Genomic DNA, 55,648 nt, shown 5'->3' with positions numbered 1-55,648 from the left:
GCGCTGACAATGACGGCGGAAGCGGTCACGCCGACGTCGAAACTCTGCGCGAACTGCGGCAACACCGGCGCCACCAGGCCAAAGCCAAGGGCGATGACGAAGGCGGCCGCGATGAGGACCTGGATTTCCTGCGGGATTCGGATTCTGGAAGAGCGCACCATGATAAGGCGATTCTCTCAGATCCCAGGGGAGGGGATGAGCAGCATGTGAGAAGCTTGGGAGCGTGAATGAGACCCTTTCGATAGTGATCTATGTCCTTGTTGCGATCGCCGTTGTCGGCTTCTCCGCGACACTGCTGGTACGGACCCGGCGTACACCCAAGAGCATGTACCCCACCCGCCGGGACGCCAACGATCCGGTCACGGGAACCGGCGGCGGCACCGACACCCTGGAGGCACCGCCGGGGGAGACCGACGTCGTCGTCCCGGATGACCTGCGCGACCTGGAGGAAGCCCCTGCCCCGCAGGCGCCGACCATCGAAACGCCCGAACCGGTGCAGGGCCGCCTGGCCCGGCTGCGGGCACGGCTGGCGAAATCCAACAACGCGCTGGGCAAGGCGCTGCTGGCACTGCTGTCCCGGGACACGATCGACGAAGACGTCTGGGACGAGATCGAGGAAACCCTCCTCCTTGCCGACCTGGGCACCGAACCCACCATGGAACTCGTGGATGCGCTGCGTCAGCGGGTCAAGGTCTCCGGCAGCCAGGATCCGCAGGAAGTCCATGCGATGCTGCGCGAGGAACTGATCAAGCTGGTGGATCCGTCCATGGACCGTTCCCTGGCAGTGACCCGCCACGCCGAGACCCCCGCCGTCGTCATGGTCGTGGGCGTCAACGGCGTCGGCAAGACCACCACCGTGGGCAAGCTGGCCCGCGTACTCGTCGCCGAAGACAAGGACGTGCTGCTGGGCGCTGCCGACACCTTCCGTGCCGCCGCCGCCGAACAGCTGGCCACCTGGGGACAGCGCGTAGGCGTGCCCACCGTGCGCTCCGAGATCGACGGCGCTGACCCCGCCTCCGTGGCGTTCGAAGCGGTCAAGGCCGGCATCGAGGGCGAAGTCGACGTGGTCCTGATTGACACCGCCGGACGGCTGCAGAACAAGGTCGGCCTGATGGACGAGCTCGGCAAGGTCAAGCGCGTCATCGAAAAGCAGGCCGCCGTGGACGAGGTCCTGCTGGTCCTGGATGCCACCACCGGCCAGAACGGACTGACCCAGGCGAAGGTTTTCGCCGAGGTCGTCAACATCTCCGGCATCGTCCTGACCAAGCTGGACGGCACCGCCAAGGGCGGCATCGTCGTCGCCATCCAGCGGACCCTGGGCGTGCCCGTGAAGCTCGTGGGACTGGGCGAAGGTGCCGACGACCTGGCACCGTTCGAAGCGGAGAGCTTCGTGGACGCACTGCTGAGCTAGGCGGCCTCCCGAACCCAAAGCCCCGTTTCCCGCAAGGGAGGCGGGGCTTTTGCGTGTCCGGAAACGTTTCCGAAATGTCGTTGTCACGATCCTTTTACCTCAGCGCCCGGTTTGTAACCTCCCGGCAACACCTCCGGGTCCGGACGGAAATCTGGCCCCGGCAGAGTTCGTTGTGCGGGAGATGCCCGCCATATGTGAAGGGACGTGAAGATGGATCTGTCAGCAGGTCACGTCTGGGTAATGGTTTCGGCGGCGCTTGTGCTGCTTATGACGCCGGGTGTGGCATTTTTCTACGGCGGCATGACCCGCGCCAAGGCCGCGTTGAACATGATGATGATGAGCTTCGTCTCGATCGGACTCATCGGCGTGGTCTGGATCCTCTGGGGCTTCTCCATGACCGGCGGGGACGGTATCGCCGGACTGTTCGGCAACCCCTTCACCTCCTTCGGGCTGAAAGACATCCTCGGCTCCGAGGACCTCATCAGCGCCGGCTACGGGGCCACGTTCGCCATTATCACCGTTGCCCTGCTCAGCGGCGCGGTGGCCGACCGGACCAAGTTCGGCGCCTGGGCGGTGTTCGTACCGGTCTGGGTGACCCTGGTCTACTGCCCGCTGGCGTTCATGGTCTGGGGCGGCGGACTCCTCGGTGCCGAAGGGGCCGTGGGTTCGGTGGTCGGTGAAGCCATCGACTTCGCCGGCGGCACCGTGGTCCATATCAACGCAGGCGTGGCCGGACTGGTCCTGGCCCTGATCCTCGGCAAGCGGAAGGGCTTCGGGAAGGACCCCAACCAGCGTCCGCACAACATCCCGTTCGTGATGCTCGGCGCCACGCTGCTCTGGTTCGGGTGGTTCGGCTTCAACGGCGGCGCCGCGGGCACTGCCGAGGAAGCGGGACTGATCTGGATCAACACCCTCGCCGCTCCGGCGGCAGCGATGCTCGGCTGGCTGCTGACCGAACGGCTGCGCGACGGCCGCGCGACGTCGCTCGGAGCCGCCTCCGGCGTCGTGGCAGGACTCGTGGCCATCACCCCGGCCTGCGCCAACGTCAGCCCGCTCGCCGCGGTGGGGCTCGGCCTGGTCTCCGGTGCCCTGTCCGCCCTCGCCGTCGGACTCAAATACCGGTTCGGCTATGACGACTCACTCGACGTCGTCGGCGTGCACCTCGTCGCCGGCCTTGCGGGCACCCTGGCCCTGGGCTTCATCGCCCTGCCGGTCGACGGCGCGGGCGGGGGCCTGTTCTACGGCGGAGGTTTGGGCCAGCTCGGCGCCCAGGCAGCAGCCGCGGCAGTGGCCATTGTCTTCTCCGGCGTCCTGACGCTGATTATCGGGCTGGCGATCCACAAGACCATGGGCTTCCGGATCTCGGAGGAGGACGAAATCAACGGCGTGGACCTGAGCGAACATGCCGAAACCGCCTACGAATTCGGCGGACTCGGCACCGGCGGCTCCTTCAGCCCCTTCCAGGACACGGCACGTGCCACCACAACCAAGGAGACGGTCAACTCATGAAACTCGTAACCGCTATTGTCCGGCCGGAAAAGCTTGACGCCGTCCGGGGAAGCCTGGAGAGCTACGGGGTCCAGGGCCTGACCGTAAGCTCCGCCAACGGGTACGGCCGCCAGCGCGGCCACACCGAGGTCTACCGCGGCGCCGAATACACCGTGGATCTGCTGCCCAAGGTCCGGGTGGAGATCCTGGTGGCCAATGACTGGGTCAACGACATTGTGGATGTCCTGGTTTCCACGGCCAACACGGGCCAGGCCGGCGACGGCAAGGTCTGGGTGGTGAACGTGGAGGAAGCCCTGCGGGTCCGGACGGGGGAGCGGGGGGACTCGGCGCTCTAACGCCCCGGCGCGAAAGGAACCTACCGCCCGGCTGGTGCTCCAGCCGGGCGGTCCGGCGATCCGGCGAAGCCATCCGCCAGGGCAGGAGGGGCGAATAGCGGGAGCGGCTTGGTACCCTTAACAGCTGGGCCTGCCAAACATGGCGAAGAACTGACGAAAGAAGTGCGCGGCACGTGTTCAATTCACTGTCTGACCGGTTGACTTCAACCTTCAAGAATCTCCGCGGCAAGGGCCGGCTCACCGAGGCCGACGTCGATGCCACCGTTCGCGAGATCCGCCGCGCCCTGCTGGACGCCGACGTCGCCGTTCCGGTGGTGCGCGCCTTCACCGCTTCCGTCAAGGAACGTGCCCTCGGCCTGGAGGTTTCGCAGGCGCTGAACCCGGGCCAGCAGGTCGTCAAGATCGTCAACGAGGAGCTCAAGGGCATCCTCGGCGGCGAGACCCGCCGGCTGCGCCTGGCGAAGAACCCGCCCACGGTCATCATGCTCGCGGGCCTGCAGGGTGCCGGTAAGACCACCCTGGCCGGCAAGCTCTCCAAGCACCTGAAGTCCCAGGGCCACAGCCCGCTGCTGGTCGCAGCGGACCTGCAGCGCCCCAACGCCGTCCGCCAGCTGCAGGTCAACGGCGAACGCGCCGGCGTCCCCGTCTACGCACCGCACCCCGGCGTTTCCTCCGAGTTCGAGGCAGCCACCGGTGATCCGGTCGCCGTCGCGCGCCAGGGCATCGAGGAAGCACGCACCAAGCTTTACGACGTCGTCATTGTCGACACCGCCGGCCGCCTGGGCGTGGATGCCGAACTGATGCAGCAGGCCGCGGACATCCGCGCCGCGATCAACCCGGACGAAGTCCTGTTCGTCATTGACGCCATGATCGGCCAGGACGCCGTGAACACGGCGCAGGCCTTCAACGAGGGCGTCAACTTCACCGGCGTGGTCCTCACCAAGCTCGACGGCGATGCCCGCGGCGGTGCCGCACTGTCCGTGGCGTCGGTGACCGGCAAGCCCATCATGTTCGCCTCCACCGGCGAGGGCCTGACCGACTTCGAGGTCTTCCACCCGGACCGCATGGCCAGCCGCATCCTGGACCTCGGCGACGTCCTGACCCTGATCGAGCAGGCCGAGCAGAGCTGGGACAAGGACGAAGCCAACCGGATGGCGAAGAAGTTCGCCGACCAGGAAGACTTCACCCTCGACGACTTCCTCGCCCAGATGCAGCAGATCCGCAAGATGGGCTCCATGAAGAAGATGCTCATGATGATGCCCGGCGCCGCCGGCATGCGTGAGCAGCTGGAGAACTTCGACGAACGCGAAATCGACCGGGTGGAAGCGATTGTCCGCTCCATGACCCCGCACGAGCGGGTAGCACCCAAGATCATCAACGGATCCCGGCGCGCCCGCATCGCCCGCGGTTCCGGCGTCCACGTCTCAGAGGTCAACGGCCTGCTCGAGCGTTTCGTGCAGGCGCAGAAGATGATGAAGAAGATGGCTGCCGGCGGCGGCATTCCGGGTATGCCCGGCATGGCAGGACCCGGCGGGTTCGGCGGTGCGCGCAAGAAGCAGCAGGCAGCCAAGGGCAAGAAGAAGGCCAAGTCGGGCAACCCGGCCAAGGCCGCCCAGGAACGGGCAGAGGCGGAGGCCCGGCGTGCCGGAGCCCGGCAGGCCCTGCCCACCGGCAGTGCGTTCGGCGGCCAGGAGGCGGACTTCGACCCGTCCTCGCTGAACCTGCCCAAGGGCTTCGACAAGTTCCTCGGTAAGTAGGGTCTGCACCGCACCCCCGCACAACGCCGGACTCGGAGTCCGGCGTTGTGTGTTTAATGGCGGATGCGCGCCTTCACGGCGCAGCGCCGAAGTTCGGCAGCAGAGGAAGGGACCAGCATGGCGGCACAGGGGCTGAGCGGCTTTTACGGGTCGGTCTTCCGACGCAGCATCACCGTACGGGTCCTGATCCGCACCAGCGACGGCCGCGTGCTGATGCTGCGTAACGGCAACGCCTGGGAGCTGCCGGGAGGAGTGGTGAAGGGCGGGGAGGATCCACGCTCCGCCGCCCGCCGCATTGCCCGTGCAACCCTGGATCCCGAGTTCAATGTCGGCCGCGTGCTGGTGCTGGACTACGTGCAGGGCACCCAGGGACAGGCGGACTCGATCGATTTCCTGTTCGACGGCGGCACGTTGTCCACGTCCGTGACGTCCTTTACCGGAGCAGGCGGGGAGTGGGAGGCCGGCTTCATTCCCCTGGCGGATTGCGGTTCGGGACTGGACGAGGGGCATGGCGGGGAGTGGGGAGCCGCGCTGGAAGCTCTGGAACTGGGCACCATGGTGGAACTCGTGAACGGTGAACCTGTTTCCGCGGGGCCGGTCGCCGCGCCGGCGCTCCGCCGGATGATGCCGCCGCTGGAGGGCTTTTCCGGAATTCTTGGACATTAGGAGTGGGTTTGCCTCGGGAACGAGTGGTGTTTGTGCACGGCGCCGGCAGTTTCGGCGCGGCCGCCTGGCCCCGGCAGCACGGGCTCGCCCTCGACTATGACTGCCTGTTCCTTCGGCGCCACGGCTATGACGCCGTCGCCGATCCGCTGCCTCCGGACCTGGAAGCGGACATCGCCCTGATCCGGGAGGAACTGGCCGACGGAGGGCACCTGGTGGCGCATGCGGCCGGTGCGGTTCCGGCCATGCTGGCGGCACTCCGCGATCCGGCTCGGGTCTTTTCCCTGGTCCTGTGTGAGCCTGCGGTCTTCTCCCTGACCCGCGACCTGCCGGCCACGACCGCTCACCGCAACCTGCTGCAGCCCCTCTTTGACGACGCTCCGTTGGACATTGTCCCGGGTGTCCCCACGCTGGTCCTTACCGGCGGATGGGAACCGCTGTATGAAGAGGTGGCGGATTTCCTGGCCTCGACGGGAGCCGAGCACCAGCAGGTCGGCGGGAACCACCGTCCGCAGGACACGGATGCCGGGCGGCAGGCGATCCGGGAGTTCCTGGCCTCTGTCAGCCGGATGCCGGCCAGTTGATGGGTGGACCGTCCATCCGGAGCGCCGGCCCCGAAGATCTTCCCGTCCTCCCCGCGTTGGAGCAAGCATCCGACACGCTGCTGGACGGGATGCTGCCCGCAGGCTCCGGGAAGCTGCCGCCGCCGGCCACCGTTCCGGAGCTCGCAGCTTCCCTCCACATTCTGGTTGCGGGCAATCCGCCCGTGGGATTCGCCCGCCTGAAGGAGGTTGACGGACAGGCCCACCTGGAGCAGCTTTCGGTACACCCCGGTGCCGCCGGGGCGGGAGTGGGACGGGCGCTGGTGGAGGCTGCCCTCGGCTGGGCGCGGCAGCGGGGCTACACCTCGATGACGCTGTGCACCTTTGCCGAGGTGCCGTTCAACGCCCCGTTCTACGCCAGCTGCGGCTTCGAGATCGTGACCCATCCCGTCGGCGGGCTTGCCGCACTCCGGACCCACGAAAGGCAGCTCGGCCTGGATGCCCTGGGGGAGCGGGTCGCCATGCGCCGGGACCTGTTCAAGCGGCAGGGCCAGGCGTCCCGGCCGCCGTCGTCGTCCGGGACACCCTAGGCGAAGGATTCGGCCAGCCCCAGGGGCAGCTTTGCCCGCCAGTACTGCCGTGCCAGCAGCACCCCGAGGACCATGGGCACGGCGCCGATGGCCAGGAGGATCACCAGGGCAGCGGGATTGACGTAGGGCAGGAAGGCAAACGAGACGCCGATGAACGCTCCTCCGAATGCTCCGAGCCACAGGTCGAAGCGCCAGCGGAAGGTGAGCCAGCGCCAGATTCCCCGCTGGGGCTCATCCAGCCGGAGGTTATCGGCGGCGGACAGCGCCAGATAGTGCTGTTTCTTGAGGTGGGAGACGAAAAGGACGCCTGCGATTGCCGCCGCAAGGCCGCCGTAAAGCACCAGGTTGACCCAGATCTGGCCTCTCGCCGCGTCGCTGACGGTCTGCGGCCAGCCGCCCCCGAGGGAGAGCAGAACGGGAACGGGAATGAGGACGATCCAGAAGGCCAGCGCCACACCCAGCCAGGCCAGGTGGGCCCGCGGGGAGAGATAGGTGTTTGAGGAGACGACCGTGCCGCCTTCCAATCCTTTGGGGGTCGTTGTGCTCACGTGGCCGCGCAGGACCCGTCCGGTGAAGATAAAGCACATCGCAACCAGGAACAGACCCCCGGGGAGGGCGAAGAGCCCGCCCGGAACCGTGACGTCATCCTCCCACGAGGACAGGTCGTAGGCATGGGACAAGAAGAACAGGTTCACGGCCACCAGGGCCACGCCGAGCAGCGCCAGGACGACGCCGATGCCGGTGACGGTCCCGAGCGCCCGCTTCTTTTTCCTTCCGCCGGACGGTTTCCGCTTTCTTTGGGCCGTTGACTGGCTCATGCCCGCTCCAACTCAACGGGATGCCGGTCTTCCGTCAGCCCAATGGCGTAGTCGGCGAGTATCCGGTTGTGTCGCTTTGCACCGAGCATGCAGTTCCCCCACTCGTATTGTGGCCCGCAGGGTTGCCGGCCGAGCCGACCGTAACAGGACTTAGGCTGCCGGACAATGGCCTTATACGGTGCTTCCACCCCGTCCCTGGGCAGGAGACTTTGGGATTAGATGAAGCTTCAAGTAAACTCATTGCATGAACCTTCAAGTAAATGACCTGCTGCCCGCCGATCTCGCCATGGGCACGGTCATGCTCAAGGTGGGCGACCTCGCAAAGGTCTCCGCCTACTACCGCGGTGCCCTCGGCCTGGAGGTAGTGGCGGAGGCTGACGGCGGCCAGTATCTGGGGCGGGGAAGCGTCCCGGTGGTGCACCTGGCGCCGGCGCCCGGATTGCAGGTGGCCTCCCGCGGCGAGGCAGGACTGTTCCACACCGCCGTCCTCTTCGAAACCCAGGCCGACCTTGCTGCCACCGTTGCCTCCGCGGCCCGGTATGACCCGTCGGCCTTTGCCGGTTCCGCGGACCACCTCGTCAGCGAGGCGTTCTACTTCACCGATCCTGAAGGCAACGGCATCGAGCTCTACTATGACAAGCCGCGGGATACCTGGGGTTGGAACGAGACCGCGGCCGGCAGGGAAGTGCGGATGGCGTCATTGCCGCTGTCTCCTCAGGCCTACTTCCGCGACCACCTCACCGAAGCGGCGCTGGATGGACTCCAGGCTGCTGATGCCGCCGTCGGGCACGTTCACCTGCAGGTGGGGGACACGGAAACCGCTGCCGCGTTCTACATCGATACACTCGGCTTTGAGCGGACGGCCGGTTTCCACGGGCAGGCACTCTTTGTCTCCGCCGGCGGCTACCACCACCACATGGCGATGAACGTCTGGAACAGCCGCGGCGCCGGTCCGCGCCGCGACACGCTGGGCCTGGGCGAGGTGCTGATTACCGTTCCAACCGCCGACGACGTCGCCGGGCTTGCGGACCGCCTTCGGGTTGCCGGAATTTCCAGCCACTCCACCGGGGCCGAGCTGCGTTTCGAGGACCCGTGGCGGAACCGGCTGCGTGTTGCCGCCGGCTGAAAATCCGCCGATATCCGCTGCGGCCGCGCGAGTCGCAAAAGATGAAGTCATCTGGCACAATGGTCTGGTACTCGATCTGCGCGGGCCCTCTCTCCGTGCATGCATCTTGTCCTTTTGAACCCCAACGTTATGGCCCGCCCCACGGGAGCAGAAGTACGGGTTCGCCCCATTTCAGATCAGGAGTGACCACAAAAGTGGCCGTAAAGATTCGCCTTAAGCGCCTTGGCAAGAAGTTCTCAGCACACTACCGCGTTGTTGTCATGGATTCCCGTGCCAAGCGCGATGGCCGTGCCATCGAAGAAATCGGACTTTACCGTCCGACCGAAGAGCCGTCGTACATCGACATCAAGTCGGACCGTGCGCAGTACTGGCTCGGCGTCGGCGCCCAGCCCACCGAGCAGGTCGCAGCACTGCTGAAGATCACCGGTGACTGGCAGAAGTTCAAGAACATCGACGGCCAGGAAGGTACCCTGCGTACCAAGGCCCCGAAGGAGCCCTTCGTGGTTCCCGAAAAGAAGTCCGTGATTGTCCCCGAGGCCATCACCCCGAAGGCCAAGAAGGAAGAGGCCCCCGAGGCCTCCACCGAGGCTGAGGCAGAGTAACTTGCTCGCTGAAGCGCTGGAGCACCTCGTGCGCGGAATCGTTGACAGTCCTGAGGACGTCAAGGTTTCCGCCAAGAGCAACCGCCGTGGGGAAACCCTCGAGGTTCGGGTTCACCAGGACGACCTCGGCCGGGTCATCGGCAGGCAGGGACGGACCGCACGCGCACTGCGCACGGTCATCGCAGCCCTTGCCGACGGTGAGCAGGTCCGAGTGGACGTAGTGGACACGGACCGGCGCCGCTGATCTGAAAATGATCACCGACGGCGCAGCGGAAGCGAACAGTTCTTCACTGCAGTACCGGAAGTAAAGCAGTACACAGGATCCGGCCCCGACACCAGATAATGGTGAAGGGGCCGGATTTTTTTCAGGCGCCGGCCAATCCAGGCGACGAAAACCCCATAGAGGAGAATCCATGCAGTTACAGGTGGCACGCATCGGCAAGCCGCACGGCATCCGCGGTGAAGTGACCGTCCAGGTGCTGACCGACGCACCCGAGGACCGCTTTGTCCCGGGCACCGAGCTCACCGTAGAGCCGGCCGCCAAGGGCCCGCTGACGGTGATCAGTGCGCGTTGGAACAAGGACATCCTGCTGCTGGGCTTCGAAGAAATCACGGACCGCAACGGCGCAGAGGAACTGCGCGGCGTGAAGCTGTTCATCGACACCGAAACGGTGGACGAGGACGACGACGACGAGGGCTGGTACGAGCACGAACTGGTGGGCCTGAAGGCACGGGTAGGTGACGACGTCGTCGGCACCGTCAGCGGCCTGCGCACCCTCACCGTCCAGGACCTGCTGGTGGTCGAGGACGGCCGCGGCGAGGAAATCCTCGTACCGTTCGTCGAGGCCATTGTCCCCGAAGTGAATATCGAAGACGGCTATGTCCTGCTCACTCCGCCGGAGGGGCTCTTCGAGCTGAATAAGCCCGAAGACAAAAAGGACGCAGCCCCGGCCGACACGAAGGAAGCCGGACAGTAAGTGCGCATCGACGTCGTCAGTATTTTCCCGGAGTACCTGGCAGCCCTTGAGCTGTCCCTGATCGGCAAGGCCCGGCAGGAAGGCCTGCTGGACCTGGCCGTGCATGACCTGCGGGAGTTCACCTCAGACCGGCACCGTACCGTCGATGACACCCCCTACGGCGGGGGAGCGGGCATGGTTATGAAGCCCGAGCCCTGGGCCGCCGCACTGGACGCGGTTGCGGGCGACGGCGACGAGCGGCCGGTCCTGATCGTCCCCTCGCCGGCCGGTGCAGTCTTCACGCAGGCCATGGCCTACGAGCTGGCCGAGGAGAAGCACCTCGTCTTCGCCTGCGGCCGCTACGAAGGAATCGACGAGCGGGTGCTGGAATGGGCCGGGGAACGCTTTGACGTCCGTCCCGTCAGCCTCGGAGACTACGTGCTCAACGGCGGGGAGGTCGCGGTGCTGGCCATGGTCGAGGCCGTAGGCAGGCTGGTGCCCGGCGTCGTCGGGAATCCCGAGTCCCTTGTCGAGGAATCCCACTCGGACGGGCTGCTGGAATACCCGGTCTACACCAAGCCCTCGGCCTGGCGCGATCGTGCCGTCCCGGAGGTCCTGCTCAGCGGCAACCACGGCAAGATCGCCCGGTTCCGGCGGGACGAACAGCTGCGGCGCACCGCGGCACGCCGGCCCGATCTGATCGAAAAGCTCGACGCCGCCGCGCTGGACAAGGCCGACCGGGCCACTTTGGCGGCGCTGGGCTACGAAATCCGTGACGGCAGGGTCTGCCCGCCCGCCTGACGGCAGCGCCGGATTGGTGCCGTTCGGATGCGTATGGCAAAATGGGGAGTTGTGTCATCTGGGTCCGTACCTGCCACAGGGGGAACGCGGCCAACAGATATGTACACACCGGCATTCCATCCTCGGTCCTGCCGGTCTACTAACTTCGACAGCATCCGTGCAGCCCGCATTTAGGGGCGCATTCTTGCTGCCGTTACCAAAGTGAATGACCTGTGGCGTTCACCAGGAGTGATAAACAATGCACATCCTAGATTCTGTTGACGCAGCTTCCCTGCGTACGGACATCCCCGAGTTCCGCGCCGGTGACACGGTCAAGGTTCACGTAAACATCATCGAAGGCAAGAACACCCGTGTTCAGGTCTTCCAGGGCTTCGTGCTCAAGCGCCAGGGCGACGGCCTCCGCGCGACCTTCACGGTCCGCAAGGTCAGCTTCGGCGTCGGCGTGGAGCGTACCTTCCCGGTACACTCCCCGGTCATCGACAAGCTCGAGGTTGTCTCCAAGGGCGACGTCCGCCGCGCGAAGCTGTACTACATGCGCGATCTGCGCGGCAAGGCAGCCAAGATCAAGGAAAAGCGCGACTTCCGTCCCGCCAAGTAACTTACTTGACTGCAGCATCCGCCTCCGGGGGTCCCTCCGCGAAGCACACGAAACGCCGGCCCCGGTTTGTGGGCTGGCGTTTTGTGCTATGTGCTCTCGCCGCGGCCGTGATCCTGGCCGCCCTCGTGCGGGCGTTCCTGTTCGACGTTTTCTACATCCCCTCGGATTCCATGCAGCCGTTGCTGGAACCCGGTGACCGGATCCTGGTCTCCCGCACCGCCTATGATTCGGCTGGCATCCGGCGCGGCGATGTGGTGGTGTTCGACGGCCGGGGCTCGCTGGCGCCGCTGCACAGCGGGCGTCCGGCAGTGGCCGACGCCGCGGTCACCGTGGGTCGCTGGGTGGGGCTGGCCGGCAGCGACGCCGTTTACGTGAAACGGGTCATCGGTGTGGCGGGGGACAGGGTGAGCTGCTGCACGGACGGGGATCCGCGGATAACCATCAACGGAACTCCCGTGGACGAGCCGTACGTTTACTCTGGAGACGCTCCCAGCGACCACGCGTTCGACGTCGTCGTTCCCGAAGGCAGGCTGTGGCTGATGGGGGACCACCGGTCCGTTTCGGCGGATTCCCGGTCCCTGCTGGGAGCTCCCGGCGGCGGTCTGATCTCCACGGAACGGGTGATCGGACAGGCCCAGCGAATTCTTTGGCCGCTCGAGCGCGGCACCAATATTGACCGGCTATCCTTAGGAGCCGAGTGGAACACGGAGAAATAAGAGGAAACGCAATGTCGCAGCAACCGGACCAGTCCCCTGACGGGACGCCCGGCTCCGGGGAGCAGCGGGACCACGCAGCGCACTCGGCCGCACCGAAGGAAAAGAAACGCGGTTTCGGCGCCTGGCTGCGTGAAGTCCTCACGATCGTGGTGATAGCCCTGGTGCTGTCCTTCCTGATCAAGACCTTCCTTTTCCGGGCGTTTTACATCCCCTCGGGGTCCATGGAAGAGACGCTGGAAATCAATGACCGGATTTTCGTCAACCTTCTGGTCCCTGAACCGATGGACCTGAACCGCGGCGACGTCGTGGTCTTCAAGGACACCAAGGGCTGGCTGCCGCAGACCGCGGAGAAGGCAACGAATCCGATCCGCGAGGGCCTGACCTTTGTTGGCCTGCTCCCTGACGAGTCCCAGCAGCACCTGGTCAAGCGTGTCATCGGCACCGAAGGCGACCATGTGGTCTGCTGCGATGCCAACGGCAGGATCACCGTCAACGGCGAACCCTTGGACGAGCCCTACCTGTACCCCGGCGCCGCACCCTCCGACATCCCCTTTGACGTGGTTGTCCCCGAGGGCAAGGTCTGGGTGATGGGGGACCACCGCAATGCCTCTGCCGATTCCCGCGAACACCAATACGGTGAGGGCGGCGGTTTCGTAGACGTGGAGGACATTGAGGGCAAGGCCGTAGTGACGGCCTGGCCGCTGAACCGCGTCGGCGGGGTTGACGACTATTCGGAAGTCTTCGAGGATGTCCCGGAACCGAGCGGCAGCAAGTGAGTTCCACGGCGAAGCCACCGACCCTTCGGTATGAGCGCACGTTCGCTGCCTCCGGGCACCGGATCTTGGCCGGCTGCGACGAAGTAGGCCGCGGCGCCCTGGCCGGACCGGTGTCCGTAGGGATGGTGGCCGTGGACCTGGCTACCGTGCGCTCCCTCAAGGGAGTGCGGGACAGCAAGCTCCTTTCCGTGGCGGACCGGAACGCGCTGGTTCCGCAGATCAGGAAATGGGCCCTGGCCTGGGGTGTGGGCCATGCCAGTGCGGCGGAGATCGACCTGCACGGGCTGACCGTCGCCCTTCGCCTGGCCGGAACGCGCGCCTGGGACCAGGTGTGCTCAACCCTGCGTCCCGACGTCGTACTCCTGGACGGCAACTACAACTGGCTCTCGCCCGAGCGGCAGGGCAGCCTGTTCGACGATCCGGATGAACCGGCGCCGGGATGCACCGTGCCCGTACACACCCGGATCAAGGCGGACATGCAGTGCCTGAGCGTGGCCGCCGCCAGCGTGCTGGCGAAGGTGGAACGCGACGCCATGATGGTAGAGTTTGCCGCTTCGAACCCGCACTATTCGTGGGAGATCAACAAGGGTTATGCCACCGAGTCGCACCGCGCGGCCATCGACGTCCATGGACCAACGAGGCTGCACCGCATGTCCTGGCGGCTGGGCTCCAAGCCCCGCCCGGGGGAACCGTTGCTGGAACCGGAAGACGACTTGAGCACAGTTGGGGGATGATAGGAACATGAGCGCCGAAGACCTTGAGAACTATGAAACGGACATGGAGCTCCAGCTGTACCGGGAGTACCGCGACGTCGTAGGCCTCTTCAGCTACGTGGTGGAAACCGAGCGGCGCTTTTACCTGGCCAACCACGTGGACCTGCAGGCCCGGTCCGCCGACGGCGAGATCTACTTCGACCTCACGCTGCAGGACGCGTGGGTCTGGGATGTCTACCGGTCCGCTCGGTTCGTCAAAAGCGTGCGGGTGATCACCTTCAAGGACGTCAACGTGGAGGAATTGACCCGCAACGACGACCTCACACTGCCGAAGGCCGACGAACTGTAGCTTCCGCCCCTGCCTTCGCCCAGCTGACGGATGGGCTCCTTGGGTCATTCCGGGCGAGGCTGGAAATCCATCCCTCAACCATTGTTCCGCGGTGGTTCAGCAGATATGGCACCGCGATCGGCGGCGGGAAACCGCAGCGCCAGACGGTCTTATAGCTGCCGGTGTTTCCCGCATTCGCCTTCCATGTGACCACATCCCAGTCCAGGTCCTCGAAGGCGTGCCCCACTGCCAGCCGGACCGCGCGGGACATCAGGCCGCGGCCCCGGTATTCCGGCGACGTGACGAAGCCCAGCGAACCGGAGGCTGCACCTTCGAAGCGCAGGTAGATGGTGCCTGCATATTTGCCGCCGACGTCGAGCGCCCAGGACACGGCGTTTTCCTGCGGCACCGAGATGGCGGCCAGGTACTGCTGCGCCATCTCCGGCGTGTAGCCCAGCGGAATGGTGGTCCACTGGACCGACACAGGGTCGATGCAGCGTGCATACACGGCATCGAGGTCGGCGGCGGCGTGCGGACGGAGCAGGAGGATGTCGTCGCTGAGCAGCGGGATCGCGAAAGCCACCCGGACAGCCTAGCGGGTGTAATCCGGGCCTAGACTTAGCGGCATGCCCGAGTCCCGGCGCGGCTTCGACGCCAACCTCCGCCTGTACGCACAAATGCAGCCCGACGGTCCGTCACTGGCACACCTGCTGTCCCTGCAGCAGTCGCTGCCGGCCGGCACGCGGCTGGTGCCGCGGCAGCAGCTGCACCTGACGCTGATCCACTTCGGGAAGGTGCTGGACGTGCACCGGGCCGTCAATGCCCAGACCGGTATTTCACGTTCTGCCTACGAGCAGCTGCTCGCCGGGTACGTTGCCCGGACCGAGGCGCTGCTGCCCGCGGTTTCCTTCCGGCTGGAGCCGGCGGGGTTTGCCGGGTTCGGTATGCGCGGCTCGACCTTGGTAGTGGAATACCTGCCGACGCCGGAACTCGCCTTGCTGCATCGGGACCTGTACGGCGAGCTGGTTGGTTTTCTCGGCGCCGCCGGGATCCGGGACGCGGCGGCCTTCATGGCCGGTGATCCGAACTTCATGTTTGCCGGGACCCTGCGCCCGCACATCTCCCTGGCGCGGGGGTTTGCGGGCGCCCTGCCTTCGCTTCCGCTGGAATCCGTGACGCTGCAGCCGATGCCGGTGGTGTACCCCGGGCACTGACGGCATCCGGGGTACACCTTTGGGCTTAGGCTTTCCTGCGGCGGGCAATGACCACCAGTACCGCTCCGACAGCCAGGATAGCTGCGCCGGCCGCGGCAAGCCACGTTCCGCCGGCACCCGTGTGGGCGAGCCCGGCATCGGGAACGCGGGGGCTGGGGTTGCCGGCAACCTGGATCCCGGGGTTCGTGGTGCCCGGGGCCGCCGGGGTGCTGCCCGGGGCAGGAGTGGTGCTGTTCGAACCGGGCGGGGTTACCGAGCCTGCCGGGGTTTCCGATGGGGTGGCTGCCGGGGTGGCTGCCGGTGTCGGCGTGACCGCACCTGCCGGGGGCCTGGACGGGGTGTCCGTGGGGGTGGGCGTCGGCGTCGGCTTCTGGGACGGGGTGTCCGTGGGGGTGGGCGTCGGCGTCGACGTGGGAGGGGGATTAGCAGGCTCCGGCGTCGGCGTCGGCGTCGGCGTGGAAGCGCAATCGGGAACCGTCATCACCTCCTCGAGCTCCTGATGCTGGGAGGCCTTTAGCTTCGGGTTCCCGGGGAAGGGCTCGGGATAAAGGAGGTTCTTCGGCCACTCATAAGTGCCTTCGAACTCGAGTACGTCTTGCTGGACGGCCCAGCCGGGACCGCATACCTCGAATGGAACCAAGGGGACCAGGGACGTTACATCGGTGAACCACTGGTGTCCGGGCTGCTTGGCCAGGAAGGTTTGTTTCCCCGAGTTTTCCCAGGCGGCCGGCTTCTGCGCGTCTACCTTCCGGTACAAGTAGATTCCGGTTTCCGTCACGGAAACCTCCGCCGAGGGAGACCCACTCGGCGACGTGGTTGGGACAGTGTCCCCGGTCGCCGGCGCGGCGGTGGCCAAAGCCGGTGCACCGGTGACAATCGACAGCCCCGCTAAGGCTGCAAATCCTGCCACGACAGCGGTTGTATTTCGCTTGCGGTTTTGCATGATGTCCTTTTTGTGAGTCGAACATGGGCGTTAGCGTCGCTATCCTGTCCGGGCCGTCTCAGCGTTCCCCTACGGAATGACGCAGTTTCCCGACAAGACCCGCTCAAATTCCGGTCGGGCGTCTTATCTGCCCTTGGCGGCATGGCATCGGTGGTGTATCCCGGAAGTTGAAAACGCCGAGGTCCTGCCCACGACCAGCGAGGAGAGCGTTATGGCTACTGCGGGACGGGTTGCCCTGGTGACCGGAGGATCCGGCGGGATCGGAGCGGCCGTGGTCCGACGGCTCGCGTTGAACGGCTATTCGGTGGGTGTGCACTACGCGCGGAACCTGGCGACAGCGGACGGGGTTGTTGCCGACATTGCCGCCGAGGGCGGACTTGCCTTGGCCGTGGGCGGAGACGTGGGGGACGAGACCGCGATGGCCGCCGCATTCGACGCCGTCGAGAAAGCGTTCGGCGGCCTGGACGTGGTCGTCAACACCGCAGGCATCATGCTCCTTGGCCCGATCGCCGAGCTGGATCTGGCGGACCTGGACCGGATGCACCACACGAATATCCGGGGAACGTTCGTGGTCTCGCAGCAGGCGGCCCGCCGGGTCCGTCCGGGTGGAGCGATCATCAACTTTTCGACCACCGTCCGGCGCACCCAATACCCCGGCTACGGCGCCTATGTGGCCAGCAAAGCTGCAGTGGAAGGGATGACGCTGATCCTGGCGCGGGAACTGCGGGGACGGGACATCACGGTCAACGCGGTGGCGCCCGGGCCGACAGCGACGGCGTTGTTCCTGGACGGAAAGGACGAGGCCACCGTCGAGCGGCTGGCCGAGGCGGCGCCGCCAGGGCGCCTGGGCCAGCCCGAAGACATCGCCGAAACCGTTGCCTTCCTTGCCGGGCCGGGTCGCTGGGTCAACGGCCAGGTGGTCTACGCCAACGGGGGACTGGCCTGAACTTCTGCTCCTCCACACTCAGGTTCCGGTGCGCGGCGGCGGAATCCTTCTCCACACGGCTGTGTCGTGCTGTGCCCGGTCCGTCCGGTTTGAGCCAACGTGGTGGACATGAAAGCCAAAGACATCCTGGGAAGCCGCGGAGAAGAACTGGCGGCGCGGTACCTGACCGACGCCGGGCTTCGCATCATCGACCGGAACTGGCGGTGTCCCGAGGGCGAGATCGACCTGGTCGCCGTGGACGGGGCCACCCTGGTGGTGGTCGAAGTGAAAACGCGCTCCTCGCTGGACTTCGGACACCCCTTCGAAGCGATCGGGCAGGATAAGGTCGCCCGCCTCTACCAGCTGGCAGGGGCCTGGGCCCGGGCCAACAGCCGCTACTTCACCCACCGCCGGATCGACGCAGTCTCGATTCTCGACGACGGCGCTAATCCGCCCGTCGTGGAGCACCTGCGGGGAATCTCCTGATGGGGCTCGGACGGACCTACGGGGTAGGGCTGGTCGGCCTGCAGGGCAGGATCGTTGAGATTGAAGCCGACATCGGCCAGTCCCTTCCGTCCTTTATCCTGCTGGGGCTGCCGGACGCCTCCCTTAACGAGGCGCGCGACCGGGTGAAGTCGGCGGCAAAAAACGCCGGGCTGCCGCTGAGCCGGCGCCGCATCACGGTCAACCTGATGCCTGCGGATGTACCGAAGCACGGCTCCGGCTTCGACCTGGCCATAGCCGTGGCTGCACTCTGCGCCGGCGGTGTCCTGCGCAGCCCGGGCCGCTGCATCTTCCTGGCGGAACTCGGGCTGGATAGCCGGCTTCGGCCGATCCGGGGCATACTTCCGGCTGTTGTGGCCGCGGTTGCGGCCGGCTACACGGACTTTGCCGTGGCGGCGGAGAACGCAGAGGAGGCTGCACTGGTGCCTGCTGCCCGCGTCCGGGGATACTCCTGCCTGGCCGAGGTGGCCGCCGACCTCGGCGCCGACGCCGAGCAGCTTAGTTTTCCACTGCCGGTGGCCCGTACCGGCGAAGATCCCGACCACGAAGAGGGCCAGGCTGAATCCCGGATTCCCGACCTTGCGGACGTGGCGGGGCAGGCAGAGGCCCGCTTCGCCGTCGAAGTGGCTGCAGCAGGAGCACACCATCTGTTGATGACCGGGCCGCCGGGCGCCGGAAAGACCATGCTGGCTGAGCGGTTGCCCGGCATCCTGCCGGACCTTTCCGATGACCAGGCAATGGAAGTCACCGCCATTCACTCCCTCGCCTGGCAGGGACGCCCCTGCCGCCAGCTGCTCCGTCGACCACCGTTCGAAAGTCCGCACCACACCGCGTCCACGGCAGCGGTGATCGGCGGCGGTTCAGGCATCCCGCGCCCCGGCGCTGCCTCCCGCGCCCACCGCGGCGTGTTGTTCCTCGATGAGGCGCCCGAGTATGAGAGACGGGTCCTGGACGGCTTGCGCCAACCGCTTGAGAGCGGCGAGCTAGTCCTGCACCGGGCAGCGGGTACAGCCGTGTATCCGGCACGCTTCCAGCTCGTCCTTGCCGCCAATCCCTGTCCCTGCGGACTCGCAACCGGCAAGGGGATCGAGTGCACCTGCACCTCCACACAGCGGCGCCGGTACTTCAGCCGGCTCTCCGGTCCGCTGCTGGATCGGGTGGACCTGCAGCTCTCCGTGCAGAGGGTCTCCCTGGTCGACTACTTCGCCGCAGAGCCTGCGGAGGCCAGCTCCACGGTGGCGGCACGCGTGCTGGAGGCGCGGCGGCTCCAACGGGAGCGGCTTCAGCCGCTGGGATGCGAAACCAATGCCGAGGTTCCCGGCACCTTGCTGCGGGACAGCCTGCGGCCGCCGAGCAAAGCAACGTCGGCCCTGGACCGGGCCATGGACCGCCAGCTCCTGACGGCCCGGGGCTACGACCGGGTATTGCGGGTGGCCTGGACCGTCGCCGATCTTGCCGGGCACGGAAGCCCGGACGCCGACGACGTCGGGCAGGCCCTCGCTTTCCGCCGGCAGGGAGCGGCGGCATGAGTAATGACGAGGTGCTGGTCGCACGGGCGGCGTTGTCCAGGCTGTTCGAACCTTCAGATACCGTGGGCCTGGCACTCGTGGCGGCCGCCGGTCCGGTCCAGGCGCTGCAGATCGCCACCGGAGCGGCGGGCACGCCTCCGGATCTCGCCGCCGAAACGTCACGCTTTCTATCCCCGGGCAGCGGCCAGGGAAGCGCCCTGGCCGAGGGACTGAAAAGGTGGGCCCCGCGGGTAGCGGACCTTGCGCCGGACCGGGACCTGGACGCGATCCGCCGTCTGGGTGGGGAACTCCTTGTGCCGGAGGATCCCCGTTGGCCCGAGTCATTGCGCCACCTGCAGCAGGAAATGCCGTTGTGTCTCTGGGTACGGGGAGACCTGAAGCGGGGCCTGCCGGAACTGGACCGGACCGTGGCAGTAGTGGGTTCCCGGGACGCGACCGGATACGGGCTGTCCATAGCGGGGGACCTCGCAGCGGGGCTGGCCAACCGCGGGTACACCGTTGTCTCCGGAGGCGCCTACGGAATCGATGCCCAGGCACATCGTGCCGCGCTCGCAGCTGCATCCGCTGATGCCCCGGCCACGCTAGCGGTCATGGCGTGCGGTGCGGACCGGTTCTACCCGGCCGGCAACGAGGACCTGCTTCGCGCCGTCGCGGAGCGCGGACTGCTGCTGTCCGAAGTGCCGCCGGGATCTGCCCCCACCCGCTGGAGATTCCTGCAACGGAACCGGATCATCGCTGCGCTGAGCGCCGTCACCGTGGTGGTGGAGGCCCGCTGGAGATCCGGAGCACTGAACACTGCCCACCATGCCGCCGGGTTAGGGCGGGAAGTCGGTGCGGTGCCGGGCTCCGTGTACTCAGCCAACTCTGCCGGATGCCACCGGCTGCTGCGCGACGGAAGCGCAGTCTGCGTGACCGATGCCCGGGAAGTGGTGGAGCTGGCCGGGCCGCTCCGTGATGTCCCGCCGGGAGAGCCGGGCGATCCGGCCAGCCGGGCAGGGGACAGCCGGGAGGGAGGCCGCCGGGCAGATCACGACGGGCTGCCCGTGGAGGACCTGCTGCTGCTGGATGCGCTGCCGGTGCGCAGCGGAACGACCACCGAGAAACTGGCTACCGTCGCCGGGCTTTCCCTGCAAGGGGTGCGCGCCGGGCTGGCGCGGCTGGAATTGGAAGGACTGGCCGTACGGTCCGAAGGAGACCAGTGGCGCCGCGGCCGGCGTTAGCAGCATCGACATTTCGACTATCCGCACATCCAGAAAGGACGTCATCATGATCACTCACAAGATAGTCACCTCGCCGGTAGGGGTACTCACCCTCGTCGCTATGGACGGACTCCTGTCCATGGTCCGGCTGGGGCCGCCCGCTGCGCCGGCAGGGTCAGGGACACCGTACGGCATTGCGGCCGAAGACGGCTTCGAGGATGTCGAACGTCAACTGACGGAGTACTTCGAGGGCCGGCGCTGCTGCTTCAGCGTGGATACCAATCCCCAGGGGACCGAGTTCCAGCGCAGGGTATGGGAGCAGGTCTCGGGCATCGCCTACGGCAGGACGGCAAGCTACAAGCAGCTGGCGGTCCTGCTGGGCGACGCGGCCAAGGCCCGAAGCGTGGGAGCAGCATTGGCCCATAACCCGTTGAACCTGGTTGTGCCCACCCACCGCGTGGTGGGGTCCCGCGGCGCGCTGACGGGATACTCGGGCGGCGTCGATGCGAAACGGTACCTGCTGGAACTCGAGCAGGCCCCGCAGACAGAACACCTGCGGCGCAACTGCCTGCGTGCCGACAGCGTGCCTGCTTGAACGTCGGCGGCAAAGAGAGAACAGTAAAGAGGTGACATCAAAGGGAGCAGCAGGGCGAACTGCGTGGCCGGCGGAATTCCGTTCCGCACTGGAGGGCTTCTGCCGGTACCTTACGGCGGAGCGTGGCCGCTCCGAGCACACGGTCCGTGCCTATGAGTCGGATGTGTCGAAGCTGCTCGACTATGCCCTCGGCGCCGGAGCAGGCTCGCTCCAGGAACTGGACCTGGGCATCCTGCGCGGCTGGCTGGGCGAACTCAGTGCCGGCGGGCAGGCCCGTTCCACGCTGGCCCGCCGCGCCGCCACGGCACGCAGCTTCACCAACTGGGCCCTGCGCGAGGAACTTATCAGCGAAAACCCGGCCCTGCGGCTGAAAGCACCGAAGAAGGAAAAGACCCTTCCCGGCGTGCTGCGCAGCAGCCAGCTCGATGACCTGTTCGAAACCCTGCAGGCGGCTGCCGCCGAGGGCGAACCAGTGGCTCTGCGGGACCGCGCGATGGTCGAACTGCTCTACGCAACGGGCATCCGGGTGGGGGAGCTGGCCGGACTGGACGTCGACGACCTCGATCCGGACCGCAGGACGCTCACCGTGCTGGGCAAGGGCAACAAGGAACGCACGGTGCCTTACGGCCTGCCGGCTGCGCTCGCGGTGGATGACTGGCTGCGCCGCGGCCGTCCGTCGATGGCGACCGGGGACAGCGGTCCGGCATTGTTCCTGGGCAAGCGGGGCGGACGGGTGGACCAGCGGCAGGTCCGCAGCGTGGTGGCAGGGCTTTTGGAAGCCGTGCCGGACACGTCCGCCTCCGGGCCGCACGCCCTGCGCCACTCCGCGGCCACCCACCTGCTCGACGGCGGTGCCGATCTGCGTGCCGTGCAGGAAATCCTGGGCCATTCGTCGCTGGCCACCACGCAGCTCTACACACACGTGTCAGTGGACAGGCTGCGCCAGAGCTACAGCCAGGCGCATCCGCGAGCCTAAGGGAGGGCCGCCCAGGGACCGCCGCCCGACTCCGGCAGCACCGCCGAGCCTGCGGTGCTGCGGAGGCTCAAAAGGATACATTGGCGCATCGACGTAACTTACGGCACAATGATGGACAGCGGTCACATCCGGCTCGATATCCGTCCATGCAGCAGCAGGTCGTTGGGGAAGACGTACCTACAGCTATGGAGGATGGAATGTCTGTTGTGATGGCGCGCGGCGTACTGTTTGTGCACTCTGCCCCTTCCGCGTTGTGCCCCCATATTGAGTGGGCCATCGGATCCGTCGTGGAAAAGCGAACGGATCTACAGTGGACCCCTCAGCCGGCTGCGCCCGGAATGGTACGGGCCGAAATCGCCTGGACCGGACCGCAGGGCACCGGTTCCCTGCTCGCGTCCGCGCTGCGCGGCTGGGCGCACCTCCGGTACGAGGTGACGGAGGAACAGAGCCCCGGAGCCGACGGCAGCCGCTGGGCACACACGCCTGAGCTGGGCATCTTCCACGCCGCCACCGACGTGCACGGCAACATCATGATTTCCGAGAACCGCATCCGTTACGCCTATGAAAACGGTGCCGGCGATCCGTCGGCGGTCTACCACGAACTCTCACTCGCCCTGGGCGAGGCCTGGGACGAAGAGCTGGAGCCGTTCCGGCACGCGGCCGACGGCGCTCCGGTGCGCTGGCTGCACCAGGTCGGCTAGTCTCCTCAAAAACTCCGTAGCAAACACAACAGGCGTCCGTTCCCCGCGGGGAACGGACGCCTGTTGTCGTAAGCGAACGGGTTAGCGGCTGCGCAGCACGGCGACGGCGTTGTGCCCGCCGAAGCCGAAGGAATTGCTCAGCGCCACGATGTCTCCGCCGCGCAGCTGGCGGCTGGAGGTCACCACGTCGAGCGGAATCTCCGGATCCTGGTTTTCCAGGTTGATCGTGGCCGGCGCCTGGCGCTCGTAGACCGCCAAAGCCGTCAGGACGGCTTCGACTGCACCGGAGGCACCCAGCAGGTGGCCCATCTGCGACTTGGTCGCTGACACGGCAACTCCGTCGAGGGCACTGCCCAGGGCAGCCTTCAGCGCGGTGTATTCCGGCTTGTCGCCCACCGGGGTGGAGGTGGCGTGCGCGTTCACGTGGACTACGTCCTCGGCCTGCGCCCGGGCATCAAAGAGAGCGGACTTCAGGGCCCTGGTGGCGCCGAGGCCCTCGGGGTCCGGGGCGGTGATGTGGTACGCGTCGGCGGTGACGGCCGTGCCTGCAAGTTCGGCGTAAATCCGTGCTCCGCGGGCCAGGGCGTGCTCTTCGCTTTCGAGCACCAGCGCACCGGCGCCCTCACCCATCACGAAGCCGTCGCGGTCCTTGTCATAGGGGCGGGAGGCACGCTGGGGATCATCGTTGCGCTTGGACAGGGCCTGCATGGAGGCGAAGGATGCCAAGGGCATCGGGTGAATGCAGGCTTCCGCGCCGCCGGCGACGACGATGTCGGCTTTGCCGGAGCGGATCATGTCCAGGCCCTGGTGGAGGGCCTCGGTTCCGGAGGCGCAGGCTGAGACGGGTGTGTGGGCGCCGGCGCGGGCACCCAGGTCGAGGCTGACCGCGGCGGACGGGCCGTTGGGCATCAGCATCGGAACGGTCATGGGCAGTACCCGCCGCGGTCCCTTTTCGCGCAGGGTGTCCCAGGCGTCGAGCAGGGTCCAGATGCCGCCGATACCGGTGGCGAAGGAGACGGCAAGCCGGTCGTGGTCAATGTCTGCGAGGCCGGAATCGGCCCAGGCTTCGCGCGCCGCGACGACGGCGAACTGCGTGGAGGGGTCCATCCGCTTGGCTTCGACGCGGGAAAGGACTTCCGAAGCGGGAGTGGTGGCCCGCGCTGCAAAGGTCACGGGCAGCGAGTACTTCTCCACCCATTCGTCTTCCAGGGTACGGGCGCCGGAGACACCCTGCAGTGCGTTCTTCCACATGGTTGGAACGTCCCCGCCGATGGGCGTGGTCGCTCCGAGGCCTGTGATGACTACTTTGCGGGCCATGATTCACTCTCTTGAAGCAGTTGCAGGTGCTGGTTCCGGCAGTACCGGGCGGCCGCCGCCAGGCAGCGGCCGCCGGAAGGTTATGCCTGGGCGTTGGAGATGAAGTCCACGGCGTCGCCGACGGTCTTCAGGTTCTTGACCTCTTCGTCCGGGATGCGCACGCCGAACTTTTCTTCGGCGTTGACGACGATGGTCATCATGGAAATGGAGTCGATGTCCAGGTCATCGGTGAAGGACTTGTCCAGCTCAACGGCCTCGGGGGCCAGACCCGTCTCTTCATTGACGATCTCGGCGAGGCCGGCCAGGATTTCTTCTTTGCTAGCCATGTTGGCTCCTTTTCTTGTAGTGCCGGTACGGGACCGGTCCGGTTTTCCAACCGCCGAAGCGGTGTGGTTCTGTGGGCTGCACCGGCGTGGCCGGCACTGCGGAATTGGGGCTAGGGAAGGACAACTACCTGCGCGCCGAACACAAGGCCGGCACCGAAGCCGATCTGCAGCGACAGCTTGCCGCTCAGTTCGGGGTGCTCCTGCAGCAGGCGGTAGGTGGCCAGCGGAATGGACGCGGCCGAGGTGTTTCCCGCATCGGCGATGTCGCGGGCAATGATGACTGACTCGGGCAGCTTCAACTGCTTCGCCATTTCGTCAATGATGCGCATATTGGCCTGGTGCGGCACGAAGGCGGAGAGATCCTCGGCAGTGATCCCGGCGGCGTCGAGCGCCTGCTGGGCAGCCTTGGCCATCTCCCATACGGCCCAGCGGAAGACCGTCTGGCCGTCCTGGCGCAGGGTGGGCCAGAGCTTGGTGTCCCGGTCGGAGAGGTCCGCGGGGCTCATGCCGCCGTCGGCCTCGGCGGCGAGGGAAAGTTCCCGGACATCCAGCATGGAGTGGGTCATGCCGATGGCACCGGACTTGCTGCCGTCGGATCCCCAGACGGAGGGCGCGATTCCGGGGGTGTCGGAGGGGCCGACGACGACGGCGCCGGCACCGTCGCCGAGCAGGAAGGAGATGGTGCGTTCGGTGTTGTCGATGAAGTCCGAAAGCTTTTCCACGCCGATGACCAGCACGTAGGTGGCGGCGCCGGAGCGGACCAGCGCGTCTGCCTGGGCAATGCCGTAGCAGTACCCGGCGCACGCGGCGGAAACATCGTAGGCCGGTGCCGGCGTCGCGCCCAGCCGCTCGGTGATCTGGGTGGCCGCGGAAGGCGTCGCGTAGGGGTGGGTCACGGTGGAGACGATGACGGCGCCGAGCTGGGATCCCTCGATGCCGGCGTTCTTCAACGCCTCGCGTCCGGCAGCCTCTGCCATGTCCACCACGGACGTGCCCTTGTCCGCACGGTGCCGGGTCACGATGCCGGTGCGCTGGCGGATCCACTCATCGGAGGAATCGATCCACTGGCAGACGTCGTCGTTGCTGACAATGACGTCGGGGCGGAAGGCGCCGATGCCGTGGATTCGGCTGAATTCGTTGACGGGGGACTGCTTCAGGGTGGGCGTGCTCACGCGTTACCTTCTCCGGTTGTTGCTGCCGTTCCGGAATGCTCACGGATGAACTCCCGGGCAGCGGTTAGATCTTCTGGGGATTTCAGGGCGAGTGTCGGTATGCCCTTCATGCCGCGGCGTGCCAGTCCGGTGAGGGTTCCTGCCGGCGGCAGTTCCAGCAGGCCGGTCACGCCCATGCCGAGCATGTTCTCCATGCAGAGGTCCCACCGTACCGGGCGGGATACCTGGGCGATGAGGCTGTCAAGGTTGGCGTCACCGGACACCACTGCGGCGCCGTCGCGGTTGGAGAGCAGGGTGGCCAGCGGCGCCTGCGGGGTGAGGGAGGGACGCAGTGCTTCCAGGACAGTCACGGCGGGGGCCATGTGGGAGGTGTGGAACGCCCCGGCGACCTTCAACGGAATAACCCGTGCCTTGGCCGGCGGTGCTGCGGTGAGTACCTCGAGCTGGTTGTGCGTCCCGGCCGCCACGGTCTGCCCGCCGCCGTTGGCGTTCGCCGCCGTGAGCCCTGCGGCTTCCAGCACGGCGGCCACGTCGTCGGGATCCCCGCCCAGAATGGCGCTCATGCCCGTGGGCTCAACCGCTGCGGCGCGTGCCATGGCGTTGGCCCGTTCCCGGACAAACACCAGGGCGTCGTTTTCCGGCAGCGCACCGGCGATGGCGGAGGCGGTGATCTCGCCGACCGAGTGGCCGGCCAGGACGGTGGAGGATGTCAGTGCCGAGGGCTCCAGCAGCAGCCGGGCGGCCATCAGGCCCGCGGCAACGATCAGGGGCTGGGCGACGGCGGTGTCCTTGATGGTTTCCTCGTCGGAGACCGTGCCGTGGGCAATGAGGTCCAGGCCGGCGACGTCGCTCAGCGCGGAAAGGTGATCCCGTACGCCGGGCAGTTCCAGCCACGGTGAGAGGAATCCTGGCGTTTGGGACCCCTGGCCGGGGCAGACGATTGCAAGCACGTATACAGCTTTCCAAAGATAGGGGACGGGACCGGGTGTTTGCGTAGACCAAGCTCCCCGGACGCCTTTGTAGGAAGTCTACAAGCCAACGACGGCGCCTGGGCAGGGTTCAGAGGCGGACGGCGGGCTTCTCGGGGGCGGCTTTTCCGGCCGGTGCCAGGCGTCCGACCACCAGCGCGGTCTGCAGTACGAACGCTTCGCGGGGCAGCATCGGGTCCCATCCGGTCACATCGCAGACCCTCCGCAGGCGGTAGCGGACCGTATTGGCATGGACGAAGAGTTCACGTGCCGTGGCCTCCAGGGAATGGCCCAGCGAGAGGTACGCGCTAAGGGTCTCTGCCAGCCCGTTGGAGGCACCCAGCAGGGGTGTGTAGATGCTTTCCACCAGGGCCTTGCGTGCGGTGTCATCCCCGGACATCACCCGCTCGGGCCACAGGTCGTCAGCTGCCACCGGGCGTGGTGCAGCCGGCCAGGCGCGGGCGGCGGTGAGTCCGGCGAACGCGGCCTGCGCGGACGGGCCGGCCTCGACAAGGGAGAGTGCGGGCGGGCCGTACACCACCGGTCCCGGACCGAAGAGTTCGGACAGGCGGGTGTAGGAGAAGGCCTTGTCCTCCAGTCCGCCCAGGACCAGGATCAGCCGCTCGCCCTGGATCCCCACGAGGGTGTCCTCGGCCAGCCGGCCCGTGGCCCGGCGGAGTTCATTCACGAATGTGGCATTGGCTTCGGCAGGAGAGCCGCCCACCATGACGGTGACCGGTGCCGCGGAGCTCCAGCCGACGGCGGCAATCCGGGAGCGCAGCGCGTCCGAACTCTCGCCGCGCAGGATGGCGTCGACCACAAGGGCCTCCAGCCGGGTGTCCCAGGCACCCCGGGTTTCGGCCGCACGGGCATAGACATCGGCGGCGGCGAAGGCCACTTCACGCGAATAGCGCAGCACCGCTTCGCGCAGTTTGGACTGGACCTCGCTGCCAGCCAGCTCCGGCACCCGGTCCTCGACCACCTGGACCACCACCCGGATCAGCTGGAGGGCCTTCTGCAGGCTGATCGAGCGGGTGAGCTCGGTAGGGGCGGTGCCGAAGACGTCGCTGAGCACCCAGGCGGGCGAGGCAGGACGCTGGTACCAGTTCACGAAGGACGCGATGCCCTTCTGTGCAACCATTCCCAGTGCCGAGCGCTCGTCCGGGCGCAGCCCCCGGTACCACGGCAGGGAAATGTCCAGCTGCTGCAGGGTGGCAGTCGAAAGCCTGCCGATATTCGCTTTCAGGCGCTCGACGGTGGGCTGGTCTGCTTCCGGCGGCGCTGAGGCAGCGGACGTATTGGGACGCACTGGCATACCTGCGAGCTTACGGCCTGCACGAGTGAACCGCTATTTTGTGTGAAGGCTACAAGTTGGCTAGGCGGGCAGCTTGGGTTTCACATCGTTCCCGGCTGCCGCCCGGTTACTGCCCATGCCGGCCCGGGGGCAGTGACAGCGGTACTACAGCGCCGATCCCAGCCGCCGGAATCGCTCCGTGCGCCGTGCCAGCCGCTCGTCCGGCGGAACGGCGCGAAGCGAGGCCAGCTCGTATTCCACGGCCCGGGCCATCCGCCGGCAGAATTCGGGTGCCTCCTCGGCGGCATCTGGCAGTTCCGCCACCGTGTGGTCCACAATCCCGTGGGCGGCCAGCGGCGTGCCTCCCGGAGCGAAGCCGGTCCCAGAGCAGCCTGTCCTGTTCCGCGTTCCCGGTCCTGCCCCAGCACTATGCAGGATGTCCGGCCGAAGCGGGCCAGGGCCAGTAACAGGCCCGGGTCCTTTTCGCCCTGCCCGCTGCCGTTCAGGGGCAGCACGTCGCTCGCGCCGAAATGCAGCAGCTGGCGGACGCCCGGACGGCGGGGATTGCGCGAAATCCGTATGGATTCCCAGTCAGGTCAACACGGGGCCGCCAAATGAAAAGGAACCGCCGCAGATGCGGCGGTTCCTTTTCATGTTCCCCGAGTTCGAGGACCGGCGGATTACCTAGGCGTCGCCGCCGGCGTTTCCGCTGGTGCCGGCGTTGACGTCCAGCAGGTGGTACTTCTCGATTGCCTCCTTGGGGGCATTGGCGTCGACTTCACCGCGGCGGGCGAGCATCTCCAATGCCCGCACCACCATCGAGTGGCTGTCGATCTTGAAGTACCGGCGAGCAGCTGCACGCGTGTCCGCAAAACCGAAGTCGTCGGCACCGAGGGTGGCGAATTCGTTCGGCAGGAACTGGCGGATCTGGTCCGGTACGGCCTTCATGTAGTCCGTGGAGGCAACAATCGGGCCGGTGGCACCGGCCAGCTGCTGGGTGACGAAGGGTACCCGCGGCTCAGAGCCGGGGTTCAGGAAGGCTTCCTCCTCGGCGGCGAGGCCGTCGCGGCGAAGTTCGTTCCAGGAGGTCACGGACCAGACATCGGCCGAAACACCCCAGTCCTCGGCAAGGAGCTTCTGGGCTTCCAAGGCCCACGGCACGGCAACACCGGAGGCCAGCAGCTGGGTGCGGGGTCCGTCGATCTTTGCCGGTGCGAGCAGGTAGATACCCTTGATGATGCCTTCCACGTCCAGGTCCTCGGGGGCCTTGGGCTGCTGGATCGGCTCGTTGTAGACCATGAGGTTGTAGATGACGTTCGGATCCTTGGAATCCGGGCCGTACATCTCCTCGAGGCCGTGGCGGACAATGTGTCCGATCTCGTAGCCGTAGGCCGGATCGTAGGTCTTCACCGCGGGGTTGGTGGAGGCCAGGATCGGCGAGTGGCCGTCGGCGTGCTGCAGGCCTTCACCGGTGAGGGTGGTGCGGCCGGCGGTAGCCGAGATCAGGAACCCGCGTGCCATCTGGTCGGTAGCCGCCCAGATGTAGTCGGCGGTGCGCTGGAAGCCGAACATCGAGTAGAACACGTAGACCGGGATCAGCGGCTCGCCGTGCGTGGCGTAGGACGTGCCCGCCGCGGTGAACGCCGCAATCGAGCCGGCCTCGTTGATGCCGACGTGCACAATCTGGCCCTGCGGGGATTCCTTGTAGGCCAGGACGAGGTCCCGGTCCACGGACAGGTAGTTCTGCCCCTTGGGGTTGTAGATCTTTGCCGTCGGGAAGAACGAGTCCATGCCGAAGGTACGGGCCTCATCGGGGATGATCGGCACAATGCGCTTGCCGAACTCCTTGTCCCGCATCAGGTCCTTGAGCAGGCGGACGAAGGCCATGGTCGTGGCGGCCAGCTGCTTGCCGGAACCCCGGTTGGCTACTTCGTAGGCTTTCTCGTCCGGAAGGTGGACGGGTTCGTGCTTTACCCGGCGTTCCGGGACGTTGCCGCCCAGTTCGCGCCGGCGTTCCAGCATGTACTTGATCTCGGGGGCATCCGCTCCCGGGTTGTAGTACGGCGGCTGGTACGGGTCGGCTTCGAGCTGCTCGTCGCTGATCGGGATCCGCAGGTGGTCGCGGAAGGCCTTCAGGTCATCGAGCGTGAGCTTCTTCATCTGGTGGGTCGCGTTGCGGCCCTCGAAGTGCGTGCCCAGGCCGTAGCCCTTGACCGTGTGGGCCAGGATGACCGTCGGCGCGCCCTTGAATTCCGTGGCGGCCTTGTACGCGGCGTAAACCTTGCGGTAGTCGTGGCCGCCGCGCTTGAGGTTCCAGATTTCCTCGTCGGTCAGGTTGGCAACGAGTTCCTTGGTCTCCGGGGTCTTGCCGAAGAAGTGGTCGCGCACAAATCCGCCGGACTCGGCCTTGTAGGTCTGGTAGTCGCCGTCGGGGGTGGCATTCATGATGTCCACCAGCGAGCCGTCCTTGTCGCGCTGGAGCAGGTCATCCCACTCGCGGCCCCAGACAACCTTGATGACATTCCAGCCTGCGCCTCGGAAGAAGGCTTCCAGTTCCTGCATGATCTTGCCGTTGCCGCGGACCGGGCCGTCGAGGCGCTGCAGGTTGCAGTTGATCACGAAGGTCAGGTTGTCGAGCTTGTCATTGGCGGCGAGCTGGAGCAGGCCGCGCGATTCGGGCTCGTCCATTTCTCCGTCGCCAAGGAACGCCCAAACATGCTGCTCGGAAGTGTCCTTGATGCCGCGGTTCTGCAGGTAGCGGTTGGACTGTGCCTGGTAGATGGCGTTCATGGGACCAATGCCCATGGAAACCGTCGGGAATTCCCAGAAGTCCGGCATGCTGCGCGGATGCGGGTAGGAGGACAGTGCATGCCCCTCGCGGGACTTCTCCTGGCGGAAGCCGTCCATGTCCTCTTCGGACAGGCGGCCTTCGAGGAAGGCGCGGGCATACATGCCGGGGGAGGCGTGACCCTGGAAGTAAATCTGGTCTCCGCCGCCCGGGTGGTCCTTGCCCCGGAAGAAGTGGTTCATGCCCACTTCGTACAGGGTCGCTGCTCCGGCGTACGTTGAAATATGGCCGCCGACGCCGATGCCCGGGCGCTGGGCCCGGTGCACCATGATGGCGGCGTTCCAACGCAGCCACGCGCGGTATCGCCGTTCGATTTCCTCGTCACCGGGGAATTCGGGTTCCTGATCAACCGGGATGGTGTTGACGTAGTCGGTGGTGGTTACCATCGGCACGCCCACGCTCTGGGAACCGGCGCGCTGGAGCAGTGAACGCATTATGTACTGCGCGCGTTCAGTGCCCTGCGAACGGATCAGCTCGTCGAGCGATTCGATCCATTCTGCGGTTTCCTCGGGATCACGGTCCGGCAGCTGGTTGGTTAACCCGCTCAGGATGTCCGTTGTGTCTTCTGCGGCCACGGCCAACCTCTCTCATGTACAGATTGTGTCTGCGACATTCTTTCTGTGGTATCCGGCCGGTGTCCGCCGGATCTTCGCTTGCGCGTATGCGCGCCTCGGCGCCCCTTTTTATCCACTCTAGTCCCGAGCGGCCGTAGTTGCGTAGCCTGCCCGGCACTCATCGCTGACGGCGTAGACCCCCAAACCCTTGAAGCCTGCGGGTTTTAGGTGTTTCGTTGAGTCGGAGACAGCGCAGATCAGGCAAATGTGTGATTCCCTTGTATTTATGCAGTCAACTAGGAGGAGTGAAGTGAGCGAGGCCGAAGCCGTCACTGAAGAAAACGTGGCGAGCAGATTGGGTTTCAAGGACGGGGACCTGGTTCAGGAGTACGGCTACGACGAGGATGTGGACTTCGACTTCCGTGAGGACCTAGAGGACCTCATCGGCGGCGAGTTGCTCACTGAAGACGACCACGATGTTGTGGACGGCGTCATCCTCTGGTGGCGCGCCGACGACGGCGACCTCGTGGACGCGCTGGTCGATTCCCTGACCACGCTCGACGACGGCGGCGTGGTCTGGGTTCTGACTCCGAAGTCCGGGCGCGAGGGCTACGTTCCTCCGGCCGACATCGAGGAAGCAGCACCCACAGCGGGACTGCACGTCACCACTTCCCCGGGCGTCACCGATGACTGGGCTGCCACACGCCTGGTGAGCCGACGCAAGAAGTGACTGCGCACCTGCTCACGGCAGGTGCTGCGGTACCGGACTTCTGCCTTCCCAACCAGTTCGGCGAAGAGGTCCGGCTGGACGGTCTCCGGGGATCCGGCGTCGTGCTGGTCTTTTTCCCGTTCGCGTTCTCCCAGGTGTGCCGGGGCGAGCTCGCGGAGCTGCAGTCCGAACGTGCCCTTTTCGACGACGCCGGCGTGCGCCTGCTGGCAGCTTCCTGTGACTCGAAGTACACCCTGCGTGCCTGGGCCGAGCAGGAAGGCTTCGGCTTCGACCTGCTTTCCGATTTCTGGCCGCACGGCGAGACGGCGCGGGCTTTTGGGGCTTTTGACGCACGCAGGGGGCTGGCGGAACGCGCCAGCTTTGTGATGGACGGGGAAGGCGCCCTCCGCGCATGCATCCGTTCCGACCCGGGCGCAGCGCGTCCGCTCGAGCAGTACCGTACTGCTTTGGAGGCACTGTGAGCGAACAGCAGCCGAACGACTCCCGCCCGGGCCTCGGCCTCACGGGTTTCGCCAGCGGCCATGCCCTCGAATCCGTTCCGCCGCCCACCGAGGCTGAGCTGCGGCTCCTCGAGCGCGCCGTCGGCTATCTGGGCGGGCAGCGGCTGGCGCTGCTGACCGGTGCCGGGCTGAGCACGGATTCCGGCATCCCGGACTACCGCGGGCCCGACGCGCCCCCGCGGAATCCGCTGACCTACCAGCAGTTTGTCGGTGATCCTGACCTCCGCCGCCGGTATTGGGCCCGCAACCACATTGGCTGGCACCATCTGCGCCATGCGGTGCCCAACCCCGGCCATGGGGCCGCGGTGGTCCTGGAACGGCGGGGACTGCTCTCGGGCCTGATCACCCAGAACGTGGACCGGCTCCACACGGACGCCGGCAGCATCAACGTCATCGACCTGCACGGGCGTTACGACCGTGTGGTCTGCCTGAACTGCCGTTCGGGCTTTTCCCGTTCCGAAGTTGCCGGTCTGCTGCAGGAGCTGAACCCCGGTTATCTGGAGCAGGTGCGGCTCGACGGCGGGATCGCCCCGGATGCCGACGCGGATATCGCCGATACCGAGAACTTCGTCGTTGCGGACTGTCCCGTCTGCGGCGGAATGCTGAAGCCGGACTTCGTGTACTTCGGCGAGAACGTTCCCAAGGACCGAGTGGCCCGGGCCTTCTCTGTGGTGGACGACGCCGGTGCCCTGCTGGTGGCGGGTTCCTCACTGACCGTGATGAGCGGGCTGCGCTTTGTCCGGTACGCGGCCAAGGCCGGCAAGCCGGTGGTCATCATCAACCGTGGGTCCACGCGGGGGGATCCGCTGGCCACCCTGAAGATCGATATGGGAGTCAGCACGGCCTTGACCTGGCTGGCCGAAAACCTCCCGGACCTGCCGGCCGGAGCGCAGAACGGCACCGATTAGGCATCCGGCGCGGTCTTACGGTAATGTAGTTCCTCGTGATGCAGGGCCTGCGGAGAAGTTTCTGACGGCCGGGCAACATGTCTTGGGTCTTTAGCTCAGCTGGTAGAGCGCCACGTTTACACCGTGGATGTCATCGGTTCGATCCCGGTAGGACCCACCAGAGAAGCCGCCGTTACTTTCCGCAGATGTGGAAGGCAACGGCGGCTTTTGGTTTAACCGCACAGACGTACGAAACGAGTGGGGTTGATGGCAAAGGAATTCCAGGCGCGGAAGCGCGTTGGCGCAGCGCTTGCCGTAATGATCCTGCTGGGCGGCTGCTCGGCGCCGGGCGACGCTCCGCTGGTACCACCAACCGCAGAGCAAGGCACTGCCAGCACCGCGGACACAGGGGCACCGGAAGCGATTGCAGCCGCCCTGGACATGATGGCCGGGGACAGGCGGGAAGATTTCTCCGTGGCCCTCCAGGACAACCGCACCGGGAAGTCCTGGATCGAAAACCCGGACGGACGGTACCTCGAGGCAAGCCTGGTGAAGGTTCCCATCCTCCTGACCCTGGTCCGCCAGGCCACCGAAGAGCAGCGCAGCTTCACGGCGGAGGAAGAATACCTGGCAACCCTGATGATCGAATACAGCGACAATGAAGCCACCACCGAGCTGTACGGCCGGCTTGGGGGCCGGGAGGAACTGAACCGCACCTATGAGCTCATCGGGGTGGAGGATACGGAAGCCGGTGAAGTCTGGGGAGCCGGCGAAACCACTGCAGGGGACCAGTTGCGCATTGCCCGGACGGTGGCCTGCGGTGCCGACTGGCTGGACCCGGACCTGTTGGCGTTCGCCGTCGGACTCATGGAAAACGTCTGCCCGGAGCAGAACTGGGGGATCAATGCGGGGGTGCAGGCGCCCGATGCCGAGGTGGCGTTGAAGAACGGCTGGCTGCAGGACGACGACGCCGTGTGGAACGTGGGCAGCGCCGGGTTCGTCCGGGCCGGGGGGAGCGACTACAGCATTGTTGTGCTCAGTTCCCGGAACTCCACGCTCGAGGAAGGGATCGGGATTGTCGAAGGCGTTGCCTCGGTGATCAACGGCTACGAAGCCGGGGCCTGATCCCGCGGCCGGGGGCCCCTGTGGCGGCGGGACGCCGAAGAAGCATAGGCTGGAGCGTGAACACGGCGCAATGATCATGTGCCGTCCCCGTGCCCGCCGGGCACCCGAACCATCCTTGGAGAGAACTTGAGTGCACAAATTGGTGTAACCGGCCTTGCCGTCATGGGTGCAAACCTCGCCCGCAATCTCGCCCGCAACGGTTACACGGTGGCCCTGCACAACCGTTCCATCGAGAAAACGGATGCCCTGCTTTCCGCCCACGGCGATGAGGGGGAGTTCATCCGCACCGAGACGCTGCAGGAACTGGTTGACTCACTGGAGAAACCGCGCCGCGTTCTGATCATGGTCAAGGCCGGAGCGCCGGTGGATTCGGTGATCGGCCAGCTGGTTCCGCTGCTGGAGCCGGGCGACATCGTGATCGACGGCGGCAACTCGCATTTCGAGGACACCCGCCGCCGCGAGGCCGCCCTGGCTGAGAAGGACCTGCACTTTGTCGGCGTCGGCGTCTCCGGCGGTGAAGAGGGAGCCCTCCTGGGCCCCTCCATCATGCCCGGCGGTTCCCGCGAGTCCTACGATTCCCTGGGCCCGATGCTGGAGAAGATCGCCGCGAAGTACGACGGCGAGCCCTGCTGCACCTGGATCGGCACCGACGGGGCCGGCCACTTTGTGAAGATGGTGCACAACGGCATCGAATATGCGGACATGCAGGTGATCGGCGAGGCCTACGACCTGCTGCGCTCCGCTGCCGGCATTGAACCGGCCGAGCAGGCCAGGATCTTCAACGAGTGGAACACCGGTCAGCTCAGCTCCTTCCTGATCGAAATCACCGCGGAGGTCCTGGGCCACGTGGACGCCCGGACCGGGAAGCCGTTCGTGGACGTAGTGGTGGACTCCGCCGGGCAGAAAGGCACCGGACGCTGGACGGTCGTCTCCGGCCTGGACCTGGGTTCCCCGGTTTCCGCCATCGCCGAGTCGGTCTTCGCCCGCGCACTGTCCTCCCAGCGCGGACAGCGCGAAGTTGCACAGCACACTCTCCAGGGCGAGGAAGCCGCCGTCGAGCTTCCGGATACGTTCGTCGACGACGTGCGGCAGGCCCTCTACGCCTCCAAGCTGGTCAGCTACGCGCAGGGCATCGACATGCTCAACGCTGCAGCCAGGGAATACGGCTGGGAACTGAAGCTGGACGAGATCGCCTCGCTCTGGCGTGCCGGCTGCATCATCCGCGCGGAACTGCTGGATGACATCATGAAGGCCTACGCCGGCAGCGAAGCTCCCGCGAACCTGCTGTTCGCCCCGGCGTTCGCGGAGTCGATCGCCGCCGCCGTTCCGGCCTGGCGCCGCGTGGTCTCCGTCGCCGTGCAGCTGGGCATTCCCGTGCCGGTGTTCTCCTCCTCGCTGGCCTACTACGACGGCCTGCGCCGCAAGCGGCTTCCGGCGGCACTGACGCAGGGCCTGCGGGACCTGTTCGGTGCACACACCTACCACCGGGTCGACGCCGAAGGAACCTTCCACACCATGTGGGGCGAAGACCGCGCCGAGGTCGAGGCAGTGGACACCCACTAAGGAACCCAAAGGGTACTAAAAAGGTCCGCAGCGGAAGCTGCGGACCTTTTTAGTGTGCTGTTCCGGCTAGATGTAAATGGCCGGATCGATGTACTCGGCCGGGTCCACCGCGGGCTGGGTCATCTTGGTGTCCCGATGCCGCCACTTGGCCGGGATGCCGGTGATGATCGAATCCGCCGGGGCATCCTTGACCACCACGGCGTTGGCTCCCACCGCGCTGTTCGCACCAATGGTCACCGGCCCCAGGATCTTCGCTCCCGCACCTACGGTGACCCCGTCGCAGATGGTCGGGTGGCGCTTGACCTTGGCCAGCGAACGGCCGCCCAGGGTCACCCCGTGGTAAAGCATGACGTCATTGCCGATCTCCGCTGTCTCGCCGATGACCACCCCCATGCCGTGGTCGATAAAGAACCGGCGGCCGATGGTCGCTCCGGGGTGGATCTCGATGCCGGTGGCAAAACGGGTCACCTGCGAGAGCACGCGCGCCGGGAACCGCAGCGGGGGCCGGGCCCACATGCGGTGCGTCAGCCGGTGCATCCAGATGGCATGCAGGCCGGAGTAGACAACGAGGTTTTCGAGCGAGCCTCTGGCCGCCGGATCGTGTGATGCGGCGGCGTCGAGGTCTTCGCGCAGTCGGGCTAACAGACTCACAGAGAACTTTCTGCTCGGATGATCCGCCCCGCAGGGACGGAACGCGGACTAACCGCGGATGTCGTCGTACAGGACCGTAGAGATGTAACGTTCTCCGAAGTCGCAGACGGTGGCAACAATCAGCTTACCGGCGTTCTCTTCGCGCTTGGCGAGTTCCAGTGCAGCCCAGACGATGGCACCGGAGGAGATACCGCCGAGGATGCCCTCCTGGGTGCCCAGTGCGCGGGCCGTGGCTACGGAATCCTCGATGGAGGCGTCAAAGACCTCGTCATAGACGGTGGTGTCCAGGATCTCGGGGACGAAGTTGGCACCGATGCCCTGGATCTTGTGGGGGCCGGGGGATCCGCCGTTGAGGATGGCGGAGTCCTTGGGCTCTACCGCCACAATCTTCACGTCCGGCTTGCGTTCCTTCAGGACCTGCCCGACGCCGGTGATGGTGCCGCCGGTGCCGATGCCGGCCACGAAGATGTCCACCTTTCCATCGGTGTCGGCCCAGATTTCCTCGGCGGTGGTGGCGCGGTGTACGGCCGGGTTCGCTTCATTGGCGAACTGCTGCGCCCAGATGGCGTTTTCGGTGGTGGCCACGATTTCCTTGGCCTTGTCCACTGCTCCGCGCATGCCCTCGGCGCCGGGGGTGAGGACAATCTCCGCACCGTAGGCACGGAGCATCACCCGGCGCTCCGTGGACATGGTTTCGGGCATGGTGAGGATCACCTTGTAGCCGCGGGCAGCGCCCACCATGGCCAGGGCGATACCGGTATTGCCGGAGGTGCCCTCCACGATGGTGCCGCCGGGCTGAAGCGCGCCCGCCTTCTCGGCGGCGTCGACGATGGCCACGCCGATCCGGTCCTTGACGCTGTTGGCCGGGTTGTAGAACTCCAGCTTCACCGCCACCTGGGCGGGAAGCCCCTCGGCGAGCCGGTTCAGGCGGACCAGCGGGGTACCGCCTACGAGCTGGGTTACATCGTCATAAATACGAGCCATGGTTTCCTCTATTCCTTCAACGTTCCTTCAAAAAGCCGGACTCAACAAAGCCGGACTCAGTTATGCCCGTTCCAGCCTATCGGCGCGGCCGGACAGCCTTAGTCCTGAAGCCATTCGGAGTAATACTTGCGGGCCTTGGCCAGCTTCGGATTAATGATCACCTGACAGTAACCCTGGCCGGGGTGCTTGGCGTAGAAGTCCTGGTGGAAATCCTCCGCCGGGTAAAACCGGGGAAGGGGCACGATCTCGGTGACGATCGGGTCCTTCCAGTTCTCCCGGGCACGCTCAAGCGCAGCTTCGAATTCCTTGCGCTGATCCTCGTCCCGGTAGAACATCGAGGACCGGTACTGGGTGCCGACGTCGTAGCCCTGTCGGTTCAGGGTGGTGGGGTCATGCTGCGAAAAGAACATGTCCAGGATGACTTCCGGAGGGATCATGTCCTCGTCAAAGGTCACGGCCACTACTTCTGCGTGTCCGGTGATCCCGGCGCTCACGCTGTCATAGTCCGGGTTGTCCACCGCACCCCCTGTGTAGCCGGAAACTACGTCGGTTACGCCGCGGACCTTGCGGTAAAGAGCATCGAGGCACCAAAAGCAGCCTCCGCCTAATACATACGTCTTCATGCCCTTAACAAGGCATCAGGTCCCGCTTTGATTCCCGATGTCCGGTAACCGGGTGCGGCGGTGTTCGTTCCGTCACGGCAGGCGCGGCGGAATTGAGCACGGCAACGGCAGCGGGTAGAACTAAAGTCATGGAAGCGGATCACCCCCACGAGCGCGCCGGCGCGGACACTGAACCTGACCAGGCCACCGGCGGCAGCGACACACCCACCCTTGGCGACGTACTCCTGGCAGCCGAAGAGCTCTGGCCCGAATCACTGGCCGAGGACTGGGACGCGCCCGGCCTGGTTGCAGGCCGCGGCGACCGGGAGGTCCGGCGGATCCTGTTCGCGGTTGATCCCACCCGTGAGGTCATCGACGAGGCCCTTGAATGGGGAGCGGATCTGCTCGTCACCCATCACCCCCTGCTGCTGAAACCGGTGAACTCCGTAGCTGCCAATTCGTTCAAGGGCGACGCCGTGCACCGGCTGATCGAGGGCGGCTGCGCACTGTTGACGGTGCATACCAACGGCGACAGCGCCGTCGGCGGCGTGTCCGACGTGCTCGCAGATGCCTTCGGGCTCCGGAACGTCAGCCCGCTGGTTCCCGCCGCGGAAGGCCTGCCCGAAGAGGGAATCGGCCGGGTCGGGGATCTTCCCGAGATGCTGTCGCTTGCGGACTTCGCCGAGCGCGTCTTCAGCCTCCTGCCCGCCGTCGCCGGCGGCGTCCGCGTGGCGGGCGACCCGCAGGGCATGGTCCGCCGGGTAGCCGTCTGCGGCGGAGCCGGCGACAGCCTGTTCGACGCCGTCCGTGCCCAGCGTGCCGACGTCTACGTCACCGCGGACCTGCGCCACCATCCGGCGTCGGAACTGCGGGAGCGTGCCTCTGCCGGAAACGGCCGTCCGTACCTCATGGACGTCTCCCACTTCGGCAGCGAATGGCTGTGGCTGACGCCGGCCGCGAACGCCCTCGAAAACGTCCTGACGGACCAGGGCTTCGCCGCTGACGTGCGCGTCAGCGGCGTGAACACGGATCCGTGGGACTTCGTGCTGACGCCGTAGGCTGAAGTGATCCCCGGCGGTGGCATAGGCTTAGGAGAGCCGGGCCAGGCAGGTCCGGATATACACGGAGGTAACCGGTGGCAAAAGCATCGCCCGCGGAGCAGCTGAGGCTGCTGGATCTGCAGGCCCTGGACAGCAGGATCAAGTCCCTGCGCAATCAGGCCCGCAACGTTAGCAACAATCCCGAGATCGCGTCCCTGGCCGGTGCCGTCGCCGCAGCTGAAAGCGCACGCGTGGCAGCCGGCACGGAAGTGGCCGACATCGAACGTGAGCTCACCCGCGCCGAAGCGGACGTAGCATCCGTTGTCGCACGGATGGCCCGTGACCAGCAGCACCTGGACAGCGGCAAGGGCGGCTCCAAGGAGCTCACGGCGCTGCAGGCGGAAATCGTATCCCTCGAACGCCGCCGGTCCGACCTTGAAGACGTCGAACTCGACGTGATGGAACGGCTCGAGGCTGCCCGCACCCGCGAAGCCGAAGCCGGTGAAGCACTGACATCCCTGCACGGGAAGCGCCGGGAACTGGAGGAGAAGCGCGACGCCGAACTCGCCGTCATTGCTGCGGACAGCTCCGACGCCGAAGCCCGCCGTGCAGAGCTGGCCGACAGCTTCGATACTGCGCTGCTTGCCATCTACGAAAAGACCTTGTCAAAGCACGGCATCGGCGCCGCGCGGCTCTTCCACGGCACCTCCGAGGGCTCGGGCATGCAGCTGAGCCCCGGTGACCTTGCTGACATCCGCAAGGCTGCCGAAGACGAGATTGTGTTCTGCCCGGATTCGGGCTGCATCCTGGTCCGCTCTGCCGAGTGGGGCAGCTAAGCGGTGACATTGTTTGACCCGGAGCCTGACTCCGGCGAGGAACCCCGCCGCGCCTCCGCCGGCAGCTCCCGGCGGACCCTGATCGTGGAAGCCGACGGGGGGTCGCGGGGCAATCCGGGTATTGCCGGTTACGGTGCGCTGGTCCGCGATCCTGACACCGGCCGCATCCTGGCTGAAAAAGCCGAATACGTGGGCCGGGTGTCCAATAACGTTGCCGAGTATTCAGGCCTTATCGCGGCCCTGGAGCTGGCGCACAGCATCGACCCGGACTGCTGGATCCTGGCGAAGATGGATTCCAAGCTCGTGGTCGAGCAGATGAGCGGCCGCTGGAAGATCAAGCATGCCGACATGCAGAAGCTTGCGGCGAAGGCACGTTCCATCGTCAATCCGCAGCGGGTGAAATACCAGTGGATTCCGCGGGAACTGAACAAGGACGCGGACCGGTTGTCCAATGAGGCAATGGACGCAGGCACGGCCGGCATTCCGTGGAAGCCGCGCGCCGGTGCGGATACCAAGGCAGCCGCCGCCGCGGCGGTACTCGAAGCGGCGTCGTCTCCTGCTCCTGCGGCCGCCCCCACGGGACGGCTGCATCACACGGAGATCTGGGTCAACGACTTCGCTGCGGCGGAAAAGTCGCTGGGCTGGCTGCTGGAACGGGTGGGCTACGTCCGGAAGGACACCTGGACCACCGGTGCGAGCTGGCAGGGCGCCGAGGGCTACATCGTGCTCGAGGAAGGCCCCGACGTCGAACGCGGTCCCTATTCCCGGAAGCGGCCCGGACTGAACCACCTCGCGTTCTGCGCCGGTTCGGAGGCCGACGTCGAACTCCTGGCACGGCGTGCGGCCAGCCACGGCTGGACCCTGATGTTCGCGGACCGGCATCCCCACGCCGGGGGAGCGGAGCACTACGCCGCCTACCTGGAAAACGAAGAGGGTTTCGAAGTGGAACTGGTGGCCGGGTAGGGCGCTATCCGGCCAGGATGAGGTTGAGCTGGTACGGCTTCCGGCCTGCCGGGGCCACCAGCTCGGCCTCCCACTTTTCCTGTGCAGCAGCCAGCAGGTCCTGCGGCGTCGCCGGCTCCGTGCCGGTGCGCAGGAGCAGATGGCGGGCCAGCTCGCCGCGGGTGTGCTTGGCGAAGTGCGAAACCACTTTGCGTTGGCCGTCGCGGACGGTAAATACGTTAACCGCCGCCGTGCGCTGCGGATCCGGCGCCCAAGCTGCGGCATAGGTGCTGGAGCGGCAGTCCACCACCAGTGAATCCCCGGCGTACTCGTCCAGCGGACCGGTCAGGTGCTGCTTCCAGAAGGCGGCAAGGCGCCCGGTCTCGGGAAGCCGCACTGACATCGAGAGCCGGTAGGCCGGAATCGGATCCGCAAAGCCGAGGGCACCCCACAGGGCGGACATCACCAGCACGGCATCGTCTGCACGCCGCTGCACCGCCGGCGGGAGCGAGGCGTAGCCCAGCGCGTCGTACAACACACCCGTGTAGACCCGGTGCGCGGGTGCGCAGGGCTCGGTGTCCAAGGCGGTATTGCGCCGTACTTCCGGGGCCAGGGTTGCCCCCACCCCCAAGACAGCCAGGGCATTTTCGGAGCCGCTGGCTTCGGCCAGGGCCTTGAGTACCAGCGAGCGGGGTTCGGAAAGCAAGGGGAAATGCAGCCGGGACGGGTCCAGGGGCGGCCCGGACGCTGCAGGGGTTTTTCCTTCGGAGGGCGGGAGCAGAATCAGCACCGGTTAATCCTACGCGAGCCGGCCGGCGCAGGTCCGGACCGGGCAGCGCCTCCGGGACGGTAGAGTTGACTGTGGACGGGTTGGCCAGGCAATCGCGTCGGCGCGGACTCCTTCGAGGAAACCGCAGCCGCCGAGGAAAGTCCGGGCTCCGCAGGGCAGGGTGGTGGGTAACGCCCACTCGGGGAAACCCGCAGGCCAGTGCCACAGAAAAGAAACCGCCGGCTAAAGCTGCTTTGCAGCCTGAGCAGGTAAGGGTGAAAAGGCGGTGTAAGAGACCACCAGCGTCCCGGGTGACCGGGACGGCTAGGTAAACCCCACCCGGAGCAAGGCCATACAGGACACGTTTGAGGGCTGCCCGCCCGATGTGTCCGGGTAGGCCGCTTGAGGCAGCCGGCAACGGCGGCCCTAGATGGATGATTGCCGCTCCCGGTCCGGTAACGGTCCGGGCGTACAAAACCCGGCTTATCGGCCAACCCGTCCACATACTTCCGCACAAAACCCGCGGCCGTGCGGAGCAGCCAAAGATTTCCGCACTCTTGGCAAAGCTTTCGTGCAATATTCCTTTTCCGGCACGTTGACTCGTTTTATTCAACCGGTGCTGGGCTAGTCTGTGGCAATGTCCCACACGGAGGCGGCAAGGAAGCCCCTGGTTCTGCGAAATGCGAATTTCCGACGGCTGTGGATCTCTTCAACCGCCGGAATATTCGGCACTGCCGTAACCAGCGTGGCCCTGCCGGTGATAGCGGTGACGGAACTGGATGCCTCGAACTCCACGGTTGCCGTCCTTTCCGGTATGACCTTTCTTCCCTGGCTCCTGTTCGCGCTGCCTATCGGCGTGCTGGTGGACAGGCACCGGCGCCGCCCGCTGATAGTGGTTTCGCTTGCCGTACGGACACTGCTGCTGGCCAGCCTGCCGGTGGCCTGGTGGCTGGGGGCGCTCACGGTTACCCAGTTATTCGCGGTGTCTTTCGGTGCAGGACTCGCAGCAGTGTTCTTTACCCTTGCCGAGCAGGCACTCGTGCCTGCCGCGGTGGACCGCGAGGAACTGGTGGAGGGCAACGGGCTCATGACGGGTTCCGGTGCCCTTGGCGACGCCGGCGGCCGGGCCGTGGGCGGCTGGGTCACGGATGCCTGGGGGGCATCCAATGCTTTGCTGCTGCAGGTCGCCGCGTCCTTTGCCTCCCTGTCGGCGATTCTCCGGCTTGACGTTGCCGAGGCCCGTCCCGACCGCCCGAAGGACCGGAGGGTTTTCCGGGACATGGGGGAGGGACTGCGCTACACCTTCAGTACCGTGCCCCTGCGCGTGCTGCTCATCACCGGCGCGCTCTGGAACCTCGGCGGCAACATCGTGGTGTCGCTGCTGGTCCTGCTGGTGATCCGTTCCCTCGGAGAGTCTCCGGGCATGCTGGGCCTCCTGACGGCAGCTACGGCGGTTGGGGGAACCATCGGCGGCTTGTCCACCAAGTGGATCACCGGCCGTCTCGGTTCCGGGCGGGTGTGGCGGTATTCGATGTTCCCGGTAGTAGGCGGATACGCGACCCTGCTGTTCATCTCTCCGGGCTGGGGAATGACTGCCGGCTTTGTCGGACTTTTCATCGCGGGCTTTTCCATTGCCTTGAACATTGTCGTCTCCACGACCTTCCGCCAGCGGGTCTGCCCGCCGCAGATGCTCGGCCGCCTCGGGTCCGCCCAGCGGATGGTGACCTGGGGCATGCTCGCCGTCGCGGCATTTGCCGCCGGGCTGCTGGTCGAGGTGATGGATATCCGGGGAGCGATCCTGACCGGGATCCTGGTGGCCGCGCTTGCCCCGTTGGCCGCTGTCTTCGGCCCGCTGCGCCGGGTAAGGGATCTTGCGGACCTGGAACCCCCGCGAGCGGAAGGTCCGGCAGGCGACCGTGCCGAAAGCGGCCTGCAGGCCTCCTGAATGTGACTGATCTCTCAGCCGTGGGTCCGGCGGGGTTGATGTGTCCTAATACACTGGTAGGGATTACCGCCCAACCGGCACAACGCAGTGCCGGCTGAGAAAAGGATGTGAAGTTCTGTGAGCTCCAATTCGGATACGTGCCTTGATGCCTGGATGGATCGGGAGGCCCTCGCCGAGGCCATGATTCCGCTGATCGGGCGGCTCTACCGGGAAAACAGCGTGGTGACCTCGGTCTATGGGCGTCCACTCGTCAACAAGTCGGTTATCGACATCCTGAAGGCGCACCGGTTCGCCCGCCAGATCGACGAAACCGAACTCCCGGTCGCAGAGACCTACCCGTTGCTCCGGGCCCTGACCGAGCTGGAACTGGGTGCCGCGTCCGTGGACCTGGCCAGGCTGAGCAACAAGTACAAGGAGCAGGGCGGGGATCTCAACGACTTCCTGCGGGCCGAACTGGCCGACGTCGCCGGCAAGAGCGGAGCCGACGAGCGGACGAGCACCGACGTCGTCCTCTACGGCTTTGGCCGCATCGGACGGCTCCTGGCCCGGATCCTCGTGGAGAAAGCAGGCGGCGGGCAGGGCCTGCGGCTGCGCGCGATCGTAGTGCGGAAGGGCTCCGAAAACGATCTCGTGAAGCGCGCCAGCCTGCTGCGCCGGGACTCGGTCCACGGGGCCTTCAACGGCACCATCACGGTGGACGAGGAAAAAAACACCATCCTCGCCAACGGAACCCTGATCCAGGTCATTTACTCGAACGATCCGGCGACCGTGGATTACACGGCGTACGGCATCAACGATGCGGTGGTGGTGGACAACACCGGCCGCTGGCGCGATGAGGAAGGCCTGTCCCAGCACCTGGCCGCGAAGGGTGTGTCCCGGGTGCTGCTGACCGCACCGGGCAAGGGGAACCTGAAGAACATCGTGCACGGGATCAACCACGGGTCCATCACGGACGAGGACCGGATCATTACGGCTGCCTCCTGCACCACCAACGCCATCACCCCGGTGCTCAAGGTCCTCAACGACAAGTACGGCATTGTGAACGGGCACGTGGAAACGGTGCATTCCTTCACCAATGACCAGAACCTGATCGACAACTTCCACAACGGCGACCGGCGCGGGCGCTCCGCGGCGCTGAACATGGTCATCACGGAAACCGGTGCCGCGAAGGCGGTTGCCAAGGCACTGCCGGAGCTGGAAGGCAAGCTCAGCGGCAACGCGATCCGCGTACCCACCCCGGACGTGTCGATGGCCATCCTCAACCTGAACCTGGAGAGCGCCGCCACCAGGGACGAAGTGAACGCCTTCCTGCGCGAAACCTCGTTGAACTCTCCGCTGCACAAGCAGATCGACTACATCGCCTCGCCCGAGGTGGTGTCCAGCGACTTCGTGGGTTCCAAGCGCGCCGGGATCGTGGACGGTCTCGCGACCATTTCCAACGGCAAGAACCTCGTGCTGTACGTCTGGTACGACAACGAATTCGGGTACAGCTGCCAGGTGGTCCGGGTCCTGGAGGAGATGGCGCACGTCAACCCGCCGGCTTTCCCCAAGGCACAGTCGCTGGCAGCCATCGCCGGCTAAGGGCCGGCAACGCGCAGCGAGCTTAAATCACGAAGGGCCCGCAGGAGATTTCCTGCGGGCCCTTCGTGCGTTACGGGCGGTGTCGGTACAGAAGGACTCAGTGGCCGAAGGGGTCCGGGTCCACACCCGGCATCCAGGTATGGCCCGGGGCGGTCCAGCCCTGCGCCTTCATCACCTTCCGCGCCTTGCGGCTCCAGCGGTCGGTAAGCCGGTCCACGTAGAGCTTGCCGTCGAGGTGGTCGTACTCGTGCTGCAGGACGCGGGCAAACCAGTCGGTCGCCTCGAACTGCACGGGCGCGCCGAACTCGTCGAAGCCGCTGATCTTCGCCCATTCTGCCCGGTTCACCGGGAAATTCTCGCCGGGTACGGAGAGGCAGCCTTCGGAGGTTTCGTCCGGATCGGGGGCGGAGCCCGGGATCTTGGACGTGATCAGGACCGGGTTGATGACGACGCCGCGGTTCGGAGCGTCGTCGTCGTTCTCATAGTCGAAGGTGAACAGGCGCAGGCCGACGCCGATCTGCGGGGCTGCGAGGCCGACGCCGTTGGCGACGTCCATCGTTTCGAACATATCGGCAACCAAGGTGCGCAGCTCGTCATTGAACTCTTCCACCTCGGCCGCCCTGCGGTGCAGTACGGGTTCTCCGTGGATGACGATGGGACGAACGGTCATTACTGTCTTTCTCTCGTGGTGTTGGTGCCGGGAACCGGGCTCAGCGGACGATGCCGCGTCCGATGACTTCCCGCATGATTTCGCTGGTGCCGCCGAAGATGGTCAGCAGGCGGGCGGCCAGGAAGGCCTGGGCCACCGGGTATTCCAGGATGTAGCCGTAGCCGCCGTGCAGCTGCAGGCAGCGGTCCGTGATGGACTTGGCCCGTTCGCTGGCCCAGAGCTTGGCCTTGGCGGCCGAGACGGCGTCGAGCTTTCCTTCATTGAACGCAAGGATGGCCGAATCGACGTAGGCTTCGGTGACTTCAACCTCGGTGAGGATGTCCGCCAGTGCAAACCGGCTGTTCTGGAAGTCGGCGATCCGGTCCCCGAAGGCGTTGCGGTTTTTGGTGTATTCCACGGTGGCTTCGTAGATCTGGCGGGCGACGGCGGACGAGGCGACGGCGATGGCCAGCCGGCCCTGGGGAAGCTGCCCCTCGGCGTACTCCAGCCCGCGGCCGACGTCGCCCACAAGGTTGGCGGCCGGGACGTGAACATCGTCGAAGAACAGTTCAGCGGTGTCGGAGGCCTTCAGGCCCATCTTGTCGAGCTGGCGGCCGGTGCTGTAGCCCTCGGTTTTCTCCACCATGAACATGCTGAACGAATCGCGCTGTCCACGGCCGGTGCCGCCGTCCGTCCGGGCAAGGACCAGGGACGCATCGCCGCTGATGCCGTTGCCGATGAAGGTCTTCTGGCCGCTGAGGCGCCAGTCGCCGTCGTCGGTGCGGACCGCCTTGGTGCGGATGCCCCGGAGGTCGCTGCCCGCGCCGGGCTCGGTCCAGGCTACCGAGGTGACCAGATCTCCGGACACCATGCCGGGCAGCCAGTGTTCCTTCAGCTCGTCGGAGCCGTAGGCCAGCAGGTGGGGGAGGACCATGTCGTCATGCAGATGGAAGGCGAGGCCGACGGCGAGGTGGTTGGAGCGGGCAAATTCCTCGTCCATCACGGCGCGGAAGCGGTAATCCGGCATCCCGGCGCCGCCGAACTCCTCGGGAACGGCCAGGCCGAGCAGGCCCTGTTCGCCGGCTGCTTTCCAGAGCCGGCGGGGCATCATGTGCGCCGCATCCCATTCCGGGTATCCGGCGGCGACTTCGCGGGCATCGAATTCCCGGACGACTTCCCGGAACAGCTCATGGTCCTCTTCGAACAGTCTGCGCTCCAAGGCGGCGCCTCCTCATTGATAAGCCACGCATAGGCGTATGGGGTTCAGTGCGGGCCATTGCCCACGGGCGCCGTGCATTAGGCACTGCACCGCTAACAGTGAAACACAAACATAAAAGGCCGCCCCGGACTAATCCGAGGCGGCCTTTCGAAGCTGGAACCGCCAGCCTCATTGGGGTGAGTAACGGGGGTTGAACCCGCGACCTCCTGGACCACAACCAGGCGCTCTGCCAACTGAGCTATACCCACCATGTGCCTCAAACGTTCATCCGCGAAGTCCAGGCGAGTGGTCTTGCGGACTCATTTATCTGAGGCAGCGGAATCAAGCTTACACGGTTTTTGGAGTGCTTTTGACACGTCCGGCACCGAGCAGCACTTTTGTGATGGAGCTAACTCGAAATTCCTGCGGCAATCTTCTTCGCAGTGGCGGAATCCGGCCCCGGCGCGGGGACGAAAACAGCCTCGCGGTAGTAGCGCAGCTCATTGATGGAATCGCGGATATCACCGAGGGCACGGTGGCCTCCGTTCTTCGCCGGCGCCTGGAAGTAGGCCCTCGGATACCAGCGGCGGGCCAGCTCCTTGATGGTGGATACATCGATGATCCGGTAGTGCAGGTAATCGATCACTTCGGGCATGTCGCGGGCCAGGAACATCTTGTCCGTCCCCACGGAGTTGCCGGCGAGCTGCGCTTTCTTGGGCTCGGGCACCCACTTGGTGATGTATTCGACGACGGCGGCCTCGGCCTCGGCCATGGTGATGCCGTTGGGCAGTTCGTCGAGGAGCTTGGAGGTGGTGTGCATCTGGCGCACAAAGTCACCCATCTGCGCCAGCGAGGCGTCATCTGGCTTGATGACCACGTCCACGCCGTCGCCGAGGATGTTCAGCTCGGAGTCCGTGACGAGGACGGCCACTTCGATCAGGGCGTCGTTCTTGATGTCCAGACCGGTCATTTCGCAGTCGATCCAGACCATACGTTCATTTGTTATTGGCACTCCTCCAATGTACCGCTTTCGACCACCTGGTCCCTGGAAAGGGTCCGGAGGCTAAAGGCTGGAGTGGCTGCGCTGGCGCCGGTCCGGAAGGGCGTTGTCAGCGGTGGCGTAGCTTGCCGGCACGCCGGACAGGTAGGGCTGCAGGGGAATCTGGCCGGTGTCGGGCGGTCCGAAGGTGCGGGTCCAGCGGCTCGGTTCGGCGGGCATCAACACCGGGGCGGCGGCAGCACGCCGTCCGTGCGGCGCGTTTCGGGCCCGGTCTGCGGAGCGGGGACGGGCATGCGCAGTGGCGGCTCCAGCGGATGGGGGAGATGCAACTGCAGCCGTGGGCGGGGCGGGCGCGGGAACGGTTGCCGGAGCCGCCGGAGCACGCACCGCCGGAGCCGGCAGGGCCTGAGCAGGGACTGCGGAGGCCGCCGCCGCCGTCGTACGCGGCGGAGCGAAGAGCCAGCTGAGCCCGAAAGCGAGGAACAGCAGCGCCGACGCGGCGGTCACGGTGCCCCAAGGCACCTCGACCCACAGCATGGCGACGACGGCAACGGCGGTGAGGAAGACACCCCACGCCAGCAGTTCCGGACTGCGTCCCTGCGGTAGTGCGGGCCGCGCTGCCGCAACCCGGATCCTTACGGGTTTGTTTATCTTTGTTGCCCGGTGGCGCCCCACAGCCAATACCGCCTTGCCTCGTTTGTCACAACAGAAACACCAGTGTAAGCGACAGTGGTCCGGCTCACAGGATTGACGGCGGCCGCGTCGGCTACGACCCGGGCAAGCGCAGGGCCCGGTGCTAATATCAGCCTGTTACGGTACCCGGGCATTTTCATGCCCGCATTCGAAGCAGGTACCGGACCCTGACTGCCGACAGGCCCGCAGGACACAGTGTCACCCAGAGATTGGAACCACGTAGATGACCGCCCAGGTCCCCGCGACCGAGCCTTCGTCTCCTGGCACGGAGATAGCGAAAGCCGACCGCCCCAACATCGCGATCCTGCAGGGGTTCATCGGTTCCCTTTTGATCCTCTTCGGATCATTCGGCGTGGGCTGGCTGTCGCTCGATTCCGCCGCTCTCCGGAGCAATCCGCTGATTATCTGGATGCGCTTCGATCAGCCCATCGGCGCCGTGGCCGCTGTGCTGATGCTGGCAACGGGCGGGATGCTCCTGGTGCGGTCCTGGCTGCGGCTTGGCCAGCGGATGAAGGGGTGCTGGGGCCCGGAATCGCGGCCGGTGGTACTGCGCGCCGTGATCGCATGGTCGGCACCCATGTGCGTTGCCCTGCCGCTGTTCAGCCGCGATGTCTTCGCCTACATCGCCCAGGGGCTGGTGATGGTCAGCGGGTTGAACCCGTACAAGGACGGCTACTCCCAGATCTCCAACTACCTGCAGCTCGGCGCAGATGATCTCTGGGCCCAAAGCCCCACCCCTTACGGACCGGTCTTCCTCTGGATCGAAGAACTCGTGGTCCGGATTACCGGCGGCCAGCCTGAGTTCTCGATCCTGCTGTTCCGGCTGATAGCGCTGATCGGCGTCGCGCTCTGCGTCTACTACGTGCCGAAGCTGGCCGAGCTGCACGGCATCAACCCGAACCGTGCCCTCTGGCTGACCGCAGCCAACCCGCTGTTCCTGGTGAATTTCATCGCCGCAGTCCATAACGATGCCCTGATGATCGGCCTGGCACTGGCCGGACTGTATCTGGCCGCGACCAACCGGGCCCTCGCCGGCATCCTGCTGGTGACCCTGTCCATCGGCATCAAGCCGATCACCATCATTTTCCTTCCGTTTATCGGCCTGCTGTGGGCCGGAAAGAACGCGTCATGGCGGCGGAAGTTTGTCTACTGGTTCATGACTGCGGGCATTTCCCTGGGCCTGCTGTGGATCATGGGCCTGATCAACGGCTTCGGCTTCGGCTGGGTGGGCGCCCTGAGCACGCCCGGAAGTGTCTGGATCTGGTACGCCCCGGTGGGCTTCGCCGGCATGCTGGTGGCAACGCTGGGCAACGCCCTGGGACTGCCGGGCTGGACCCTGGCCGACATTGTCCACACGATCGGACGCGTGGCCTCCGTGGGGATTGTGCTGTGGCAGATGTTCGTGGGGCAGTACAGCCGCCTGATCAGGCGGCTGGCGCTGGCCTTCGCCGCCATCGTGATGCTGGCACCGATGATCCAGTCCTGGTACGTCGTGTGGCTCATCCCGCTGTTCGCCGTGACGGGCCTGCGGGATGACTGGCAGGTGAAGACGCTGTACCTGTTTGTTTCGTTCTTTATGGTCTACGCCATCAGCGACCAGCTCGATATCTGGCCCTACTTCGAGTTCAGCCTCAGCGCGGCCCGCCAGATCGCCGCCGTGATCGCGCTGGGCTTCGCCCTCTACCTGATCTTCCTGGATCCCAAGACCAAGGTCCTGTTCCGCAAAAAGCTTACGGAGCCTGCTCCGGGCGAACTGCGGACGCACTGAGGCTGTCGCCGCCGGCCCGGGTAAGGCGGATGACCCGGGCCACCGACCAGCCGAAGAGCACCAGCAGCAGGATGTTGCGGGCGGTCAGGAGCAGGGCCACGGCAATGTTCAGGTCGTTGTACAGGGCAGAGTAGAACATCGGATAGACCAGCGTGGTCAGCGCGGCAATCGCCGGCATAAGTACCCCGGGCACCTTCCACGCCTTGCCTTCCCAGGCCAGTCCGACGGCGACCACGGCGCCCAGCCACAGCATGAACTGCGGCGACCCCACCTTGTTGAACACAATGAACGCGCTCACCAGTGCCAGCGAGCCGGAGATCAGCAGGGCACGCGAATCGGCCCCGCGGCGCAGCGCCCAGATGAGAAGTCCGACGACGGCGAGGGCAGCCAGCGCCAGCAGCGGCGTCATCAGCGCGGCCACGGGCTCGCCGAGGGCGCCGCGGACTTCGCGGGTGTTGATGACCTTGTCTTCGAAAATGTACGCGTCGGAGGATCCGAGGATCGCCTGCCAGAGCCCCGGCGTGGTGAACGGCGCTTCCATCTGCATGCCGCGGGCGCCCTGTTCACCGATGAAGCTCAGCAGGTGGGAAAGACCGCCGGACAGCGCCACGGCGACGGCAATGACCGCCGACACGGCGGCACCGGTGGCCAGCAGGGTGAGGCGTTTCTTCCACGCCACGAGCACCGCGAGGATCACGGCGGCGGGCCAGACCTTGATCCAGGTAGCCAGCGACAGCAGGGCCGATGCAAGGACGGGACGGGTGGCAAGGAAGAGCAGGCCCATGATCACCAGCGGTGCGGTAAGTCCGTCCACGCGCCCCACGGCAACCGGGCCGAGCAGTGCCGTGACGGCCAGCCACCAGTAGGCGGACGCGATGCCCTGGGTCCCGGCGCGCCGGGCAAGGACCGCGACGCCGGCCGCGTTCAGGGCGGTGAAGAGCAGGAACCAGGTGAACTGGTAGGCATCGTAGCCAAAGGCCGCTGACAGGACCATCGGTATGAGCGCCGCTATGGGATAGACCCAGCCGCCGTCAATCCCGACCCAGTAGCCGTTTTGGATTCCCGAGAACGCCCACAGCCGGTAGAAGCCCACATCACTGAGGACGTCCCCGCCCAGGATGCGGGTCGCGAGGGCGGCAAGGAAGCCCAGGTGGACTACGGCAAATACCGTCCAGAGGGTGGCGGGGCGGAGTAACCGATGATGCTGGAATGCCGATTTCCGGGTCATGCGAGGGTGGTGCTCCTTAGGTAAATCCGTTGCCGTGCCGCGTCCGTGCACAGCGATAAGGCTACCCAAGCGCGGCACCCGGCATGCAATCCGCCGTCGGACACGGGATACTGGAGTAATGACCGACCTAACTGAAGAAGTGATTGTGGCGGATTTCGACGTTTCGGAGTGGGAACCCACGCCGTACCAGGTGGAAGGAACCAACAGCGAACTCTCCACGGTTCGGGCGGTGAAGATCTACGAGGGTGACATCACCGGGACGTCCGTCGCGGACCTGATTATGGCCGGCAACTCGGTGGGGGCCGGCTATGTGGGCTCCGAGGTCTTTGCCGGAACCATAGCGGGCCGCTCCGGAACCATGGTCATCCAGCACTGGGGGCTGGCCGAGGGGACTGCGACGGCGAGTTCCGGGCACATCATTCCGGGCTCCGGCACCGACGACCTCGCCGGCATCTCCGGCAAGGCCATCTACACGCAGGAAGAAGACGGCCAGCACCGGCTCGAGCTGCGGGTGACCTTCCCCGCTCCCCAGGCCTAGGCCCGCGGCCGGTCTAGGCGCCCAGTGCGGCGAACACCGCCGTCGCGAGCGAAGCGGCAATGACCAGGGCGAATCCCGCCAGCCACAGAACAGCAGGAACCCCGGTACGCCGGAAGAGGATGTAGGCGTCGGAGCTTTCCAGGTTCCGGCGCCGGCGTGTGTGGACGCTCAGCACACTGAGCCAGTCGCGGACAGCGCCCACCAGGAGCGCGATACCTGTACACATGGCCACATAGCCCGCCACCGGCGGGGCAGCGAACCAGACCAGCAGCACCGAGACGGACGCGCAGCCGAAAGCAATCACGAACCCCTGGCCGTTTCGGATGAACAGCAGGGCGGCAACCAGGACCAGGGCGCTGAGCGACAGTGCCGCACCCGACCAGCCGCCGAGCGCTGCCAGCACCAGGACGGCACCGACCACGGCCGGAACGGGGTAGCCCCAGAAGCCGGCCCATGCCGCGGGGAAACCGCCCCTCCCCAGGGAACGCATGTCTCCTGAGTGGTCAAAGCGGAGGCGGATGCCCTTCACTACCTGCCCGGTCATCAGCGCCGCGAAGGCATGGCCGAGTTCGTGGACAAATGTCACGAATAGCCCGAACCACCGCCACGTTGCCCGGGGAACGCTCAGCAGTGCGGCAGCGGCGGCAATCATCAGCAGCACCCCCGGCTCGGGCTCCACAGCCGGAACGCGGTCGAAGCCGGCCATTACCCGCGACCACCACTCGGCGGCGACGCCCAGGGACTCATCCACGGACGGCCGCCGGTGCGGGCTTAGAGCTCGAGGACTCCGCGCAGGATGGAATCGCCGGAATGCGTGGGATTGCCGTCAAAGGGCTCGTCCGAGATATCAACAATTGGGTACTCATCGAGGTCAAGATTAGCCGGAATGGTGAACCGGCCTTCCGTGCCCTCCATCGTCCCGAGACTCACCATGCGCTGCACGTCAGGGGCGATCAGCCAGACTTCGCGGAACCCCTGGGCATCGGATCCGCTTGCCGTGACTACCAGCTCGCGTCCGCCGTCGGAACGCTGGTCCACCTCGGCCCGGCCCGTTTCCGAATAGGCAGGCAAGGGGGCCAGCTCCACCGCGGCAATAACTTCGCTGCGGTCTGCCAGGATACGGGAGACGCCCCAGGTGCCCGCAGCTGCCAGCACCACGGCCGCAGCCGCGGCACCGAGGACCTGCGGAAGCCGACGTCGTTCGCGGCGCTTCCGGGCGGCTTCCAGCGGAACCGGCGTCGACCCTGTCGGGGGTGACTGCAGCGTTGCCGGAGACGGCGCCGATCCGGTCTCGGCGTTCTTGTCAGGCGAAGACGATGCCTGCGCAGCCTCATTGGACGGAGCCTGGGCAAGGGGATCGGCGTCAAAGGGATCGGCGCGCACGGCATCCCCGAGTCCCAACCGGGCATGGATGGAGTCCCAGACCGACGACGGCGGCCGGGGGAGCCCCTCGGGAACTGACGTGGTCCTTCCGGCGGTCACAACGCGCTGCAGCGCGGTGACCTCGGCGGTGCACTCGGCGCAGTTGTCGAGGTGCGCCGTGTCCTGTGGACCGGCCTCGCCGAGGGCGCACAGGGCCAGCGCTTCAGGTGGCAGATGCTGCATCGCTGACCTCCAATCGCTGCCGGAGTTGGACAAGGCTTCTTCGAATATGGCTCTTTACGGTACCCAACGGGAGTTTCAGTGTTTCCGATATCTGCTGATGTGTCAGGTCTTCATGAAAGGCCAGGCGGAGGATGGAACCCTGGGGTTCCCCGAGCCTGGCCAGTTCTGCATCAAGCACCACGCGGTCCGCCACGCCGTCGGGATCAGGACCGGCGGGCGGAACCGGATTCCTGCCGGACTCCGGAACTTCCATCAGGGTTTCCGAAGAACGGCCCCGGGCAGTGGCCATGCCGACTGCCACGTTCCGTCCGATCCCTACCAGCCAGGCGGCGAGCGTGGAGCGGTCCGGTGCGTAGCTGTCCCGGTATTTCCAGGCCCGGATGAACACTTCCTGCACGGCGTCGTCGGCTGCGCCCTGATCGAGCAGCTTGCGCATCGCCAGCGCGCGGATCAGGGGCGAGAACCGACGGTAGGCCTCTGCCAGCGCCGCTTCGTCCCCTGCCGCAAAGGCACGGTCCATCGCGGCGTCGCGATCTGAGGCGCCCGTGGGCATCAGTGCCGTTCTCCTGCCGTGCGGGGCTGCGTCCGGTATGCGGCAGCTCTCTGAGGTAGCCACTATGGTACGGGTACGGCGGTGAGCACAACGTTGTCTTCATAGTCACCTACCGAGTCCAGCCATCTACCGCCGCACGTTACCAGTTCCAGCCGCGGCGCACCGTCACGGTCGAAGAGATTAAATTCGTCGAGTGATGCCTTGGGAATGTTCTGCACCTTTTCGGTGGTGTATTCCACGACGGTTCCGTCGCTGCGGGTCACGGTCACGGGGGTGCCGGCAGGGACATCGTCCAAGCCCGCGATGGGAAGTTCCTCGGTGCGTGAGTCCACATGGGCGGCCAGCACCGCTGCTCCGCGGGAGGATCCGGGCGCGGGTCCGTAGCGGTACCAGCCGGCCTGGTAATGGTTGTCCGGCAGCGTCATGGCACCGTTTGCTTCCTGCCCCACCGGGATCACCTCCAGCTCGATGCCGGTTCCTTCCACGCTGACCCGCACGGGCTCGGGAACGGCTTCCGCCGGGGTAGGTACGGCGGGCCGCACGGGTATGTCAGTGGCGGGGACGGTTGGTGCCGCCGTCGACGTCGGCGCGGGCGCCGTCGTCGACGCTGGTGCGGGTGCCGTCGAAACCGAATCCGCCGGGGAAGCGGTCTCGGGGGCGCCGCTGCAGGCCGCCGTACCGGCCAGGACGCTGGCGGAGAGGCAAGCCGCTGCGGCGAAACGTCGCAGGGGAACAACGGGCATGGATGGACCTCCGGAAAAAGGGTGGCCCCGGTGCTGCGGCGCGGAAAGGGGGTGCGCCGCAGCACCGGGGGATCGGGCGGGTGCTGCTTAGCTGTCGCTGACCGTTGAACGGCGGCGCAGCAGGGCGGCACCCAAGGTGAGCAGCGCGACGCCGCCGACAGCGGCAGCCGCCGTCATGGTCTGGTCATCCCCGGACCGGGCAACCTGCTCCA

General features: G+C 66.2%; 62 protein-coding genes, 2 tRNA genes, 1 other RNA gene and 1 pseudogene (2 of these 66 running past the window's edge). 39 read left to right on the top strand and 27 right to left on the bottom strand.

What is annotated here, in order from left to right; all coding sequences use genetic code 11:
- On the bottom strand, window positions 1-161 hold the 5' end (the start) of the coding sequence (locus N2L00_RS10190) for an MFS transporter (protein ID WP_260554275.1). Its footprint begins 1,069 nt before the window's first position; 161 of the gene's 1,230 nt are visible here — the first part of the coding sequence; it begins with the start codon at window positions 159-161; its stop codon lies off the left edge, out of view.
- A gap of 62 nt (window positions 162-223) precedes the next feature.
- Between N2L00_RS10190 and ftsY the strand changes: the two genes are divergently transcribed.
- The 7 genes from ftsY to N2L00_RS10155 all read left to right on the top strand — a co-directional run bounded on the left by ftsY (window position 224) and on the right by N2L00_RS10155 (window position 6,807).
- On the top strand, window positions 224-1,411 hold the full coding sequence (ftsY, locus tag N2L00_RS10185) for a signal recognition particle-docking protein FtsY (protein WP_255766538.1): 1,188 nt from the start codon (window positions 224-226) through the stop codon (window positions 1,409-1,411).
- Window positions 1,412-1,621: 210 nt separating this feature from the next.
- Window positions 1,622-2,920 (top strand): ammonium transporter, encoded by a 1,299-nt coding sequence (locus N2L00_RS10180; protein ID WP_255862855.1) that lies wholly within the window; start codon window positions 1,622-1,624, stop codon window positions 2,918-2,920.
- Window positions 2,917-3,255, top strand: a complete 339-nt coding sequence (locus N2L00_RS10175; protein ID WP_227923647.1) for a P-II family nitrogen regulator — start codon at window positions 2,917-2,919, stop codon at window positions 3,253-3,255. The genes N2L00_RS10180 and N2L00_RS10175 overlap by 4 nt, the downstream gene beginning before the upstream one ends.
- Window positions 3,256-3,428: 173 nt before the next feature.
- Window positions 3,429-5,012, top strand: coding sequence for a signal recognition particle protein (gene ffh / locus N2L00_RS10170; protein ID WP_229951593.1), 1,584 nt, complete (start codon window positions 3,429-3,431; stop codon window positions 5,010-5,012).
- 117 nt (window positions 5,013-5,129) lie between these two features.
- Window positions 5,130-5,678 carry an NUDIX domain-containing protein gene (locus tag N2L00_RS10165; RefSeq protein WP_255862856.1) on the top strand — a complete coding sequence of 183 codons (549 nt, stop codon included), beginning with the start codon at window positions 5,130-5,132 and terminating at the stop codon, window positions 5,676-5,678.
- An 8-nt stretch (window positions 5,679-5,686) separates the two neighbouring features.
- The gene (locus N2L00_RS10160; protein WP_255862857.1) at window positions 5,687-6,259 is read left to right on the top strand and encodes an alpha/beta fold hydrolase; all 573 of its coding nucleotides are present in this window, start codon (window positions 5,687-5,689) and stop codon (window positions 6,257-6,259) included.
- A 56-nt stretch (window positions 6,260-6,315) separates the two neighbouring features.
- Complete coding sequence (locus N2L00_RS10155) at window positions 6,316-6,807, top strand: GNAT family N-acetyltransferase (protein ID WP_255862858.1); 492 nt, start codon at window positions 6,316-6,318, stop codon at window positions 6,805-6,807.
- Here the strand turns inward: N2L00_RS10155 and N2L00_RS10150 are convergent.
- Window positions 6,804-7,625: a hypothetical protein gene (locus N2L00_RS10150; RefSeq protein WP_255862859.1), complete on the bottom strand. Its 822-nt coding sequence runs from the start codon at window positions 7,623-7,625 to the stop codon at window positions 6,804-6,806. The two genes, N2L00_RS10155 and N2L00_RS10150, sit on opposite strands and share 4 nt — an antisense overlap.
- Before the next feature lie 244 nt (window positions 7,626-7,869).
- On the opposite strand from N2L00_RS10150, the gene N2L00_RS10145 reads away from it, so the two are divergent.
- The 10 genes from N2L00_RS10145 to N2L00_RS10100 all read left to right on the top strand — a co-directional run bounded on the left by N2L00_RS10145 (window position 7,870) and on the right by N2L00_RS10100 (window position 14,262).
- Window positions 7,870-8,751: a VOC family protein gene (locus N2L00_RS10145; RefSeq protein WP_255862860.1), complete on the top strand. Its 882-nt coding sequence runs from the start codon at window positions 7,870-7,872 to the stop codon at window positions 8,749-8,751.
- Window positions 8,752-8,945: 194 nt separating this feature from the next.
- Window positions 8,946-9,353: a 30S ribosomal protein S16 gene (gene rpsP / locus N2L00_RS10140; protein WP_255766527.1), complete on the top strand. Its 408-nt coding sequence runs from the start codon at window positions 8,946-8,948 to the stop codon at window positions 9,351-9,353.
- Between the two features lies 1 nt (window position 9,354).
- Window positions 9,355-9,597 carry an RNA-binding protein gene (locus N2L00_RS10135; protein ID WP_255766526.1) on the top strand — a complete coding sequence of 81 codons (243 nt, stop codon included), beginning with the start codon at window positions 9,355-9,357 and terminating at the stop codon, window positions 9,595-9,597.
- Window positions 9,598-9,766: 169 nt separating this feature from the next.
- Window positions 9,767-10,330: a ribosome maturation factor RimM gene (gene rimM / locus N2L00_RS10130; protein WP_255766524.1), complete on the top strand. Its 564-nt coding sequence runs from the start codon at window positions 9,767-9,769 to the stop codon at window positions 10,328-10,330.
- Complete coding sequence (gene trmD, locus N2L00_RS10125) at window positions 10,331-11,110, top strand: tRNA (guanosine(37)-N1)-methyltransferase TrmD (RefSeq protein WP_255862861.1); 780 nt, start codon at window positions 10,331-10,333, stop codon at window positions 11,108-11,110.
- 238 nt (window positions 11,111-11,348) lie between these two features.
- Window positions 11,349-11,708 (top strand): 50S ribosomal protein L19, encoded by a 360-nt coding sequence (gene rplS / locus N2L00_RS10120; RefSeq protein ID WP_146364401.1) that lies wholly within the window; start codon window positions 11,349-11,351, stop codon window positions 11,706-11,708.
- Window positions 11,709-11,713: 5 nt separating this feature from the next.
- Window positions 11,714-12,424, top strand: coding sequence for a signal peptidase I (lepB, locus tag N2L00_RS10115; protein ID WP_255862862.1), 711 nt, complete (start codon window positions 11,714-11,716; stop codon window positions 12,422-12,424).
- A gap of 11 nt (window positions 12,425-12,435) precedes the next feature.
- On the top strand, window positions 12,436-13,200 hold the full coding sequence (lepB, locus tag N2L00_RS10110; protein ID WP_255862863.1) for a signal peptidase I: 765 nt from the start codon (window positions 12,436-12,438) through the stop codon (window positions 13,198-13,200).
- Complete coding sequence (locus N2L00_RS10105) at window positions 13,197-13,934, top strand: ribonuclease HII (RefSeq protein WP_255862864.1); 738 nt, start codon at window positions 13,197-13,199, stop codon at window positions 13,932-13,934. Before lepB (N2L00_RS10110) ends, N2L00_RS10105 begins: the two co-directional genes overlap by 4 nt.
- A gap of 7 nt (window positions 13,935-13,941) precedes the next feature.
- Window positions 13,942-14,262, top strand: a complete 321-nt coding sequence (locus N2L00_RS10100) for a DUF2469 domain-containing protein (RefSeq protein ID WP_227901490.1) — start codon at window positions 13,942-13,944, stop codon at window positions 14,260-14,262.
- Here N2L00_RS10100 and N2L00_RS10095 read toward each other — a convergent pair.
- Window positions 14,234-14,824 (bottom strand): GNAT family N-acetyltransferase, encoded by a 591-nt coding sequence (locus tag N2L00_RS10095; protein WP_255862865.1) that lies wholly within the window; start codon window positions 14,822-14,824, stop codon window positions 14,234-14,236. The two genes, N2L00_RS10100 and N2L00_RS10095, sit on opposite strands and share 29 nt — an antisense overlap.
- 43 nt (window positions 14,825-14,867) lie before the next feature.
- Here N2L00_RS10095 and N2L00_RS10090 point away from each other — a divergent pair, with 43 nt between their 5' ends.
- Window positions 14,868-15,455, top strand: coding sequence for a 2'-5' RNA ligase family protein (locus N2L00_RS10090; RefSeq protein ID WP_255862866.1), 588 nt, complete (start codon window positions 14,868-14,870; stop codon window positions 15,453-15,455).
- Between the two features lie 25 nt (window positions 15,456-15,480).
- On the opposite strand, the gene N2L00_RS16220 is transcribed toward N2L00_RS10090, so the two are convergent.
- The gene (locus N2L00_RS16220) at window positions 15,481-15,936 is read right to left on the bottom strand and encodes an LPXTG cell wall anchor domain-containing protein (RefSeq protein ID WP_396124526.1); all 456 of its coding nucleotides are present in this window, start codon (window positions 15,934-15,936) and stop codon (window positions 15,481-15,483) included.
- Window positions 15,937-16,609: 673 nt separating this feature from the next.
- Here N2L00_RS16220 and N2L00_RS10075 point away from each other — a divergent pair.
- From N2L00_RS10075 to N2L00_RS10045, 7 genes are all read left to right on the top strand, one after another.
- Entirely contained in the window at window positions 16,610-17,344 is a 735-nt protein-coding gene (locus N2L00_RS10075) for an SDR family oxidoreductase (RefSeq protein WP_255862867.1), read from the top strand.
- A gap of 99 nt (window positions 17,345-17,443) precedes the next feature.
- Window positions 17,444-17,809, top strand: a complete 366-nt coding sequence (locus N2L00_RS10070) for a YraN family protein (protein ID WP_255766513.1) — start codon at window positions 17,444-17,446, stop codon at window positions 17,807-17,809.
- Window positions 17,809-19,356: a YifB family Mg chelatase-like AAA ATPase gene (locus N2L00_RS10065; protein WP_255862868.1), complete on the top strand. Its 1,548-nt coding sequence runs from the start codon at window positions 17,809-17,811 to the stop codon at window positions 19,354-19,356. Before N2L00_RS10070 ends, N2L00_RS10065 begins: the two co-directional genes overlap by 1 nt.
- On the top strand, window positions 19,353-20,576 hold the full coding sequence (gene dprA, locus N2L00_RS10060) for a DNA-processing protein DprA (RefSeq protein ID WP_255862869.1): 1,224 nt from the start codon (window positions 19,353-19,355) through the stop codon (window positions 20,574-20,576). Before N2L00_RS10065 ends, dprA begins: the two co-directional genes overlap by 4 nt.
- Before the next feature lie 46 nt (window positions 20,577-20,622).
- On the top strand, window positions 20,623-21,150 hold the full coding sequence (locus tag N2L00_RS10055; protein WP_255766509.1) for a methylated-DNA--[protein]-cysteine S-methyltransferase: 528 nt from the start codon (window positions 20,623-20,625) through the stop codon (window positions 21,148-21,150).
- Between the two features lie 31 nt (window positions 21,151-21,181).
- Window positions 21,182-22,126, top strand: a complete 945-nt coding sequence (locus tag N2L00_RS10050; RefSeq protein ID WP_255766508.1) for a tyrosine recombinase XerC — start codon at window positions 21,182-21,184, stop codon at window positions 22,124-22,126.
- A gap of 197 nt (window positions 22,127-22,323) precedes the next feature.
- A complete protein-coding gene (locus N2L00_RS10045) occupies window positions 22,324-22,827 on the top strand; it encodes a DUF3145 domain-containing protein (protein WP_227923692.1) in 504 nt (167 codons plus the stop codon).
- 81 nt (window positions 22,828-22,908) lie between these two features.
- On the opposite strand, the gene fabF is transcribed toward N2L00_RS10045, so the two are convergent.
- From fabF to aceE, 8 genes and pseudogenes are all read right to left on the bottom strand, one after another.
- Window positions 22,909-24,144: a beta-ketoacyl-ACP synthase II gene (gene fabF, locus N2L00_RS10040; protein ID WP_255766506.1), complete on the bottom strand. Its 1,236-nt coding sequence runs from the start codon at window positions 24,142-24,144 to the stop codon at window positions 22,909-22,911.
- A gap of 80 nt (window positions 24,145-24,224) precedes the next feature.
- A complete protein-coding gene (locus tag N2L00_RS10035) occupies window positions 24,225-24,470 on the bottom strand; it encodes an acyl carrier protein (protein ID WP_255766505.1) in 246 nt (81 codons plus the stop codon).
- 110 nt (window positions 24,471-24,580) lie between these two features.
- On the bottom strand, window positions 24,581-25,642 hold the full coding sequence (locus N2L00_RS10030) for a beta-ketoacyl-ACP synthase III (RefSeq protein WP_255766504.1): 1,062 nt from the start codon (window positions 25,640-25,642) through the stop codon (window positions 24,581-24,583).
- Window positions 25,639-26,592: an ACP S-malonyltransferase gene (locus tag N2L00_RS10025; RefSeq protein WP_255766503.1), complete on the bottom strand. Its 954-nt coding sequence runs from the start codon at window positions 26,590-26,592 to the stop codon at window positions 25,639-25,641. The genes N2L00_RS10030 and N2L00_RS10025 overlap by 4 nt, the downstream gene beginning before the upstream one ends.
- 109 nt (window positions 26,593-26,701) lie before the next feature.
- Window positions 26,702-27,925, bottom strand: coding sequence for a CdaR family transcriptional regulator (locus N2L00_RS10020; RefSeq protein ID WP_227923715.1), 1,224 nt, complete (start codon window positions 27,923-27,925; stop codon window positions 26,702-26,704).
- A 144-nt stretch (window positions 27,926-28,069) separates the two neighbouring features.
- Window positions 28,070-28,228 (bottom strand): hypothetical protein, encoded by a 159-nt coding sequence (locus N2L00_RS16160; protein ID WP_308219727.1) that lies wholly within the window; start codon window positions 28,226-28,228, stop codon window positions 28,070-28,072.
- A 29-nt stretch (window positions 28,229-28,257) separates the two neighbouring features.
- Window positions 28,258-28,494 (bottom strand): annotated as a pseudogene (locus N2L00_RS16215) (acetyl-CoA carboxyl transferase); the annotation flags it as partial.
- Window positions 28,495-28,588: 94 nt separating this feature from the next.
- The gene (gene aceE, locus N2L00_RS10010) at window positions 28,589-31,333 is read right to left on the bottom strand and encodes a pyruvate dehydrogenase (acetyl-transferring), homodimeric type (RefSeq protein WP_257794942.1); all 2,745 of its coding nucleotides are present in this window, start codon (window positions 31,331-31,333) and stop codon (window positions 28,589-28,591) included.
- A gap of 283 nt (window positions 31,334-31,616) precedes the next feature.
- Here aceE and N2L00_RS10005 point away from each other — a divergent pair, with 283 nt between their 5' ends.
- The 6 genes from N2L00_RS10005 (at window position 31,617) to gndA (ending at window position 36,111) form a co-directional block, all read left to right on the top strand.
- Window positions 31,617-32,036, top strand: a complete 420-nt coding sequence (locus N2L00_RS10005) for a DUF3052 domain-containing protein (RefSeq protein ID WP_255766501.1) — start codon at window positions 31,617-31,619, stop codon at window positions 32,034-32,036.
- Window positions 32,033-32,497 (top strand): peroxiredoxin, encoded by a 465-nt coding sequence (locus tag N2L00_RS10000; protein WP_255766500.1) that lies wholly within the window; start codon window positions 32,033-32,035, stop codon window positions 32,495-32,497. The genes N2L00_RS10005 and N2L00_RS10000 overlap by 4 nt, the downstream gene beginning before the upstream one ends.
- Entirely contained in the window at window positions 32,494-33,444 is a 951-nt protein-coding gene (locus N2L00_RS09995; protein ID WP_255862871.1) for a Sir2 family NAD-dependent protein deacetylase, read from the top strand. The genes N2L00_RS10000 and N2L00_RS09995 overlap by 4 nt, the downstream gene beginning before the upstream one ends.
- Before the next feature lie 84 nt (window positions 33,445-33,528).
- Window positions 33,529-33,604 (top strand) — tRNA-Val (locus N2L00_RS09990).
- Between the two features lie 86 nt (window positions 33,605-33,690).
- Window positions 33,691-34,548 carry a class A beta-lactamase-related serine hydrolase gene (locus N2L00_RS09985; RefSeq protein WP_255862872.1) on the top strand — a complete coding sequence of 286 codons (858 nt, stop codon included), beginning with the start codon at window positions 33,691-33,693 and terminating at the stop codon, window positions 34,546-34,548.
- 126 nt (window positions 34,549-34,674) lie between these two features.
- Entirely contained in the window at window positions 34,675-36,111 is a 1,437-nt protein-coding gene (gene gndA / locus N2L00_RS09980) for an NADP-dependent phosphogluconate dehydrogenase (RefSeq protein ID WP_255766497.1), read from the top strand.
- A gap of 66 nt (window positions 36,112-36,177) precedes the next feature.
- Here gndA and epsC read toward each other — a convergent pair whose 3' ends face one another.
- The 3 genes from epsC to msrA all read right to left on the bottom strand — a co-directional run bounded on the left by epsC (window position 36,178) and on the right by msrA (window position 38,369).
- Entirely contained in the window at window positions 36,178-36,762 is a 585-nt protein-coding gene (gene epsC / locus N2L00_RS09975) for a serine O-acetyltransferase EpsC (RefSeq protein ID WP_227923736.1), read from the bottom strand.
- Window positions 36,763-36,810: 48 nt separating this feature from the next.
- Entirely contained in the window at window positions 36,811-37,746 is a 936-nt protein-coding gene (cysK, locus tag N2L00_RS09970; protein ID WP_227923738.1) for a cysteine synthase A, read from the bottom strand.
- 98 nt (window positions 37,747-37,844) lie between these two features.
- Complete coding sequence (gene msrA / locus N2L00_RS09965) at window positions 37,845-38,369, bottom strand: peptide-methionine (S)-S-oxide reductase MsrA (protein ID WP_255862873.1); 525 nt, start codon at window positions 38,367-38,369, stop codon at window positions 37,845-37,847.
- Between the two features lie 128 nt (window positions 38,370-38,497).
- Here msrA and N2L00_RS09960 point away from each other — a divergent pair, with 128 nt between their 5' ends.
- The 3 genes from N2L00_RS09960 to N2L00_RS09950 all read left to right on the top strand — a co-directional run bounded on the left by N2L00_RS09960 (window position 38,498) and on the right by N2L00_RS09950 (window position 41,187).
- On the top strand, window positions 38,498-39,406 hold the full coding sequence (locus N2L00_RS09960; RefSeq protein ID WP_255862874.1) for a Nif3-like dinuclear metal center hexameric protein: 909 nt from the start codon (window positions 38,498-38,500) through the stop codon (window positions 39,404-39,406).
- Window positions 39,407-39,483: 77 nt separating this feature from the next.
- Complete coding sequence (locus N2L00_RS09955; RefSeq protein ID WP_255862875.1) at window positions 39,484-40,224, top strand: zinc ribbon domain-containing protein; 741 nt, start codon at window positions 39,484-39,486, stop codon at window positions 40,222-40,224.
- A gap of 3 nt (window positions 40,225-40,227) precedes the next feature.
- A complete protein-coding gene (locus N2L00_RS09950; RefSeq protein WP_308219728.1) occupies window positions 40,228-41,187 on the top strand; it encodes a reverse transcriptase-like protein in 960 nt (319 codons plus the stop codon).
- A gap of 4 nt (window positions 41,188-41,191) precedes the next feature.
- Here N2L00_RS09950 and N2L00_RS09945 read toward each other — a convergent pair whose 3' ends face one another.
- Window positions 41,192-41,956, bottom strand: coding sequence for a YaaA family protein (locus tag N2L00_RS09945; RefSeq protein WP_255862876.1), 765 nt, complete (start codon window positions 41,954-41,956; stop codon window positions 41,192-41,194).
- 76 nt (window positions 41,957-42,032) lie between these two features.
- Between N2L00_RS09945 and rnpB the strand changes: the two genes are divergently transcribed.
- The 3 genes from rnpB (at window position 42,033) to N2L00_RS09930 (ending at window position 45,461) form a co-directional block, all read left to right on the top strand.
- Window positions 42,033-42,437: RNase P RNA component class A (gene rnpB, locus N2L00_RS09940), an RNA gene on the top strand.
- A gap of 135 nt (window positions 42,438-42,572) precedes the next feature.
- Window positions 42,573-43,880 (top strand): MFS transporter, encoded by a 1,308-nt coding sequence (locus N2L00_RS09935; protein WP_255862877.1) that lies wholly within the window; start codon window positions 42,573-42,575, stop codon window positions 43,878-43,880.
- A gap of 117 nt (window positions 43,881-43,997) precedes the next feature.
- The gene (locus N2L00_RS09930) at window positions 43,998-45,461 is read left to right on the top strand and encodes a glyceraldehyde-3-phosphate dehydrogenase (RefSeq protein WP_255862878.1); all 1,464 of its coding nucleotides are present in this window, start codon (window positions 43,998-44,000) and stop codon (window positions 45,459-45,461) included.
- A 97-nt stretch (window positions 45,462-45,558) separates the two neighbouring features.
- Here the strand turns inward: N2L00_RS09930 and N2L00_RS09925 are convergent, their stop codons facing one another.
- From N2L00_RS09925 to N2L00_RS09905, 5 genes are all read right to left on the bottom strand, one after another.
- Window positions 45,559-46,131: a peptide deformylase gene (locus tag N2L00_RS09925; protein WP_255862879.1), complete on the bottom strand. Its 573-nt coding sequence runs from the start codon at window positions 46,129-46,131 to the stop codon at window positions 45,559-45,561.
- A 40-nt stretch (window positions 46,132-46,171) separates the two neighbouring features.
- Window positions 46,172-47,329, bottom strand: coding sequence for an acyl-CoA dehydrogenase family protein (locus N2L00_RS09920; protein WP_255862880.1), 1,158 nt, complete (start codon window positions 47,327-47,329; stop codon window positions 46,172-46,174).
- Between the two features lie 172 nt (window positions 47,330-47,501).
- Window positions 47,502-47,577: transfer RNA gene (locus tag N2L00_RS09915), tRNA-His, on the bottom strand.
- Window positions 47,578-47,717: 140 nt separating this feature from the next.
- Entirely contained in the window at window positions 47,718-48,320 is a 603-nt protein-coding gene (orn, locus tag N2L00_RS09910; RefSeq protein WP_255766482.1) for an oligoribonuclease, read from the bottom strand.
- Between the two features lie 51 nt (window positions 48,321-48,371).
- Entirely contained in the window at window positions 48,372-48,983 is a 612-nt protein-coding gene (locus tag N2L00_RS09905; RefSeq protein WP_255862881.1) for a hypothetical protein, read from the bottom strand.
- 241 nt (window positions 48,984-49,224) lie between these two features.
- On the opposite strand from N2L00_RS09905, the gene mptB reads away from it, so the two are divergent.
- Window positions 49,225-50,769 (top strand): polyprenol phosphomannose-dependent alpha 1,6 mannosyltransferase MptB, encoded by a 1,545-nt coding sequence (gene mptB / locus N2L00_RS09900; protein ID WP_255766480.1) that lies wholly within the window; start codon window positions 49,225-49,227, stop codon window positions 50,767-50,769.
- On the opposite strand, the gene N2L00_RS09895 is transcribed toward mptB, so the two are convergent.
- On the bottom strand, window positions 50,732-51,997 hold the full coding sequence (locus N2L00_RS09895) for a glycosyltransferase family 87 protein (protein ID WP_255862882.1): 1,266 nt from the start codon (window positions 51,995-51,997) through the stop codon (window positions 50,732-50,734). The genes mptB and N2L00_RS09895 overlap by 38 nt on opposite strands.
- Window positions 51,998-52,115: 118 nt before the next feature.
- Here N2L00_RS09895 and N2L00_RS09890 point away from each other — a divergent pair, with 118 nt between their 5' ends.
- Window positions 52,116-52,535 (top strand): DUF3224 domain-containing protein, encoded by a 420-nt coding sequence (locus tag N2L00_RS09890; protein ID WP_255766478.1) that lies wholly within the window; start codon window positions 52,116-52,118, stop codon window positions 52,533-52,535.
- A gap of 13 nt (window positions 52,536-52,548) precedes the next feature.
- On the opposite strand, the gene N2L00_RS09885 is transcribed toward N2L00_RS09890, so the two are convergent.
- From N2L00_RS09885 to N2L00_RS09865, 5 genes are all read right to left on the bottom strand, one after another.
- Window positions 52,549-53,286, bottom strand: a complete 738-nt coding sequence (locus N2L00_RS09885; RefSeq protein WP_255862883.1) for a M50 family metallopeptidase — start codon at window positions 53,284-53,286, stop codon at window positions 52,549-52,551.
- Between the two features lie 20 nt (window positions 53,287-53,306).
- Window positions 53,307-54,140, bottom strand: a complete 834-nt coding sequence (locus N2L00_RS09880; protein ID WP_255862884.1) for an anti-sigma factor — start codon at window positions 54,138-54,140, stop codon at window positions 53,307-53,309.
- Window positions 54,121-54,693 carry an RNA polymerase sigma factor gene (locus N2L00_RS09875; protein ID WP_255862885.1) on the bottom strand — a complete coding sequence of 191 codons (573 nt, stop codon included), beginning with the start codon at window positions 54,691-54,693 and terminating at the stop codon, window positions 54,121-54,123. The genes N2L00_RS09880 and N2L00_RS09875 overlap by 20 nt, the downstream gene beginning before the upstream one ends.
- Window positions 54,694-54,755: 62 nt before the next feature.
- The gene (locus N2L00_RS09870) at window positions 54,756-55,436 is read right to left on the bottom strand and encodes a class F sortase (RefSeq protein ID WP_255862886.1); all 681 of its coding nucleotides are present in this window, start codon (window positions 55,434-55,436) and stop codon (window positions 54,756-54,758) included.
- Window positions 55,437-55,523: 87 nt separating this feature from the next.
- On the bottom strand, window positions 55,524-55,648 hold the 3' end of the coding sequence (locus N2L00_RS09865) for a DUF4397 domain-containing protein (protein ID WP_255862887.1). Its footprint extends 703 nt past the window's final position; the window shows 125 of its 828 coding nt (coding positions 704-828); its start codon lies beyond the right edge, outside the window — the gene reads right to left on this strand; the stop codon is at window positions 55,524-55,526.

This window comes from Arthrobacter sp. zg-Y1171 (genome assembly GCF_025244845.1).
GTDB lineage: Bacteria > Actinomycetota > Actinomycetes > Actinomycetales > Micrococcaceae > Arthrobacter_B.
The sequence above is the reverse complement of the archived record's forward strand: the minus strand, read 5'-3'. Positions and strand labels throughout refer to the sequence as shown.

Bases quoted from the DNA above. Each gene is read 5' to 3' on its own strand.
- N2L00_RS10020 (WP_227923715.1), bottom strand. From the start codon at position 27,925: ATGCCAGTGCGTCCCAATACGTCCGCTGCCTCAGCGCCGCCGGAAGCA.
- N2L00_RS10145 (WP_255862860.1), top strand. From the start codon at position 7,870: ATGAACCTTCAAGTAAATGACCTGCTGCCCGCCGATCTCGCCATGGGC.
- N2L00_RS09890 (WP_255766478.1), top strand. From the start codon at position 52,116: ATGACCGACCTAACTGAAGAAGTGATTGTGGCGGATTTCGACGTTTCG.
- lepB (WP_255862863.1), top strand. From the start codon at position 12,436: ATGTCGCAGCAACCGGACCAGTCCCCTGACGGGACGCCCGGCTCCGGG.
- N2L00_RS10075 (WP_255862867.1), top strand. From the start codon at position 16,610: ATGGCTACTGCGGGACGGGTTGCCCTGGTGACCGGAGGATCCGGCGGG.
- mptB (WP_255766480.1), top strand. From the start codon at position 49,225: ATGACCGCCCAGGTCCCCGCGACCGAGCCTTCGTCTCCTGGCACGGAG.
- rimM (WP_255766524.1), top strand. From the start codon at position 9,767: ATGCAGTTACAGGTGGCACGCATCGGCAAGCCGCACGGCATCCGCGGT.
- N2L00_RS09925 (WP_255862879.1), bottom strand. From the start codon at position 46,131: ATGACCGTTCGTCCCATCGTCATCCACGGAGAACCCGTACTGCACCGC.
- N2L00_RS10035 (WP_255766505.1), bottom strand. From the start codon at position 24,470: ATGGCTAGCAAAGAAGAAATCCTGGCCGGCCTCGCCGAGATCGTCAAT.
- N2L00_RS09870 (WP_255862886.1), bottom strand. From the start codon at position 55,436: ATGCCCGTTGTTCCCCTGCGACGTTTCGCCGCAGCGGCTTGCCTCTCC.
- N2L00_RS16220 (WP_396124526.1), bottom strand. From the start codon at position 15,936: ATGACGGTTCCCGATTGCGCTTCCACGCCGACGCCGACGCCGACGCCG.
- N2L00_RS10100 (WP_227901490.1), top strand. From the start codon at position 13,942: ATGAGCGCCGAAGACCTTGAGAACTATGAAACGGACATGGAGCTCCAG.
- N2L00_RS09895 (WP_255862882.1), bottom strand. From the start codon at position 51,997: ATGACCCGGAAATCGGCATTCCAGCATCATCGGTTACTCCGCCCCGCC.
- msrA (WP_255862873.1), bottom strand. From the start codon at position 38,369: ATGAAGACGTATGTATTAGGCGGAGGCTGCTTTTGGTGCCTCGATGCT.
- N2L00_RS10150 (WP_255862859.1), bottom strand. From the start codon at position 7,625: ATGAGCCAGTCAACGGCCCAAAGAAAGCGGAAACCGTCCGGCGGAAGG.
- N2L00_RS09935 (WP_255862877.1), top strand. From the start codon at position 42,573: ATGTCCCACACGGAGGCGGCAAGGAAGCCCCTGGTTCTGCGAAATGCG.
- N2L00_RS09880 (WP_255862884.1), bottom strand. From the start codon at position 54,140: ATGCAGCATCTGCCACCTGAAGCGCTGGCCCTGTGCGCCCTCGGCGAG.
- fabF (WP_255766506.1), bottom strand. From the start codon at position 24,144: ATGGCCCGCAAAGTAGTCATCACAGGCCTCGGAGCGACCACGCCCATC.
- cysK (WP_227923738.1), bottom strand. From the start codon at position 37,746: ATGGCTCGTATTTATGACGATGTAACCCAGCTCGTAGGCGGTACCCCG.
- N2L00_RS09875 (WP_255862885.1), bottom strand. From the start codon at position 54,693: ATGCCCACGGGCGCCTCAGATCGCGACGCCGCGATGGACCGTGCCTTT.
- N2L00_RS10065 (WP_255862868.1), top strand. From the start codon at position 17,809: ATGGGGCTCGGACGGACCTACGGGGTAGGGCTGGTCGGCCTGCAGGGC.
- N2L00_RS10055 (WP_255766509.1), top strand. From the start codon at position 20,623: ATGATCACTCACAAGATAGTCACCTCGCCGGTAGGGGTACTCACCCTC.
- rplS (WP_146364401.1), top strand. From the start codon at position 11,349: ATGCACATCCTAGATTCTGTTGACGCAGCTTCCCTGCGTACGGACATC.
- dprA (WP_255862869.1), top strand. From the start codon at position 19,353: ATGAGTAATGACGAGGTGCTGGTCGCACGGGCGGCGTTGTCCAGGCTG.
- N2L00_RS10090 (WP_255862866.1), top strand. From the start codon at position 14,868: ATGCCCGAGTCCCGGCGCGGCTTCGACGCCAACCTCCGCCTGTACGCA.
- N2L00_RS10180 (WP_255862855.1), top strand. From the start codon at position 1,622: ATGGATCTGTCAGCAGGTCACGTCTGGGTAATGGTTTCGGCGGCGCTT.
- N2L00_RS10045 (WP_227923692.1), top strand. From the start codon at position 22,324: ATGTCTGTTGTGATGGCGCGCGGCGTACTGTTTGTGCACTCTGCCCCT.
- N2L00_RS10165 (WP_255862856.1), top strand. From the start codon at position 5,130: ATGGCGGCACAGGGGCTGAGCGGCTTTTACGGGTCGGTCTTCCGACGC.
- N2L00_RS09960 (WP_255862874.1), top strand. From the start codon at position 38,498: ATGGAAGCGGATCACCCCCACGAGCGCGCCGGCGCGGACACTGAACCT.
- N2L00_RS10175 (WP_227923647.1), top strand. From the start codon at position 2,917: ATGAAACTCGTAACCGCTATTGTCCGGCCGGAAAAGCTTGACGCCGTC.
- N2L00_RS09985 (WP_255862872.1), top strand. From the start codon at position 33,691: ATGGCAAAGGAATTCCAGGCGCGGAAGCGCGTTGGCGCAGCGCTTGCC.